This window comes from Mesorhizobium sp. B2-5-4 (assembly GCF_006441095.1).
Classification (GTDB): domain Bacteria; phylum Pseudomonadota; class Alphaproteobacteria; order Rhizobiales; family Rhizobiaceae; genus Mesorhizobium; species Mesorhizobium salmacidum.
The window spans coordinates 115,344-171,811 of the sequence record NZ_VFUR01000009.1 but is presented as its reverse complement, the minus strand read 5'-3'; the positions used below and the strand labels follow the sequence as shown (position 1 = coordinate 171,811).

Genomic DNA, 56,468 nt, shown 5'->3' with positions numbered 1-56,468 from the left:
ACGGTCGACAGCCCGGCCAATGGCTTGACGTTCTGCACCGGCTCCTACGGCACGCGCGCCGACAACGACATCGTCGCCATGGTCAAGGAATTCGCCGACCGCATCCATTTCGTTCATCTGCGCAACATCACCATCGAGGAAGACGGCTCGTTCTATGAGGCTGAGCATCTGGAGGGTGGCACCGACATGGCGCATGTCATCCTCGCTTTGATGCAGGAAGAGAAGCGCCGTCGCGGGGAAGGCAGGGCCGACTGGCAAATCCCGATGCGGCCGGATCATGGGCATCTGCTCGCCGACGACATCGGCAAGAAGAAGATCAACCCCGGCTATTCGCTTATCGGCCGGCTGAAAGGTCTCGCCGAATTGCGCGGCATCATGCGTGCCGTAGAGCGGTTCGGGCTCGCCTGAAGTCTTAGGGCGATAAGCCATCGTTTGCGATCTTCAGCAGGAATGTCGCGACAGGTCACACCGAGGCTGACCCTGTCCGGCATCCCCGAGCCTAATTCCCGATAGTCGATGAGGCCAGGGGCTGGCTGCGGCGACGAGAAGCGGCCTCGACGGGTGGTCAACAATTTCATTGAGCTGGCACGCAAACTTTCGAGGCCGGTCGTGTAGTGCTCGTCGGTGCACTTCACGCCTGGTCAGTTTCCCATAGAAGCGCGCGACCTCGCGCCACCCGAACCAGCTATCGGCGCGCGGCCATGCCTGTGAAAAAGGACAATCCTTTGACGATCTTCCCTTTCACCGAAGCCAGTCCGATCCAGTTTCAGGCGCCGCTGCCGAAGACGTCGGATGTGGTCATTATCGGCGGTGGCATCATCGGCGTGACCGCGGCCTTGTTCCTGGCGCGGCGCAATATACCGGTGACCTTGCTGGAGAAGGGACGTGTCGCCGCGGAGCAGTCCTCGCGCAATTGGGGTTGGATCCGCCAGCAGGGCCGCGACGCGGACGAACTGCCCATCGTCATCGAAGCGCAGCGTCTCTGGCGCCAACTGGCCCAGGAGTGCGGCGAGGACATAGGCTTGACGCAGACCGGCGTGACCTATCTTGCGCGGACCGACAAGGAGATGGCCGATTTCGCCAAGTTCCTGAAGATCGCTGAGGCCCATGGCCTCGACACGCGTCTCCTGGACCGGGGTGAGACCGCCCGGCTGATCCCAGCCATGTCGCGCCCCTTCAAGGGCGCCATGACCACTCCATCGGACATGCGTGCCGAGCCCTGGGTCGCGGTGCCGGCGTTTGCCCGCCTGGCCGCCCGCCAGGGCGTCACCATCATCGAGAACTGTGCGGCACGCATGCTCGATATCTCCGCAGGGCGCATCAGCGGTGTCTGGACCGAACAAGGCCGCATCGCCACATCGAACGTGCTTGTCGCCAGCGGCGCCTGGACGTCGCTGTTCCTGCGCGCGCACGGCGTCTCGATCCCGCAGCTCAGTGTCCGCACGACCGTCGCGGCGACCGCGCCGATGCCGGAAATCCATGCTGGCGCCGCAGCGGACGAACACATCGCCTTCCGGCGTAGAAAGGACGGCGGATACACGCTGGCGGCGGGAGGCAGCCACCTGCTCTATGTCGGGCCGGATGCATTGCGTCACGCACCGAAATACCTGCCCGCCCTGAAAGCAAATCCTTTCGGCACGCGCTACTTGCTGGCGGCGCCTCGTGCATATCCGGACAGCTGGTCTACCCCACGCAAATGGGAGGCGGACAAGGAAAGCCCGTTCGAACGGATGCGCGTTCTCAATCCTGCCCCGGAGCCCAAGGCGCTTCGCGCCATCGATCGAGGGTTCAGGGGGCTTTTCCCACAATTCGAGGCGGTACCGCTCAGGGCAAGCTGGGCCGGCATGATCGATGCGATGCCGGATGTCGTGCCTGTCGTGGATCGTACTGCTGCGGTTCCGGGTCTCGTCATCGCGACAGGGATGAGCGGCCACGGCTTTGGCATTGGCCCTGGCATGGGCCGCGTCCTGTCCGACTTGATCCAGGGCAACGAGACTGGACATAACCTTCATAGGTTTCGCCAATCCCGATTCAGCGACGGCAGCCCGATCCAGATGGGACCATCGCTTTAGATCTCGTCCGGTGTACAGGTTCGACGAGAGGGCTAATCTGGTTTCGCCTGGCGAGGATTGAACTTGCGCCGGGCGTTTTCCAGATGCTCGCGCATCGCCTGGCCGGCGGCTTCCGGATCGTGCCGCTCGATGGCTTCGAAGACTGCCTTGTGCCCGGCGAAACTGATGCGGTTTTCGAGCTCGGTGTTGGCCATGTGGATGCGCTGGTTGATCAGCCACTCCACCAGCGCTTCGTGCGCGGCGAGAAAAATCGGATTACCGGGGATCGCGGTCAGCACGCGGTGAAACGCGACGTCGGTGACCGCGAAGGCGCGGGCGCGTGAAATGGCGCGTTCGTTTTCGGCCAGCGCGGCGGCCAGAGCATCGATCTGCGCTTGCGTCGCCATCTCGGCGGCATGGCGCGCGATCGAGACTTCGAGGAACAGCCGCAGTTGTTCGAAATGGCCGATGCCGTCGGGCTGGTCCATCAAAAGGTGTGCGGTGCCAGTCAGCTGTTCCAGCATGTTCTTCGGCGTCGGCCGCGTCACCTTGGGCCGCTCGCCGCTGTTGATGCGCACAAGGCCCATCTTCTCCAGCGCAAACAGCGCCTCGCGTACCGAGGGACGCCCGACATCGAACATCGACATCAGTTCGCGCTCGGACGGCAGCGAAGCGCCGACCGGATAAACTTCATCCCTGATCATCGCCTCCAGGCGGAGACGGACCTCGTCGGATAATTTTTTTCGGACCGGCATATTGTGCATGGTCTACCTTTTAAGCTATTAGACCAGTCGCTGCAAGCGAGCACAGGCAAGGAGCTGTGGATCGCTGAGGCGCGGTGCGGCCGAGGGGTAGGAGGAGGTCGCTACTTGCCAATGAGCGACCGGACGCAAGACCGCGATCACGCGATCGCCAGAAGGCGCGCCCCGAGGTCAGCCGCGACCGGCCGACACAATCGAAGGGAGGAGAAATTCCATGAGACGATTTCTGATCAGCCTTTTGCCGGCCCTGGCGCTCGTGCTTGCAGCGAGCGCGGCGAAGGCCGATGGAGGCGGCACGTTCCGCTCGGCCATGCGCACCGGTTGCATCGAGATGGGCACGCTGCACACCACCTGCGGCCACAGGCTGGACGAAACGGTGCTGCAGGGCCTCGTCCACATAAAGTGGACGGGCGACGGCGTGCAGCCGATGCTGGCCGAGAGCTGGAAGACGCCCGACGGCGGCAAGACCTATGTCTTCAGTCTGCGCCATGGCGTCAAATGGCACGATGGCGCCCCCTTCACCGCCAAGGACGTGGTGTTCAGCCTCAACCTCTACGCCAACCCGAAGGTCGGTTCGCCCTGGTCGCAGAAGCTCTCCGCCGTGACCGGATACAAGGCCTTCCAGGATGGCTCGGCCACCTCGCTTGCCGGGGTGAAGGCGGTGGACGATACGACCGTGCAGATCGAACTGGACAGCGCCAAGCCGCTCTGGATCGAGCTGCAACTCATCGCCATCAGCATCTTTCCCGAGCACATTCTGGGCAAGGTCGCGCCCGCCGACATCAAGGGCAATGCCTTCTGGGTCAACCGGGTCGGCACCGGCCCGTTCATTTGGAAGAAGTATGAGAGTGACCAGTACGTCGAGGTCGATCGCAATCCCGACTATTTCCTCGGTGCGCCCAAGCTCGACCGCATCATCTACCAGATCTACAAGGATGTGCCGCCGATCATCGCCGCGCTCGAGACGCAGGAGGTCGACGCCATGTCCTATGAAGGCGGTGGCGTGCCGATCTCCGAGCTGCCCCGCCTGCAGAAACTCGACTACCTGACCGTGCTGCCGAAATTCTCCGCCGGCCTGCCGACCTACCTGCAGTTCAACCTGGAGAACAAGCGCTTCGCCGATGTGCGCGTGCGCCAGGCGATGCTCTATGCCATCGACCGCAAGGCGATCATCGAGACGGTCAAGCGGGGCGCCGGCGAACTCCTGAACACGCTGTTCCCGCAAGACTGGGCGCGCGCCAAGGACCTCGAACCCTACGACTACAATCCCGACAAGGCCAAGCAGCTGCTCACCGACGCGGGCTGGGATGCGAGCCAGCCGGTCGACTTCATCTACTATTATTCCGATCAGATGAACGTCGACACCGTCACCGCCATCCAGAGTTATCTGGCCGCCGTCGGCGTCAACATCCAGCCGCGCCTGCTCGATCCGGCGGCGATCAACCAGATCTATGCCGACGGCAGCTTCCAGATGGGCTTCTTCGCGCAAGGCATGGGGCTCGATCCCTCGCTCGGCTCGCCTCTGGTCGTCTGCGGCGCCAAGCCGCTCGCCATGGGCTACTGCAACCCCAAGGTCGACGAACTCTTCAACAAGGGGCTTGAATCCAACGACCGCGCCGCGCGCGCCGCAAGCTATCAGGAGGCCTCGCGCATCCTCAATCAGGACCTGCCCAAGGCCTGGCTTTGGAACGAGGTGCGGCCGCTGGCCTTCAACAACCGGATCGTCGGCCTGGCGCAGCACTTCAAGGAACAGCCACTCGTGATCTTCGATCACCCGGTCTACAACGAAGTCGAGAAGTGGGAGGTGGCGAAATAGCCGCGGATATCCCTGCCGGTCGTGGGGCTCTGAGCGAGTCTCACGATCGATTGTCTCAGAACCGCCTTCAGCCCTAGGAGAGGCCGGTGCTCAGCTATCTCGTGCGAAGATTTTTGCTCAGCATCCCGGTGCTGTTCGGCGTTACCGTGATCGTCTTTGCCATCGCGCATGCCATGCCTGGCGACGCGGTGCTGGCGATGATCACGGCGGAGGCGCCGTCGAGCGAGGAGCTGATCGCCATGCGGCGCGGCGAACTCGGCCTCGACCAGCCGGTCTATGTCCAGTACCTCAACTGGATCGGCCAGATCCTGCACGGCAATCTCGGCCGCTCCTTCGTCAATGGCCGCGGTGTCGGCGACATCATCGTCGAGCGGTTGCCGATGACGCTGGAGTTGATGGGCGTCGCACTGCTCGTCGCTTTCGTCATCGGCACCATGCTGGGCGTGCTCTCGGCACTCAGGCAATACAAGCTCACTGACTATTCGCTGACGCTTGCCGGCTTTGTCGGCGTCTCGATCCCGGACTTCTTCATGGGACTTTTGCTCGTTTACGTCTTTGCGCTGGAGCTGCGCTGGCTGCCATCATCGGGCATTTCCACGGCTGGTGAAAACTTCTCGCTCCTCGACAATCTCAGGCACCTGATCTTGCCGGCGGCAGCACTTGCCTTGTTCCGCGCCGCGATCTTCATGCGCTATGCCCGCGCCGGCATGCTCGAAGTGTTGAACCAGAGCTATATGCGCACCGCCAAGGCCAAGGGGCTCAAGCCCCGCACCATCACGCTGCGCCACGGCCTGCGCAACGCGCTGATCCCGCTGGTCACTGTCTTCGGCCTCGCGCTGCCGACACTGTTCGGTGGCTCGGTGGTGATCGAGACCATCTTCCAGTGGCCCGGCATCGGCCTGATGTTCATCGATTCCGTGGTGAACAGGGATAGCCCCGTGATCATGGGCTATGTGCTGATCACCGCCATCATCGTCATGCTGGCCAATCTCGCCACCGACATCGTCTACAGCGTGCTCGACCCCAGGGTAAGCTATGACTGACGCCACCGCCGCCGATATGACGATCGCCGCCGGCGCCTCGCGCGGCCTGTGGGGCGAGGCGGCGCGCCGCTTCCTCAACCACCGTCTGGCCACGCTCGGCTTGATCATGCTTGCCATCATCGTGCTCGCCTGCGTGCTGACGCCGCTGATCGCCCATTACGGACCCAACGACATCGACCTCAGGGGGCGCAACCAGCCGCCCGGCGGCATCCACTGGCTGGGCACGGACGGCACCGGCCGCGACATCTTCGCCCGCATCCTCTATGGCGGCCGCATCTCACTGACGGTCGGCTTCGTCGCCGTCGCGATCTCGGCCGCGATCGGCATCTTCATCGGCTGCATCGCCGGCTATTTTGGCGGCAAGGTCGACCTCTTGCTGATGGGCCTGGTCGACATGGTGCTGACCTTTCCGCGACTGGTCATCATCATCGCTTTCGTCGCGGTCGTCGGGCCCAGCATCTTCAACACCATGGTCGTGATCGGACTGCTGAGCTGGCCGTCCATAGCCCGCCTGACACGCGGCGAGATCCTGGCCTTGCGCAACCAGGAGTTCATCCTGGCCGCGCGCTCGCTCGGCACCTCGCCCTCGATCATCATCCTGGAACACATCCTGCCCAATGTGCTGAGCCCGATCCTGGTGGCGATCACCCTCGACGTCGCGACCGTCATCCTGCTCGAAGCTTCGCTCTCCTTCCTCGGTCTTGGCGCGCAGGCGCCGGCCGCCAGTTGGGGCAACATGCTGCGCGACGCGCGCACGCTGTCGATCCTGGAGAGCCAGCCCTGGATGTGGATCCCGCCCGGTGCGATGATCGCCATGGCCGTGCTCAGCATCAACTTCGTCGGCGATGGCCTGCGCGATGCGCTCGACCCGCAGCACATCATGGGCGGGGGCGGCAAGTGACCGGCCTGGAAACGCTCGCCCGCGGCAAGGCTGCGCCGCGCCGGGGCAACAGCCCGTGCTTTCCGTGCAGGGGGTGAGCGTCGAGTTCGGCCCGCGCGGCAATTCCGTCTATGCCGTCAACGACGTCTCCTTCGAGCTTGCCGAGGGCGAGTCTTTGGCGATCGTCGGCGAGAGCGGCTCCGGCAAGTCGGTCACCGTGCAGACGCTGATGGGCTTGATTCGCAAGCCGCCCGGCCGCGTCACCGCTGGCCGCGCGCTGTTTCGTGGCCGCGATCTGCTGGCCATGCCCGACAGCGAGCTGCGCCGGATACGCGGCCGCGACATCGCCATGATCTTCCAGGATCCGATGTCGTCGCTGAACCCGGTGCTGCCCATCGGCCTGCAACTGACCGAGGCGCTTCGCGAGCACCAGGGCCTGAACGAAGCCGAGGCCGAACGCCAGGCGCTCGACATGCTGGCGCTGGTCGGCATCGCCAACGCGCCGCAGCGGATGCACGCCTTTCCGCATCAGTTCTCGGGCGGCCAGCTGCAGCGCATCGGCATCGCCATGGCGCTGGTGTGCAAGCCGTCGATCCTGATCGCCGACGAGCCGACGACGGCGCTCGACGTCACCATCCAGGCGCAGATCGTGGAACTGGTCGTGGGCCTGCAGAAGCAGCTCGGCATGGCGATCATCTGGATCAGCCACGACCTCAGCCTGGTCGCCGGCTTCGTCGATCGCGTCGCGGTGATGTATGCCGGCTCGATCGTCGAAAGCGCCCCGGTCGACGATTTGTTTTCGGCAACCAAGCATCCCTATACGATCGGCCTGCTCAACTCGATCCCGTCGCTGACGGCGGCAAACACCAGGCTGGTGCCGATCAAGGGCGCGCCGCCCAATGTCACGCTGGCGCCGACCTTCTGCGCCTTCGCGCCGCGATGCGACTATGCCGAAGCGCGCTGTCGCGAGCAGAAACCGCCGCTGGAAGTTGTGGGCGTCGGCCATACCACCGCGTGCTGGCGCTGGCGGGAGGTGGAGCGAGTGCCGCGCATGAGCGCAGCCGCTGCGGGCAAGCCCGCCGTGACGGCACCGAAACAGCAACCGCTGCTCACCGTGACGGACCTCAAAGTGCATTTCCCGATCCGGCGCGGAGTCCTGCGACGGCAGGTCGGCGCGGTGCATGCCGTCGACGGCGTCAGCTTCGAGGTGATGCGCGGCGAGACGCTGGCGCTGGTCGGCGAAAGCGGCTGCGGCAAGTCGACGACCGGCCGCGCCGTGCTCGGCCTGGAGCGCTCTAGCGCCGGCAGCATCGTGTTCGAGGGCAGGGACTATGCGGGCGCGACGGGCGAAGAGCTGAAGCAGCGCCGCCGCGACATGCAGATGGTGTTCCAGAACCCGTTCGGCTCGCTCAACCCGCGCATGACCGTCGGCCGCATCATCGGCGAAGGGCTGCGTGCGCAGAAGATCGGCACCCGCGCCTCGCGTGACGTGCGCGTCAGCGAATTGTTGGCGCTGGTGGGTCTCCGGGAAGCGCTGCGAAACCGCTATCCGTTCGAGCTCTCCGGCGGCCAGCGCCAGCGCGTCGGCATTGCCCGCGCGCTTGCCGCCAATCCGAAATTCATCATTGCCGACGAACCGATCTCGGCGCTCGATGTCTCGATCCAGGCGCAGATCGTCAATCTGCTCGACGACCTCAAGGCGCGCCTCGGCCTGACCTATCTGTTCGTCGGTCACGATCTGTCGATGGTCCGCTATCTCAGCGACCGCCTCGCGGTGATGTATCTCGGCCGCATCGTCGAGATCGGCACCACGCCAGCGGTGTTCGGCGCACCATTGCATCCCTATACGCGCGCACTGTTGTCGGCGATTCCCGTGCCTGATCCCAAGGCGGGCGGAACGCGCCGGCGCATCGTGCTTGGCGGTGGCGTACCCGATCCGTCAAAGCCGCCGCCCGGCTGCCATTTCCATCCGCGCTGCCCCCTGGCGACCGAGATCTGCGCCAAGGTCGATCCGACACAGCGCGATTTCGGCTCCGCCGTCACCGGCCAGCATCTCGTCGCCTGCCACCACGCTGGCGAAGCCGCATCATGAGAAATCTGGAAAACCGAGGATCCCAATGACCAAGCAATTGGCGGGCATGTATGCCGCCCTGATGACCGGACTGAGCGATGCCGGCGAGTTCGATCCGCAACGCCAGCGCAACATTAATGACTATGTGCTGCGCCAGGGTCTGGCCGGTCTCTATGTCGGTGGCAGCAGCGGCGAATCCGGCTTGCTGACGGTGGACGAATTGTTGGCGCAGCAAGAGGTGGCCTTCGCCAGCGCGACTTCAAGGGCCGTCAAGCTGATCGCCCATGTCGGCATGCCGAACGTGCGCGATTCCATCCGTCTTGCGCGGCAGGCGCAGAAGCTTGGCTATGACGCTCTGTCGGCGCTGCCGCCGCATTCCTACCCGTTCTCCGACGAGGAAGTCTTCGGCTATTACCAGGCACTGGCGGCGGCGACGGACCTGCCGCTTATTGTCTACGAGATACCCTTGCGCACCGGCCGGCCGCTGCCGCTTCCCCTGCTGGTTCAGCTGCTCGACCTCAAAAATGTCGTCGGCATCAAGTTCACTTCCACCGACTTGTTCAAATATTCCCTGCTGCGCAAGCGGCAGCCGCAAAAGCTCTTCTACTACGGCTTCGATGAGATCTATGCCGCCGCCGGTATGCTCGGCACCGAAGGCGGCATCGGCACAACCTACAATCTGCTTGGCAGGCTCTACGTAGCGATCGACCAGGCGGTCCGCGCTGGCGATCTTTCACGGGCGAAGGCGCTGCAGATGGTGTCGCAGGACTTCGTCGAGGCACTGCTGGCGACCGGCGTGCTGCCGGGCATGAAGGCGGCCTTCCGCGTTATCGGCGTCGATTGCGGCCCGACCCGCGCGCCGATGGCGCCGGCGGTCACCGATGCCGAGGACCGCATGCGCGCGGTGCTCGTCCGCCCGGCGATCAAGGAGTGGCTGGTGTGAGCCGAGGCTTCCTCCCGATGAAGCGAGCGCCGGGCTGAATGGCGAGAAGCGCAGCTTGCCGGCCTGCGCGATGGTCGCGGCGTCACGTCCGCGCGGGCTGATTGCTCACGAAGCTGTCTCCGTTTCATGTGCAGGCAGTGCCGCCGCCAGCCGGTCCGCCCATTCCTCGATGCCGGACCGTGTCGACAACAGGTCTTGCCGGATTTCGACAAGGACAGCAGGGATGCCGCGATCATCGCCATAGATGGGCACGGCGTAATCGGCGTCACGGCTGATCACGTAAGGTACGTTGGCCGCGACATTGAGTGCCGCGTCGGTGCGCAGGCCAAAAAGGATCGCTGCGGCGAGATCGGCTGCATGCGCATGCAGCACGCCCGCATGCCATGGTCTCGCGATGCCAAGGAACACCGGCGTGAAGGAATGCATCGTCACGATCCGCGTCGGCCTGCCTTCAGCCATCCGGCGATCGAGAAGTGCTGCCACCCGCTCATGGAACGGCGAAAACATGATTTCCGCGCGTCGAGTTCGTTCCGCCTCATCAATGCCGACATTGCCGGGAATGTTGGTGTCTTCCGACAGCACCGGAATGCTGCCCGGGCTGCCGAGTGGCCGGTTGAGATCGATCAATAGTCGGGAATAGCCGCTGAGAAAGGCCGGTGCATCGAGCCGTGCCGACAACAGGCGCGTCACCTCCGCGGCACCGATGTCCCAGGCGATATGGCGTTGCAGATGGCTGGCATCGAGCCCGAGCTGGCCGTACTCCGCCGGCATGTGGTTGGACGCATGCTCGCACAGCAGGACGATGTCGCAACGGCCGTGCTCGTTGAGAACCTCGACGGCTTCCGGCCAATCTCCTTGAGGGGGCGAGTCTTTTTCGGCCTGCGAAGTCATCAATAAAGCGTCCGGTAGAGATCGCAGATAGCAGCTGGATCGAGGCCGGCCAGGCGCTCGGCTTCATGCCGCTTCAGCCCGACAAAGGTCTCGATGAAGATCGGGGCGAACCATCCCGTAACGGTCTTGTCGGCCAGAAGCGCATCCAGCGCCGCCGGCAAGGTCTCGGGCAGTCGCACCAAACCGAGTTCCGCCCGTTCCGCCTCGCTCATCAGCGTCGGGTCGCCGGTGACCAGCGGCGGCGATGGCAGGTTCGCCTCCAGCCCTTCAAGCCCGGCGCGGATGATCGCCGCCAGCGACAGATAGGGATTGCCGGTGGCGTCGGCTGCCCGGTATTCGATATTGTACTGCCGTGCCGGATCGCGTCCGCCGATCGTCACCGTTGGGCAGATGCGGAGCGACGCTTCGCGGTCACGATCGGCGAGCCAGGTGTAGGACGAACTCCAGCTGTGCGGCTTGAGGCGATAGAAGGACGACACGCTCGACGCCGTCATGGCGGTCATCCCAGGCAGATGGCGCAGCACGCCGGCGCAGAAAGCGCCAGCCTTGGCGGAAAGGCCGCCGGGACACGCCGGATCGTAAGTTGACGGTTTGCCGGCTTCGTCGACGAAGCTGAAATGGATGTGCACGCCATTACCGACCGCATCGGGCGCGATCTTGGGGGCGAAGCTCGCGCGCCAGCCGGCATTGCGCGCCACTTCGCGCGTGATTTCGCGAATGGCGACGGCACGGTCGGCCGCCGTCAACGCATCGGCCGGCTCGTGCGTCACCTCGAATTGTTCATTGCCGAATTCGGCGATGACCACTTCAGGGCTAACGCCTGCCTCTTCGAGTGCCGCCATCAGATTGGGGGCGAACGGATCGGTGCGGCGCAGCGCGGCAAAGGACATCGAATGCGCCGGCGCGAAGCTGCCGTCGGCAATGTGGAATTCGTGCTCGAAGGCGGCAATGACGGAAAGGCCGGTGGCCGCCTTCAATTCCGTCAGCGCATCCCGGAGCATGGTCCGCGTGCAGCCGAGCCACGGACTGCCGTCGAGCTCGACAATGTCGCTGGCCACCATGTCGAACGACGTCGCCGATCCCGTCCGTTCGGTGCGGAAGCGCGCGGTGAGATCCGGGATCAGCCGAAGGTCGCCGGACGAGCCCCAGGGGTTGGGATCGACGATCGAATTGAACGGCGTCATCGACAGATTGGCCTGCAGCCAGCCGACACCGGTTGTTGCGGTCTTCTGCAATCTGCTTTCGACCACGAAACGACCCCGTGTGATGGCGGAGAGATCTGTCGTGACGACAGCGACGAGGGGCTCGACGGTCGATGTCATGCAGTTCTTCCCAAAGCGGTGAAGCGGTCGACTACTGTGTCGGTATCCGTGACCCAGCAATAGCCGCCGAAGGCCTTCAGCGCGATGTCGTGGCGCTCCTGGGTGATGGTGGCGCAGGCATCCGACACGCAGGTGACGAGATAGCCACGGTCGGCGCCGTCGCGCACCGTCATGTCCACGCACTGGTCGGTCAGCACGCCGACCACGACGAGGTAGCGGATGCCGAGGTTTTTCAGAAGGTAGTCGACATTGGTCGAGTTGAAGATGCCCGACGAGGTTTTCGGCAGCATGATCTCGTCGCCGACCGGCGTCAGCGATGCAACCGGCAGGCCTTGGGGGAGGCTGGGCGCGACATGGATCGGCGTCAGCTTGTGGTCAAGCGAGCGGTCGCGGCCCTCTTCGGTCAGGCTCTGGATGATGGTGTGCAGCACCTCGACGCCATTGGCACGCGCCGCCGCCAGCAGGCGCTCCTGGTTCGGGATCGTCTGCGCGGATGTTTGCCGGTAGAAATAATGGTCGGAGCCGCGCTCCGGATGCGAGGGGTCTGCGCCCGGCTCCAGCCAGATGCGCTGCATGTCGACGAGCAGCAGCGCCGTCTCGCCGGTACGGAAGGCTTCGTCTCGCTTGGGTAGGGCCTGGGTCATGCCTTGTCGTCCTGCTTTGCTGCTTTGGGTCCGGGTGTCTTGCGTGGTCCAACTGTTTGACGCGCGCCTTTCTCTTCCGCATCGCTGTCGAGCGTCACCGCATTGGCGTGCCGCACTTTCTCGATCCTTTCGATGCGAGCCCGGGCGTCATCGCTCAGCGTGGAGACGATCTGGGCGGTCAACGCCTCCATCTGTGCGATCGCCGGCGCCAGCGTGTCGTAGGGTGAGGCGACTTCGAGCGGGCTGACGATCGTGACTTCGGCAAGATCGGATATCGGCGACAGCCACTGGTCGGTGAACAGAAGAATGCGTACATCGAGCGCCGCCGCCTGCCTTGCATACGCCATCACATCGAGCTGGTAGCGGCGATAGTCGAAGACGACGAGCACGTCGCGGCGGCCAAGGTCGGCCAGCGTGTCGAATGCCTGCGGAGAGAGCATACCGAGATCGCTGACCCCAGTGCGGAACTGCACGAGATATCCAGCGAGCATGCCGGCGATGTGGCGGCTGAACCGGCCGCCGACCAGCACGATCTCGCCCTTGGCCTCCATCAAAAGGCGGGCGGCCCGCTCGTAGGTCTGGACCGGTGTCGCGGCGGTAGTCTTCTGCAGAGCCGCGGTGACGGAATCGAGATAGGCCAGCACCGCGCTGTCGCTGGAACCGCTTTGCCGCTTGGTCTCCATCATCAACAGCGGCGAATGCAGCCTGGCTTCGACCTCGGCAAGCAGCTTTGCCTGGAAATCCGGAAACCCCTCATAGCCGAGCTTGACCACCAGCCGGACAACGGTGGGATCGCTGACGCCGGCGCGCCGCGCGAGCGACGAGGCGGTGCCAAGGCCGGAGGTCGGATAGTCCGTCAACAGCAGCCGGACGATCTTCTCCTCTGATGGCGTCAGCGCGAGGTCCCCGCGCATCAGAACATCGCGTATTGCCATTGGCCTCCCCGAAAATGCGTCTTGGGCTCCCAGCCTCGTTGTGTAGAGTTTATTACAGAGATTTTAATTAAGGTCAATAATGAAGAGATGTTGACATAATTGGAAGAGTAGCCTTAGCTTGGCGGAAAGCAGCAAGGGGACCGCTGGCGCATGCGGGAAATCGGTACCGGCATGAAGCGGCGCAAACCTCACATCCACGGATTAGCCCCACCGATCGAATGTCTCGAAGCCAAGTTCAAGATGAGGCAGGATGAGCGCCTGTACGACCGGCCGGCGCGATCAACGCGCTGGAGCAAGACGATCCGGTGCTCGCAGCGATGATGAACGCGTACAACGCGCATCGCCAGGACTGACCGGCGCACCGGCAAGGAAACAGGATGATTCCCAATCTCAACATCGTGCCGTTCGTCAGTGTCGACCATATGATGAAGCTGGTGCTCACGATCGGCGTCGAGCGGTTTCTGATCGAACTCGCCGGCTATATCGAGGATGACTTCCGCCGCTGGGAGCTGTTCGACAAGACGCCGCGCGTCGCTTCGCACAGCGCCGAGGACGTCATCGAACTGATGCCGACCAGCGACGGCGAGGTCTATGGCTTCAAATATGTCAACGGCCATCCCAAGAACATGCGCGAGGGCCGCCAGACCGTGACCGCCTTTGACATGCTGGCCGACGTGCACAACGGCTATCCTGTATTGCTGTCCGAGATGACCATCCTGACCGCGCTGCGCACGGCTGCCATGTCGGCCCTTGCCGCGAAGCATTTGGCGCCGGCCGGTTCCCGCTGCATGGCACTGATCGGCAACGGCGCGCAAGCCGAGTTCCAGGCGCTGGCCTTCAAGGCACTGCTCGGCGTCGACAGGCTGAGGCTTTACGATATTGACCGTTCGGCGACCGAAAAATGTATCCGCAACCTCGCCGGCCTCGGCTTCGACATGGTCGCTTGCACCACCGCGCAGGAGGTGGTCGAGGGCGCCGAAATCATCACCACCGTCACCGCCGACAAGCAATATGCCACTATACTGACCGACAACATGGTCGGAGCGGGCGTGCACATTAACGCCGTTGGCGGCGACTGTCCGGGCAAGACGGAACTGCACCGCGACATCCTGCTGCGCTCCGACATCTTCGTCGAATACCCGCCGCAGACGCGGATCGAAGGCGAGATCCAGCAGCTTGCACCGGATCATCAGGTGACCGAGTTGTGGCAGGTGATCACGGGCGCCGTTAAGGGCCGGCGCGATGCCGGCCAGGTTACGCTGTTCGATTCGGTCGGCTTCGCCATCGAGGACTTTTCGGCGCTGCGCTATGTCAGGGATCAACTGATCTCGACCGGCCTCTGCCAGGAGCTCGACATGCTGGCCGATCCCGACGAGCCACGCGACCTCTTCGGCATGCTGCTCAGGGCAGCCCAATAGGGCAGAGGCCGTGCGCAGTTGCGGCGATCCGCATCCTGCTGAATGATCGCGGCCATTGTCAGCTTTGCCGGCGCGCGGGGAAAAATTGTTCGTCGCGGCGGCTTCGAAGGGCCGATCGTTTCTTTCTTGGCAATCTGGAGTCGATGAGACTTGCAGGCATTGCTGGCGTTGTGACCGCCGAGAGTGCACGCAAGTCCAACAGTCCTGGTTTGCGGATGGGCAAACATCCGCAGAAAACCAGGAAAGGAGCCTGATATGCCCAGAATAGTACCCGTGCTTGATCTGAGCCACTTTGAACAAGGCGCATCGGAACGCCGGACGTTTCTGGCGGATCTGCGTTCCGCCTCGCGCGACATCGGCTTTTTCTATCTGGCTGGGCATGGTATCTCGTGGGCGGAGATCAGCGAGGTGCTCACTGCATCGCGCCGCTTCTTTGCCTTGGGCGAGGCCGACAAGCTCGCGATCGAGATGGTCAAGTCCTCGCAGTTCCGCGGCTATACGCGCGCCGGCGGCGAGCTGACCAAGGGCAAGGCCGATTGGCGCGAACAGCTCGACATCGGGGTCGAGCGCCAACCATAGCGCAAGGGCCGGGAATTCCCGCCTGGACGCGGCTGCAGGGGCCGAACCAATGGCCGGCTGCGTTGCCGGAGCTTAAACCGGTCTTGCTTGCCTGGCAGGCCAAGGCAACAGCGGTGGCGATCCGGCTGCTGAAAGCTTTTGCGCTGTCGCTCGAGCAACCCGAGGATGCCTTCGACCCGATCTATCGAGACTCACCAAACCATCGCATGAAGATCGTGCGCTACCCCGGCCGCGAGGCGACCGGCGGCGACCAAGGTGTCGGCGCGCACAAGGATGGCGGTTTCCTGACGCTGCTGCTCCAGGATGACAACAAGGGACTCCAGGTCGACTATGATGGCAGCTGGGTGGATGTGGACCCCATTCCCGGCACGCTCGTCGTCAACATCGGTGAATTGCTCGAACTGGCCTCGAACGGCTATTTGCGCGCGACCGTGCATCGCGTCGTGACGCCGCCAGCCGGCATCGAGCGCATTTCGGTGCCGTTCTTCTTCAGCGCCAAGCTCGATGCGACGATACCGCTGCTCGAGTTGCCGGAGGAATTGGCGGCGCAGGCGCGCGGGCCGGCCAGCGATCCGGACAATCCGCTGTTTCGCGATGTCGGCACCAATGTGCTGAAAAGCCGGTTGCGCTCGCACCCTGACGTTGCGCGCCGCCACTACGCGGACCTGCTTCAGCCGGGAACCGGAGCGGGTTAAGCCAGTTGATACAGAACGAACCGAATTTTTCGTAATTCGGACCGACTTTAGAAAATCATTTGTCGTGCCCGTGCAAGGATCGGTTCAGAATGACAAATCCGTTCGGTGTTTTCCTCCCATTTCGCTGAACGGTGTTCCCCTCTGAAGGTTATGACCTTCTTTTGGCCGGGCCGTTTTCGCGCCCGGCCATTTTTCTTTCCGCCGTGCGCGTTGCCGGTGCGGCGCGGATCCGGCAGAGTTCAACATCTGCCAGCCATTGCAATCAGTGGAAGAAGGAGAGGTCTCATGACATCCAATGTCGCCGTCATTGCCGGGGCGGGCTCCGGCTTGAGCGCCTCGATCGCGCGTCTTCTCGCCAGGGAAGGGTTCCAAATTGTCCTGGCCGCCCGAGATATCGAGAAGCTCGATGCATTGCAGGCGCAAACCGGCGCGCAAGCCGTGGCAACGGATGTCTCCGACGCCACGTCGGTGGAGCGTCTGTTCGATGTCGCCGACAAAGCTGGCCCGCTTTCCCTGGTGGTTTTCAACGCCGGCGGCCGCGCCCGCGGTCCGCTGGCCGAACTCGATCCCGAGGCGGTTCGTCAAGCGCTGCTTGTCGGGGCCTATGGTGGGTTCCTGGTCGGCCAGCAGGCGGCCCGCCGGCTTATCGCTCAAGGGGCGGGCTCGATATTCTTCACCGGAGCGACGGCAAGCGTGAAGGGGTTTGCCGGCTCCGCCGGCTTTGCGATGCCCAAATTCGGATTGCGCGGGCTGGCGCAGTCCATGGCCCGTGAACTGGCGCCCAAGAACATTCACGTCGCGCATTTCATCATCGACGGCGCCATTGCCTCGGCCACGTCCGGACAGGAGTCCGAACCGCAAGATCGGCGGCTATCGCCGGATGCGATCGCCGAGGCCTATCTCGCCATCCACCGCCAGCACCGCAGCGCCTGGACCTGGGAAATGGAACTCAGGCCGTGGGTCGAAAACTTCTGACCGGATCGGCGATCCATGCGACTTTTGCATGGCTCCTGTGCACGGGCCTTGAGGAGAGTCGACATAGTGTATGGATATCACTATATAGCGGCGGCTTCGATGGCTCGCGCCTTGAAGCGCAACGTCATAAGGCGGCTGTAGCGACAGCCATTGAGATGCGAAACGGACTGGAAGCCGTAAAAGGTAGAAGCAATTGCTTGGAGCGGGCAGATCCCGCCAACTGTACAGTCCTTCAGAAACAGAAAATGTTCTTCACCTCTCGAATTCCTTCGGCTCTGTGGACCCTGGACGGCTTCGGCTTGCCGTCCGGCCGCGACTCGGCTCGAATGGGAACATGCATCCTTTACGGGATGCAGACGTTTAGGATTACCAACCGGCTTTGCCGCAAGGGAATAGCAGTATGAGTGAACACGCGATCGAATTCTTGCGGGGATGGATCGGCGAAAAGGTCCATTGCCAGTCCCCGGCCAGGATCGAGAAGCAGGCCGAGACACTGGCCAGGGAATGCGCCGCCAAGGCGGCAGAGGTCGGCATACCGCTGGAGGACATCCAGGAGGAAGTCGGCGACATCCAGGAACTCATCGCTTCCCGGCTAGAGGAAGCGGCCGAGGCCGACGAAAGCCAGCAGGCTTCCAGCAAGGCCGCGGAATAGATTTTCAGGGGCAACCCTGTCTGAATGCGCGGGCTTCGGCCCGCGTTTTCGTCTTTGGTACCCTTCTCAGCCAAATTTTTCTTTGAGCCACGCTTTCGGCAGGGCAGGCACGAAATTGCCATCGCGACCGGTCATGTCGTGATTGGCGACAAGAGCGTTGAGGATCGATTCCTCCACAGTCTGGATCACGGCATCGAAGAACGGGTCGATGTCCACATCGGGAATGAAATCGGCGCTGGCGATGCGGCCAGTCAGCCCCCGCGCAGCGGCAGGATTGGCGGTCGAGAAGGCGAGAAAAATGTCGCCCGAACTGTGGTAGCCGAAGCCGCCGGTCATGGCGACGCCGAGCGGCACGCGGCGGGCCAGCCGCTTCATCTGGTGCGGCAGGAAAGGCGCGTCGGTCGCGACGACGGCGATGATTGAGCCCTTTTCCGCGCGCGACGTGGTTTCGCGGATCGCCGGTTCGGTGAGTTCGGAACCGGCGCGCAGGCCACGAATGGTGAAATTGTGCCGCTTGCCGAAATTCGACTGCACGAAGCCGCCGACTGTGTAGGTGCGCCCTTGCCATGCGACGATGCGCGAGGCCGTGCCGGAACCGGCCTTGAAGCCGAAAGTGATCATACCGGTGCCGCCGCCGACACTGCCTTCCTCGACCGGTCCACTGGCGGCGGCGTCAAGGGCTTCGGCGACATGCTCCGATGTCAGATGGTGACCGTTGATGTCGTTGAGAAACCCGTCATAGGTCTCCGCTGCCACGGGCAAGCCCCAGGCGCTGTCGACGGCCGCCGGCAGCACTTGGTTCATCCAACGCAGCGTGCCGTCACGCGAAACCCCGCAGGAATGCGTGTTGGTGATGGTGATCGGGAAGTTGAAGGCGCCGGTTTCCTCGATGATGTGCGAGCCGGTCAGCTCGCCATTGCCGTTCTGGCTGAAGATGCCGGCGAAGACCGGCGTTGCCAGCTCGGCGCGCAACCTGGGCAGGATCGCGGTGACACCGGTGCGCACCGGTCCCTTGCCGACGACAAGCGGACCATCGCCCGATATCAGCGTCGCATGGCCGACAGCGACGCCGGGCACGTCGGTGATCGCGTTGAACGGCCCGGGCGTTCCGTCGAAGCCGATGGTGAAGCTTCGCGCGCGCGGCTTGCCGGACGGCGTTGCCAGATGGTGCGGATTGTCGATCATGCTCTTAGAACAAGGATCCCTGATTGCCGGGTTCTTTTGCCTTTGCCGCCGGTCTGGCCACGGGCTTTGGCCGCGCCGCGCCGCTGGTTGCCACCGCATCCGCGGTGCCATCGGCGAACTCCAGCGACAGCGCCATCCCCGACGCCACGTCGGCGGCCTGCTTGATGACCGTGCCGTCGGCATCCTTAACCAGCGCGAAGCCGCGCGCCAGGACGGCCTTGTGCGAAAGCGTCGCCATCAGCCGGTCGGCCTGGATGATGCGGCCGCGCAACCGCTCCAGCCTGAGCAGCATCGCCTGACCGCCGCGTCTCGTCAAAGCCGTCAGAAGATCCCTCTGCACACGTTGCCGCCGGGCTGTCGGCTCGATCGTGATGCGGCCCTGCAGCAAAGCCAATTGCTGCCTGTGCCGCTGCAGCGATGCCTTGGCGCATTTTGGCAATTGATCCGCGGCACGATTGAGCTCCGCGCGCCGGCTTCTCGCCAGGGTGCGCAGCGCCCCTTGCGCCCGCGAAAGGTTACGGTCGTTGGTGCGCCGCGCCTCGGCAATCCGCTGCGACAGCATTGCCGGCGTCAGTTTTACAGCGAAGAATCGCGCCCGCTTGCGCTCGGTGGAAACCATCAGGCCACGACCGAGCCTCGATGTCGCCTCGTCCAGGCGCCGGCGCGGCAGCGCCAGCAATTGGTCGGGCGAGGGCAGCGCACGCGCCGCCGCACGGGCTGCCTGCCGCTTGCGGTCGAAATTGCGCAAGACGGCGGCCTTGAGCCGCGCGCCGAGGCTGGTCAGCGTCGCTTCGAGGTCAGCCTTCACCGGCACGGCGATTTCGGCCGCGCCCGTCGGCGTCGGCGCCCGCACATCCGCGACAAGGTCGATCAGCGTCCAGTCGGTTTCGTGGCCGACAGCCGAAATCACCGGAATGTCGGAGGCGGCGACTGCGCGGGCGAGCACCTCGTCGTTGAAGCCCCACAGATCTTCCAGGCTGCCGCCGCCGCGCGCGATGATCAGTAGATTGGGGCGCTGGATGGGGCTGTCCCACGCCAGTGCGTTGAAACCGGTGACGGCATTGGTCACTTCCGCACTCGCTGTGTCGCCCTGCACGCGTACCGGCCAGACCAGCACATGCAGCGGAAAGCGGTCCTTGATGCGGTGGATGATGTCGCGGATAACCGAGCCGGTCGGCGATGTGACGACGCCGATGGTGCACGGCATGAACGGCAGCCGGCGCTTGCGGCCGGCGTCGAAAAGCCCTTCAGCCTGTAGCCGGCGCTTGCGCTCCTCCAGCAGCGCCATCAGCGCCCCGGCGCCTGCCGGCTCCAGATTGTCGATGACGATCTGGTAGTTGGACTTGCCGGGATAGGTGGTGAGCTTGCCGGTGGCGATCACCTCCATCCCTTCCTCGGGGCGGAATTTCAGCCGGCTCATCGTGCCTTTCCACACCACGGCGTCGAGCCGGGCGCGGTCGTCCTTCAGCGCGAAATAGGCATGGCCGGAGGAATGCGGCCCACGATAGCCCGAGATTTCGCCGCGCACCCGCACATTGCCGAAGACGTCCTCGACCGTGCGCTTCAGCGCGCCTGATATCTCGCTCACCGTGTATTCGGTGGCGTTGGTGCGTGATTCGGATGCTGCTTCGCTCATCGGTCGATTGGGGGCCGGTTGGACGCCGACGTCAAGGCGGCCGTGTCAGGCCCGATATTCATGACCCGGTTTTACCAGCCCGGCAGGATCTGGTTCGGCTTGCTCCGCTTCATCTTGGAAAAGGCGAGGGCCGCGAAATCGAACGTCCCCGTCTCCTCGCCGAGCGGCACGGAGATGTTGTCCAGGCTTTCGGAGATGTGGCGGGCAAGCGCATCGACGATCTCCGGCCGCGAGGTCTGGCCACGCATGATGCCGATGCGGCAGTCGGGCAGGGCGCCGAAGCCGTCGGCCTCGCCCAGCACCCTCATGCCGGGCCTGAGCGCGCATTCCGGCAGCACCGAAATCGCCAGGCCGGATAGCACGGCCGCGGTTATCACGGTCGCCGAGAAGCTGGTGAACAGGATGCGGTAGTCGCGGTTCTGCTGGTCCAGCACGTCGACGGCGGCGCGCCTCCAGATGCAGTTCGGCCGGCCGAAGGCCATCGGCAGCGTCTCCTGTTCATGCGTCGCATGGTTGGCCGAGGAGACCCACAGCAGCGGTTCACGCCGCACCACCTCCGATTGGCCGCGCACATCATTGTGCGTCACCAGCGCCAAGTCGAGATTACCGCGCTTGATGTGCTCGACCAGCCCCGGCGTCGGCTCGCAGATGACGGTCAGTTCGACGCGCGGATTGGAGCGGGTGAAGCGCGCCATGATCTCCGGCAGGAAACGGTCGGCGTAGTCGTCCGGCGTGCCGATGCGGATCGTGCCTTCGAGCCGCTGGTCGTCGAAGGCGGCGAGCGTCTCGCGGTTGAGATAAAGCAGCCGCCTTGCGTAGGAGAGCAGCTTGTCGCCTTCCTCCGTCAGCCTGTTGCTGCGCCCCTCCTTCTCGAACAGCGGCTTGCCGATCCGTTCCTCCAGCCGGCGCATCTGCATCGACACCGCCGACTGGGTGCGGTGCACTTCTTCCGCTGCGCGGGTGAAGCTGCCGGTGTCGGCGATCGAGATGAAGGTCTGCAATTGATCCAGATCGAGCGGCGCTTTCATCGATGTGATCCATCACTGGTGTTGATGCCAAAGATTAAAAACATTCGTTGGATTAATCAATCGGTCGATGGCAAATTGGCATTGTCCACATGAAGGCATGTGAATCGAAGCCGGAACGGCCGCTGTTACCAGCGCCGATCGTCGGGTTTCGTCCGTTCGAGTCTGAAGGAGACCGACATGACCACGATCGATTTCGCCACCGAGACCTCACGCATCACCTCGCGTCCGGCCGTTGCGACGCGCGTGGCCAACACCGTCTCCAACGTCTACCGCGCCTGGAAAAATCGCCGCGCCTTTTACCGCCTTGGCGAGATGTCGGACGCCGAGCTCGCCGACATCGGCCTGACGCGCGCCGACCTGCATGTCGCAATCGACGTGCCGTTTGGCCGCGACCCGACGGCAATCCTGCGTGAAATCGCCAGCGATCGCGTGGAAACGATCGAGGACATCGCCCGCAAGGTGGCCTGATTGCCGAGTTTCGGTCCCGTTGAACCTTTTTGCGGTTCAGCGCGACCAAGGTTCATGCAGGCTCCCCACTCCCTGCCGGTTCCCCGCCGGCCTGCCTGCACGCTGCCCGGTCCTCCCAAGGACCGGGCTTTTCTTTTTTGCTCAGGCGAATGCCTGCTTTCGCGATGGTTTTGGTATCGATCTGCCGAGATCATGCGCGGCCTCTATCCAGGACGCTATGGCATCTTGAACATTTGCGATGGCCTCTTCGGGAGTCTCACCGTCGCTCATGCAACCAGGAAGATCTGGTACAAGGGCTGAAAACCCACCTCCGTCCTCGATCGCAAGCGGCGCGATGATGACCGGAAATTCAAGTCTGTCCGTCATGTCTCTTTGCCTCGTCGATGAATGTTACGAGTTTCCGGATATTGCGGCGCATCTGCTCCAGCCGTTTGCTCATGGATTTGTCTCGGACGTTTGAACTGCTACCGCCGGTCCATGTCGCGCTTGAACTGGTCGAAGATCGTTTCCACGCCCTTCTGGTACTCGTCGCGCTGCTGGGCGCCGGTTTCGAACATCCTGCCGAAAATGTCGTCGAACGGGTTCCTTGGCCGGCCGCTCGGATTGGCCTGCGGCTGTGGTGCCTGACGCTGCTGCGGTTGCGGTGCCTGAGGTTGCGGCGCCGGCTGCCCGCCCGGCATGCCACCGAAGCCGTCGCCGCCGCCTTGCCGCAGCATCTCCTCGAAGATTTTCCCCAGCGGGTTGTCGCCGTAGGGGCTCTGTGTCTGCTGTGGCTGGGATGGACCTTGTGGTTGTTGCGGCGCGCCGCCACCGAACATATCCTGCAGCACCTTGCCGAGCGGATTATCGCCATAGGGATTGGGTGCCGGCTGCGGCTGGCTTTGTGGTTGCGCTGAGCCGCCGCCGAACATGTCCTGCAAGACCTTGCCGAGCGGGTTGTCCATCTGAGGCGGCGGTGCCTGGCGCTGTTGTGGCGCCGGTGCCTGCATGCCGCCATGCCGCATCATCTGCTCGATGATTTCGCCCAGTGGGTTGTTGCCGCCGCCGAAGCCTCCCGCAGCCTGCATCTGGCCGCCTGTCAACTGGTTTGTCGTCTGCTTGAACAGTCCGCCCATTACCATCGAGGCGATCGCGGGCAGCATCTGCTGCAGGACCTGCTGGCTGACGCCGCTCGCCTGCGCCGCCTGGCTGGCCACGGCGCGCGACAGGTCCTTCGAACCGAACAGATGTCCCAGAATGCCGTTGCCTTCATCGAGGCCTTGCGGGGAGAAGGCGCGTGTTGCGTCCTCGAAATACTTGGCGTGCTGGCCGCTTGCCATCGCCGTCATGAAGGCGCCGAGCCCATAGGGATCGGCGGTGTTGCGCTGCAACCCTTGTGAAAAGGCCGGCAACAGTGCGGCGACCGCCGCCTGTGTCTGCTGTAGCGAGAGCCCGTATTGCTGGGCAAGCGTCTGCATGCCATTGCCGCTCTGGGCCTGCGTCAGCATGTCGAACAAGGTGGGCATCGGCTTCTCCTCCGGGAAATCCTCGAAAGAGAGCCTAATTCGTTTCAATGCCCGATTGAAGCCGCTTTTGCCGCTCGTCAATGCGAGGGGTTAATAGGCATATTCCATGAATACCGGCTCGATCGAGCCGCCCCAGCGCGTGTGATAGGCCGACAGCATCTCCTCGGCGCTGGTGGTGCCGCGCGCCACAACCTCGTCGAGCGTGTTGAGGAATGAGGTTTCGTCGTAGCCGTCGCGATTCTTCTTGCCGCGGTTCTTCAGCCCGGTGCGCGAAATGGCCATGACGTCGCGCGCGATTTCGCGCAGCGTGGTGTTGCGGAAGGGTGCGGAAATACCGAGCTCCGGCACGGCGTTGCGCATGGCCAGCACTTCCTTGTAGGTCCAGCTCGACGTCAACGCCTCGGCTGCGTCGAGTGCCGCCTCGTCATAAAGCAGCCCGACCCAGAAGGCCGGCAGCGCGCAGATACGCCGCCAGGGACCGCCATCGGCGCCGCGCATTTCCAGGAAACGCTTCAGCCGAACGTCGGGGAACAAAGTCGACAGATGGTTCGCCCAGTCGCCCATCGTCGGCAGGCCGTCCGGCACTTCGTTACGCGCGGCCCCGGCCATGAACTGGCGGAAGGTGATGTGCGTCATGTCGTGATAGTGGCCGTCACGAATGACGAAATACATCGGCACGTCGAGCGCCCATTCGACATAGTCGGCAAAGCCGAAATCCGGCGAGAAGCAGAATTCGAGCAGGCCGGAGCGCTGGTTGTCGGTGTCGCGCCAGATGTCGCCGCGCCAGCTCTGCAGCCCGTTCGGCCGGCTGTCGGTGAAGGGCGAGTTGGCGAACAGTGCCGTCGACAGCGGCTGCAATTTCAGCGACACCTGCATCTTGCGCCGCATGTCGGTCTCGCTCTCGAAGTCGAGGTTCACCTGGATCGTGCAGGTGCGGTACATCATGTCGAGGCCCTTGGTGCCGACCTTTGGCATGTAGCGCGTCATGATCTCATAGCGCGACTTCGGCATTTTCGGCGTCTCGGCCAGCGACCATTTCGGGCTGCCGCCGAGGCCAAGGAAGCGGATGCCCATCGGCTCGGCGATCTCGCGCACCTGCGCCAGGTGGGCGTTGCCTTCCCGGCAGGTCTGGTGGATGGACTCCAGCGGCGCACCGGAGAGCTCGAATTGTCCGCCGGGCTCAAGCGAAATCGCGCCCTGGCCGGTCGGCTCGACCAGACCGATGATGCGGCCGGCATCCATGATCGGATCCCAGCCCAGCTTGTTCTGCATGCCTTCTAGGATGGCGCGGATGCCGCGCTCGCCGCCGTAAGGCACCGGTGCGTTGCCATCGACATAGAACGGGAATTTTTCGTGCTCGGTACCGATGCGCCATTTTTCACGCGGCTTGTTGCCTTCGGCCAGGTGCTCGACAAGCTCGTCTACGCCTTCGATGGGCCGGAAATCGGTTGTGTCGCGCGCCATTGTCAAGCCCTCAAAGGCGGTTGGACCACCGCCGGCGCTAAATGGACGAAATGTCAGTAGCCGATCAAGCGAAAAATCCTGAGCCACAGGTCAAGAGGAATTGAAGGCTACTGCCCGCAAGCACCTCTTGCGAGAGACAACGTCCTACCAGTCGCCGATTGTTGCCTGCATCGCCGCAAGCGCCGCCACGGCCGCCGTGTCGGCGCGCAGGATACGCGGCCCGAGCGGAATGGCGGTCACGAAGGGGAGCGCCCGCAACATTTTACGCTCCTCGTCGGAAAAGCCGCCCTCAGGCCCGACCAGCAGGGCAAGCTTTTTCTCCTTTACCGCCTGCAAGGCAGGCAACGGGTTGTTGGTCGAGGCGTCCTCGTCGCAGAAGATCAGCCGCCTTTCCTTGTCCCACCCGGTCAGCAGGCGCTCGAATTTTTCCGCCTCGCGAACCTCCGGCACCGCCAGGATGCCGCATTGTTCGGCGGCCTCGACGACATTGGCGCGCAGGCGATCGATCGACGGTTTTGCCACCTGCGTGTGCTGGGTGATGACCGGCTGCAAGATGCCGGCGCCCATCTCGACCGCCTTCTGCACGAGATAATCGAGCCGGCCTTGCTTCAGCGGTGCGAAACAATAGATGAGATCCGGCAAAGGCGGCTGCGGTCTTTGCGGTGCCAGTACCTTCAGCCGCACCGACCGCTTTGATTTCGCTGATATCGCCGCCGACCACTCGCCGTCGCGGCCATTGAAGACAAGGATCTCGGTGCCTTCGGCGAGCCGTAGCACATGCAGGAGATAATGGCTCTGCTGCTGGCCGGGTTCGAACTCGATGTCTGGTCCGAGGTCATCGGGCACGAACAGACGTTGCATCTTGTAGTTGGCGCGCATGGCCGAGGAATGGGCGAGGCGGCCGCCGGCGTCAAGCCTTGGCGGAAGGATGCCACACGGGTTGAAAGCCATGGCGCAGGACGGCAAGCGTCGTTTCCGGGGTCAGCAGCACAAGCGTCTTGTCCTCGAACCGATCAAAGCTGGTCGGCGGGCCATATCCGGCAAAAGCCCATGGCAATGCCTTGCCATGGCGCAGGGCATAGGCGTTGCCGCCAGCTGCGATCATCGCGCCATCGGGCAGGCGGGCAAGCGCGTCCATTGTGACTACAGGCCGTTTGCCGCTCGAGGCCAGCCGCTCCGTGTGCAGTCGCTTGTCGACCCGCGGCGCGCGTGGCTCGGCAATCCCGAAGGCTTGGCCGAAACGCCCGACAAAATCCTTGGCCCGTGCGCGCTGGCAAAAGAAGCAGGGGCGATGCCCGGCGGCGAGCGCCGTCACCTCGTCGAGAAAGAACAATTCGGTCCAGCCGGCCTTGCCACCGGCCCGGTTGCGGCCCATCGGCTCGCGCCGCACATTGCGGAATTGGCACACGCAGATGATCCAGGCCTGAAGCGCCCAGCGCTTTTTCAGGAGCGTCTTTGTCGCGGGGGCATGGATGATGCCGCGATTGCCGGTGAACAGGCCGCGCTCCGGCACGGCGTGGATGGCGCCGAACGGATCGACCCGGTTCTGCAGTGGCATAGTTTTCTCCGCGCGCCCGTATCTTGGCTGAAATGCCGGCGTCATGATATCGCTCGCGGCACCTTTTTCATGTCAGCAGGTTTTCGATGCGTGTGCTGGTTGTCCAGAACTACGACAATACCGGGCTCGGCCAGGTCGGCGCGGCACTGGCGGAAGCGGGTGCCGATCTCGATGTGCGCCTCCCCTACAAGGGCGATCCGCTGCCACAGGACGCAACCGGCCATGATGCCATGGTGGTGCTCGGCGGCGGCCAGAATGCGCTGGCCGACGAAGAATATCCCTATTTTCCGGCGCTGCTCGAACTGACCCGCGATTTTGCCGGCAAGGACCGCGCCGTGCTCGGCATCTGCCTCGGCGGCCAACTCGTCGCCCGTGCCTTTGGCGGCGAGAACCGCATCGGCGGCGCCAATGAATTCGGCTGGCGCGGCGTGTCGCTGACGCCGGACGCCAGGGCCGATCCGGTGCTGGCTGATCTGCCGGAGAAGTTCCCGATCTTCCAATGGCACGACGACACGTTCGTGCTGCCCGAAAACGCCGTGCGGCTCGCCGGCAACGATGTCGCCGAAAACCAGGCGTTTCGCCTCGGCCGCGCCGTCTACGGCTTCCAGTTCCACTTCGAAGCTGACCGGCCGATGGTGAAGGACTGGAGCTCCTCCTTCGCGCCGATCATTGCCGCGCGCCATCCCGACTGGGCCGGCAGGCTCGATGGCGAAATGGCCCGCAATGGCCCTGACGCCGATGCTGCTGGTCTCGCCATTGCCCGTGCCTGGGTGGCGACGATCTAAGAGGCTGTCAGAGCGAATTTCGAAACAGCCTGAGCGTCCATCCCTCGCGTTCTGCGTGACATAATTGGCACGCGGCCATGAATCCGTCCGGGAAAACCCCTTTCATCCTTGGCTTGTGTCCGGCCGTCATCCTAGAAGGCGCGCGCTCTATGTCGGCTGTGCAACCGGGATGAACCTTTTGTGTGACCCGCGCGACACACCATCGATACGGAACACGCCTGGAAGCGCGAAATCGTCGAAACTTTGAAGCGATTTTTCCTTTTCAACGCATTGGTAACCGCCTCGTGCACAGATGCAGAAGGCTCAACAAGAGATGACCTCCGTGAAAGCAGCGCTTCTGTCCTTTGCCATGTTGTCCGCCATCGTGCTTTGCGGTCTTGGTATCTATGCCGCCGATGCGGCCAACAACCACAACGCCGTCGACGGCTACGGCGTCACCGCCTCCCTGCGCTAAGCCAGGGCATCCGTCACACCCTCGGGCGCCGAGGCCCTCAAGGCTCTTTTATCGACATTTCCAGGATGCGTTTGTCCACGCCGTCCACAACGAGCGCGGTAAGCATGCCTGATTGCCAGGCAAGCGTGTCGACATTGACGCGGTTGGCCATCACTTCCGCCTCCGGGACCGGTGTGTGACCGTGCACCACGACCTTAGCGAAGAGGCCGGTGTGGTCGTGGAAAACATCGCGGATCCAGATCAGGTCCTGCGGGTTCTGATTGTCCAGGGGAATGCCTGGCCTGATGCCGGCATGGCAGAAGAAGAAGTCGCCTGACGTCACCGAGAACGGCAACGATCGCAGGAAGTCGACATGGCTTTGCGGCACGGCTTCGAGCAGGGCTTGGTGGCCCTTGCGCATGGCTGATTCCGCCTTGCCGAACCAAACGCCGCTGCCGTTGCTGATCGTCACCCCATAGGATTGCGCGGTCTGGATACCGCCAAAGCGGATGAAGAGCCCTTCGGGATCGGGTGTCTTGAGAAAGTCGAGAAAGCCGATGTCGTGGTTGCCAACCAGCATCATGTTTCGCGGATCGCGTTCGCGCGCTTCGATCAGAAAGTTGATGACGCCCTTGGAGTCCGGTCCGCGATCGACATAGTCGCCAAGATGGATGATGCGCCAGTCCGCAACCAGGTCCTTCGCGACCTCGGCCTTGATCTGGCCGTGCATGGCGGCCAGCAGGTCGAGCCGGCCATGCACGTCGCCGATCGCGTAGAGACGCACGCCGGCCGGCCCGCGTGCGTCGAGGAAATGGATGCCGGGTTCCGCCAAGGTCTTGATATCTCCGTGGTCAGATGTCACGGACTTAGCGCCGGAGCTGGTCCTTGCCCATGTCGGTGACCAGACGCTTTCCGCACAGAGCCAGCGTAATGTCCATCTCCTTGCGGATGATTTCCAGCGCTTTGGTAACCCCTTCCTTGCCGAGCGCGCCCAGGCCGTAAAGAAATGGTCGGCCGATATAGGTGCCCTTGGCGCCCAGGCAGAGCGCTTTCAACACGTCCTGGCCGGAGCGGATGCCGCCGTCCATATGCACTTCTATTCTGTCGCCAACCGCATCGGCGATCTCCTCCAGCACCATGATCGACGATGACGCGCCATCGAGCTGCCGCCCGCCATGGTTCGAAACGATGATCGCGTCGGCGCCGGTCTTGGCCGCCATCAGTGCGTCTTCCTTGTCGAGAATGCCCTTGAGGATAAGCTTGCCGCCCCAGCGCTCCTTGATCCAGGCGACGTCCTTCCACGACAGTTGCGGATCGAACTGCTCCGTCGTCCATGACGACAGCGAAGCCACGTCGCCGACGCCCTTGGCATGGCCGACGATATTGCGGAAGGTACGGCGCTTCGTGCCAGCCATGCCCATCCACCAGCCAGGCCGCACCGCGATGTTGGCTATGTTGGCCAGCGTCATCTTGGGTGGCGCTGAAAGCCCGTTGCGAACATCCTTGTGGCGCTGGCCGAGGACCTGCAGGTCGAGCGTCAGCACCAGGGCCGAGCACTTCGCCGCCTTCGCCCTGTCGATCAGATTGAGCACGAAGTCCTTGTCGCGCAGTACATAGAGCTGGAACCAGAACGGTTTCTTTGTCACCGAAGCGACATCCTCGATCGAGCAGATGCTCATCGTCGAGAGCGTGAACGGCACGCCGAATTCCTCTGCCGCCTGCGCCGCCAGCATCTCGCCATCGGCATGCTGCATGCCGGTCAGGCCGGTCGGCGCCAGCGCTACCGGCATCGACACTTTCTGGCCGATCATGGTCGTTTCCAGTGAGCGGTTGCTCATGTCGACCAGCACGCGCTGGCGGAACTTGATCTTCTGGAAGTCTTCCTCGTTCGCGCGGTAGGTGCTCTCGGTCCAGGCGCCTGAGTCGGCATAGTCGAAGAACATCTTGGGCACGCGCCGGCGCGCGAGATCCTTGAGGTCTGCGATGGTGAGAATGTCGCTCATGATGGTCCCCGCTTGGTCGAATTGACTAGGAGCGCCTGCGCGCTGGTTCGCTGTCGCCGGCTTCCGAACGCTGCCTCAGCCTCAGCCGCGACACGCGTTGCCAGTCGCCGCTGCGCTCGGCTTCCGCCATCGAACGCTCGACATAGGTCATGTGGTCCATTGCCGCCTGGCGGGCGCCGGCCGGATCGCCGGCCTTGACCGCGGTGTGGATCGCCCGGTGCTGCGCCAGCAGCGCCTCGCGCGCGCCGGGCACTGTGAACACCAGCAGCCGGTTCTGGAACACGCCTTCCGACAAAAGCCGATAGCAGGAACGCAGCGTGTGCAAGAGCAGGATGTTGTGCGCGCATTCGCAGATCGCATGATGGAATTCGACGTCGATCTCGGCCTCGTCGTCGAAGTCGCCGGTGCGATGCGCCTCGTCCATGCGTGCCATGATGCGGTCGAGTAGGGCAAGGTCCTCGGGTGTGGCGCGCCGCGCCGCATATTCGGCGGCTATGCCTTCGATCTCGCGGCGGTATTCCAGATAGTCGGCCACCGCCTTGCGATGCGTCGAGATCAGGTCCGCCACCGGCTTGGTGAACAACTGGCCGATAATGTCGGCGACGTGGGTGCCGCCGCCCGGACGTGTCGACAGCAGGCCGCGCCCTTCGAGCGCCTTCAGCGCATCGCGCAGAATGGGCCGCGACACATCGAACTGGCGTGCCAGCTCGCGCTCGCCGGGCAGCCGGTCGCCGGTGCGCAGCACGCCTTCGAGAATTAGGCTTTCGATCTGCTGCACCACCTCGTCGGCGGTGCGCGAATGCTCGATCCTGGAGAAAATGTCGCCCAAAGGAAGCGCCTGGAGAACGGAATGATGTCGCGCAGATTAATGCCTCCGTCGCCAACTGGTCAAATTATTTATCCAATTCGTCTCATCGGGTCGATTTCCGCGTCGCGCCGGCATATCGCCTCGGGCTAAACTTTGCTGTTTACGTCCCTCGCCGATTGCCGCAAGAGGACGCCATTGCACGAAGGGTCGAAACCAGGGGGACCAGACGTGTCGGACGAGACGTCCAATCTTGAATTCCAGCCGCGCAGCCAAGGCAGTGTCCTGGGCTTTCCGGCGCATGAAGGCCGGCCCGGCGCGCTCGGCGAGGTTCATGCCCGCCCGCATCCGCTGGTCGAGAAGCCGCGCGTGCTCGTCCAACTCTCCTTCATGACCGAAGGCGGCTCCGCGGTAGACCATGCCGTGCTTTCGGAACTGTCACGCCGCCTCGGCATCGCCGCGCCCGAGCGTCATGCCCGCCACCACGCCATGAAATGGGGCAAGGGCACGCTGCGCTGGGAGCGGCACACGGAATTCTCGACCTATCTCTGGGAAGGGCCGTTGGCCGAGAACGGCCGGGGGCAAGAGGATTCGCCCTTCGGCAACGGTTTTTCGCCGCCGGGAACCGTGATCTCGGGCATCCGGCTCGAGATCCGCAAATGGACGCAGGCGAACGAGAGACTGATCGCCGGCTTCGACCCGACCAGCCTCTGTCACTCGCTGGTAGAGCGTGGCAGCGCGGCCATCGTTACCGACTTCCGCCAGGACGGCGACGGCATGACCCGCATGCTGGTGCTCGACCGTGGTCTCACTCCGGCCAGCACCGGCGCGCTGTCGCAGCGGCTGATCGACATCGAAACCTACCGCACGCTTGCCATGCTCGGCCTGCCGCTGGCGCTCACCTTGTCCGGCCGCGCTCGCCGCATCGAGGACCGCTTGGCGCAGACGACGCTGGAAATGAAGGTCGCCGAGACGCGCGACAACCAGACGCTGCTCGCCGGCCTGACGGAGCTTGCCGCCGAACTGGAGGCTGATGCCGCTTCCAGCCTCTACCGCTTCGGCGCCAGCCGCGCCTATGACGGCATCGTCACGGAAAGGCTGGAGGCGTTGGATGAGGAGCCTGTCCAGGGCTACGACACCTGGGCGGGCTTTCTGCTGCGGCGCATGGCGCCAGCCATGCGCACCTGCCGCTCGGTCGAGGAGCGCCAGGCCAATCTGTCGCGGAAGCTGACCCGTGCCACCACGCTGCTGCGGACCTGGGTCGATGTGGAGGTCGAGAAGCAGAACCGCGACCTGCTCGCCTCGATGAACAACCGCGCCCGCCTGCAACTGCGCCTGCAGCAGACCGTCGAAGGCCTCTCGGTCGCCGCCGTCTCCTATTACGTGGTCGGCCTCATCGGCTATGTCGCCAAGGGCGCATCGGTTTTTGGCCACACCTTCGCGCCGGAGGTCGTCACCGCCTCCTCGGTGCCGTTCGCCGTCCTGCTGGTCTGGTGGGGCGTGCGCAGGGTGCGACGGATGCATTCCGAGCCGGCGAAACATCCGGGCGAATAGTCCGCGCATGCTTCGAACGCAATAGAAATGCAGCGGCAGATTGCCGCTGCGGAAGCTTTGCCCGCGTTCGCCGCCCGGATGCCACCAAAGCAGGGTTTGCAACAAATGCCGCTAGCTGGTAAATCATTTTTACCAGTCGAGTGGAGGAAGCGCCGATGTCCGGCCTTGCCATGCCCAAGCCAGACGCCGGGACGCTGCGCCGGCGCAACGAAATCGTCGCCGACATGCGCATCATCGTGCCGGGCGAGGGCGTGGTCGACGCCGCCAACGAAATGCGAGCCTTCGAAAGCGATGGCCTGACCGCCTACCGGCAAGTGCCGCTGGTCGTGGTCCTGCCCGAGACGGTGGCGCAGGTCTCGCGCGTGCTGAAATACTGCAACGACCGCAACATTCGCGTCGTGCCGCGCGGATCCGGAACCTCGCTGTCGGGCGGCGCGCTGCCGTTGGAGGACGCGGTGCTGCTCGTCATGAGCAGGTTCAACCGCATCCTCGAGATCGATTTTCCCAACCGTATCGTCGTCGCCCAGCCCGGCGTCACCAATCTCGGCATCACCATCGCCGTCGAGCAGGACGGGTTTTACTATGCCCCCGATCCATCCTCCCAGATCGCCTGCTCGATCGGCGGCAACGTGGCGGAGAATTCCGGCGGCGTGCACTGCCTGAAATATGGCCTCACCGCCAACAATGTGCTCGGCATCGAGATGGTGCTGATGAATGGCGAGGTGGTGCGGCTCGGCGGCGGCCACCTTGACGCCGAGGGCTATGATCTGCTCGGCGTCATGACCGGTTCGGAAGGTCTACTCGGCGTCGTCACCGAGGTCACCGTGCGCATCCTGAGGAAGCCGGAGACGGCGCGCGCCCTGCTGATAGGCTTTCCGACCAGCGAGCAGGGCGGCCAGTGCGTCGCCGACATCATCGGCGCCGGCATCATTCCAGGCGGCATGGAAATGATGGACCGGCCGGCGATCCATGCGGCGGAAGATTTTGTCCATGCCGGCTATCCCCTCGATGTCGAGGCGCTGCTGATCGTCGAGCTCGACGGTCCGAGCGTGGAGGTCGATCATCTCATCACCGCGGTCGAGGCGATCGCCATCCGCAACGGCTCGACTACGTGCCGCATCTCGCAGTCCGAGCAGGAGCGGCTGAGTTTTTGGGCCGGCCGGAAGGCGGCCTTCCCCGCCGTTGGCCGCATCTCGCCCGACTATTACTGCATGGACGGCACGATCCCACGCAAGGAGTTGCCGCGCGTGCTGGCCGGCATGCGCGAGCTGTCGGAAAAATACGGTCTCGGCGTCGCCAATGTCTTTCACGCCGGCGACGGCAATCTGCATCCGCTGATCCTTTACGATGCCAACGTGCCGGGCGAACTCGACAAGGCGGAAAGCTTCGGCGCCGACATTTTGCGGCTTTGCGTCAAGGTCGGTGGCGTGCTCACCGGGGAACATGGCGTCGGGGTCGAGAAGCGCGACCTGATGCCGGAAATGTTCAACCAGGTCGACCTCGATCAGCAAATGCGCGTCAAATGCGCTTTCGACCCCAACCATTTGCTCAATCCCGGAAAGGTGTTCCCGCAACTGCGTCGCTGTGCTGAACTCGGCCGCATGCACGTGCACCGCGGCCAGATGGCATTTCCCGACATTCCGAGGTTTTGAGATGATGGGGCCGCAGAACTCGGGTTCCTCGCCCCCGCAAAGCGGGGGGAGGAATCAGGTGCGAATATGACCTTCACCCCCACCACCTCAGATGAAGTCCTCTCCACCGTTGCCTGGGCGGCGGCAGAGGAAATATCGCTCGAAATCCTTGGCCGCGGCTCCAAGCGCGGCATCGGTCGTCCGTTGCAGACCGAGCACACGCTCGACCTGTCGAAACTCTCGGGCGTGATCCTCTATGAGCCCGCCGAACTGGTGCTGTCGGCCAAATCAGGCACGCCGCTGGCCGAGATCGAAAAGCTGCTGGCTGAAAAGGGCCAGCAGCTTGCCTTCGAGCCGATGGACTACGGCCCGTTGCTCGGTGGCGAGCCGGGCAAAGGCACCATTGGCGGCGTGCTCGGCGCCAACCTGTCCGGTCCCCGCCGGCTGAAGGCGGGCGCCGCGCGCGACCATATCCTGGGCATCAATGTCGTTTCCGGCCGGGGCGAAGCCTTCAAGTCGGGCGGCCGCGTGGTCAAGAACGTCACCGGCTACGATCTGTCGAAGCTGATGGCCAACAGCTGGGGTACGCTGGCCGTCTTCACCGACGTCACCTTCAAGGTGCTGCCAGCGGCCGAGACCGAAGTCACGCTCGCCGTTCGTGGCCTGCTCGATGATGCCGCCTGCACCGCCATGGCCTTGGCGCTTGGTTCCAGCGCCGAAGTGTCGAGTGCCGCCCACCTGCCGGAGCGCATCGCCGCGCGTGTTGCCGGCGGCACGCTCGGCAGTGATGCCGCCACGCTGCTGCGCGTCGAGGGCTTTGGTCCTTCCGTCGCCTATCGTATCGCCGCGCTGAGGACACTGCTCGGCAAGGCCGGGCCGCTGGAGGAGATTGCCAGGGAGACCTCCAAGGCAATCTGGCGCGATATGAGGGATTGCCGGCCCTTCGTCGATGGCAGCGAGAAGCCGGTCTGGCGGGTCTCGATGATGCCCGCCCAGGGGCATCAGATGGTTCTGACGCTGCGCATGCAGGCCGCCGTCAGCGCCGTCTACGACTGGCAGGGCGGGCTGGTGTGGCTGCGCATGGAGGAGGGCGATCCCGAAGCCGCTCTGCTGCGCGGGCTTCTGAGGAAACATGGCGGCGGCCATGCGACGCTGGTGCGCGCTACCCCTTCCCATCGGGCGGCTCTGCCGGTGTTCGAGCCGCAGGCGCCGGCATTGGCGGCGCTCAGCCAGCGGCTGAAGCAGGAATTCGACCCGAAGAACATCCTCAATCCCGGCCGCATGGCCTAGGACATCAGAGATGCAGACCAATTTTTCGCCCGCCCAGCTTGCCGATCCGCATGTCGCGGAGTCCGAAAAGGTCCTGCGCAAATGCGTGCATTGTGGCTTCTGCACCGCCACCTGCCCGACCTATGTGACGCTTGGCAACGAACTCGATTCGCCGCGCGGGCGCATCTATCTGATCAAGGACATGCTGGAGAACGGCCGTCCCGCCGACAAGGAGATCGTCACCCATATCGACCGCTGCCTGTCCTGCCTCGCCTGCATGACCACCTGCCCGTCGGGCGTCAACTACATGCACCTGGTCGACCATGCCCGCGCTCATATCCAGGAAACTTACACCCGGCCGCTGCTCGACCGGCTGACCCGCGCCATGCTGGCCTTCGTGCTGCCTTATCCCCAACGCTTCCGCGCCGCGCTCAAGCTGGCCAGGCTGGGCAAGCCTTTCATCGATCTGTTCGAAAAAATTCCGGCGCTGAAGCCTCTCGGCGCGATGCTCAAGCTCGCACCGGCGTCGATCCCGGCGGCCTCGCCGATGGCCTTGCCGGGCGTCCATGCTGGGCAGGGGACGAAAAAGGGCCGGGTCGCCATCCTTACCGGATGCGCGCAGTCGGTGCTTGATCCCGGCATCAACGACACCACCATCTCGTTGCTGACCCGGCTCGGCGTCGAGGTCGTGGTGCCGCCGGGCGAGGGCTGCTGCGGCGCACTGGTTCATCACATGGGGCGGGAAGAAGCCGCCCTTGCCTCGGCCAGGCAGAATGTCGATGCCTGGACGCGCGCCATCGAGCAAGGCGGGCTCGACGCCATCATCATCACCGCGTCGGGCTGCGGCACGACGATCAAGGATTACGGCTTCATGCTGCGGCTCGATCCGGCCTATGCCGACAAGGCCGCGCGCGTGTCGGGGCTGGCCAAGGATATCACCGAGTATCTGTCCGCCATCGATCTGCCTGAACCGGTGCGCAAGCCGGGCACGGTCGTTGCCTATCACTCAGCCTGCTCCATGCAGCACGGCCAGAAGATCATCCGCCAGCCGAAGGAACTGCTCGCCAAGGCCGGCTTCGTCGTGCGCGAGCCGCGCGAGGGGCACCTCTGTTGCGGCTCGGCCGGCACCTACAACATCCTGCAATCCGAGATTTCGGCCAGGCTGCGCGATCGCAAAGTGAAAAATATCGAGGCGACGGGCGCCTCGATCGTCGCCACCGGCAATATCGGCTGCATCACGCAGATCGCATCCACCGCCAGGATGCCTGTGGTGCATACGATCAAGCTGCTCGACTGGGCTTATGGCGGGCCGAAGCCGGAAGGCGTTCTGGAAGAAAGCTTGGTGGCGGCGGAGTAGGTAGGCCCACCGCTACTCGGCCGCGAGCCTGCCCGCCGTGCCGTAGGTAGCTTCATAAAGCGCGCGCTGGCGGCTGAGCGCCACCATCGTGTTGCGCAGCAGGATCGCCACCGTGATCGGGCCGACGCCGCCTGGCACGGGCGTGATCCAGGAGGCAACCTCGCGTACGCTTTCGGTGTCGACGTCGCCGACAATGCGGCTCGTGCCATCAGGCCCAATTTCGGAATTGATGCCGATATCGATGACGGCCGCCCCTGGTTTCACCATGTCGGCCTTGATCAGCCTGGGCTTGCCAACGGCGACGAACAGCGCGTCGGCGCGCCGCGCATGGGCGGCAACCGAGCGCGTCATGTGATGGCAGACCGTCACGGTCGCGCCTTCGCTCATTAGAAGGAAAGCGATCGGCTTGCCGACGATTTCCGAATGGCCGACGATGACCACTTCAAGCCCCTTGAGATGAAGGCCGGTTTCCTTGAGCAGTTCGACCGAGGCCGCCGCGGTGCAGGGCGCGAGGTCGAGCTGGTTGTAGACGATGTTGCCGATCGAGGCCGGGTGCATGCCCTCGACGTCCTTCAGCGGATGCACGGCCGCCTGCAGCGTCTTGATCGGGATATGCGCGGGAACCGGCCGCTGGATGATGATGCCGGTGACGCGCGGATCGGCATTCAGGCCGTGGATGGCTGCTTCGAGTTCACCTGCGGTGATGGTGGCGGGAAAACGCCGCTCCTCGAAATCGATGCCGGCGAGCTGTGCCTTCGCACGCTGGTTGCGCACATAGACATCGACCGCGTCGGTATCGCCGACGGTGATCGAGATCAGCTTGGGCGGGAAACCCTCAGCCTTGGCAATGGCCGCGTCCTCGCGCACGGCGGCGATGATGCGCTGGGCAACCGGCCCGCCCTTGAGATAGCGGCTGTCGTCGGACGGGGACATAGTTCGAACCTTTGGTGGGGAAATTGTGCACTGCAATAGCAGAGCATGGTCCGGAAATCAGCCCCGAAAACGAAACACCGTGCTTTCGGGGCGACCTGTCGCACCGTGAAAGGAAAAGGGCAGCCCGGTTACCCGTGCTGCCCTCTCGTGACTGGCCGTATCCCCACACGGCCCGTCCCCCGTTAACTCGCTGCCAGTCTAAGCACGTCTTCCAAAAGTGCGCTATGACTTGAGGGCAACAGTGCGTCAAAAACTACTCAACACTGCTTAACCGGCTGATTCGCTATCACTATATCACTTCGACCGTCGTTCCGACATTGACCCGTTCATAGAGGTCGACGACATCCTCGTTGCGCATGCGGATGCAGCCCGACGACACCGCGCCGCCGATCGTCCAGGGCTGGTTGGTGCCGTGGATGCGGTACTCGGTGGTGCCGAGATAAAGCGCGCGCGCGCCGAGCGGGTTTTCCATGCCGCCGGCCAGATAGGTCGGCAGGTAGCGGCCCTTGGCCGCCTCGCGCTTGATCATCTCCGCCGGCGGACGCCAGTCCGGCCAGACGCGTTTGTTGGTTATCTTGTGCGTGCCCGACCATTCGAAGCCGGGCTTGCCGGTGCCGACGCCGTAACGCCGCGCCTTGCCGTTCTTCTCGACCAGATAGAGGAAATTCTGCGTGGTATCGATGACGATGGTGCCCGGCTTCTGGGCGCCTTCATAGGCGACTTCCTGCGGCAGGTAGACCGGATTGATCTGCGGGCGCATGACCATGCGTTTGGCCGGGGCCTGCACGGCGGCCGTCTGCACGCGGTCGGGCTGCGCGGTGCGCTGGCGCGGCTGCGCGGCCTGTCGGTTCTGCCGAACGATACCCGGCGCATGGCCGAGTTGCAGCACCCAGGGCGCGGAAAGGTCGGGGCTCACCATCACCGGCGGTCTGTCGGCATAGCGGTCGCCGGCGGTTGAGGGTGTGACGCCGGCGGCAAACACAGCCACGGCGCCGAGCAAGGGAAACAGAACTCTCTTCATCGGGAACGCACCTTGATCGTCTAATACACCGGGCGAGAACGCTCCCGGCTTGCGCGATCATTGGCGGCGAGCAGCAACCGAAACATGAATCGGAATGCGTAAAATGCGGTTCTGTCAGTAAACCCTTTGGTGTGGTTACCGCCGGGTTCAGGAATCTGGTAAAGCCACGGTAAAGACAGCGCGGAAGCGTGTTAACGGATGGAATTTTCAGGATGAACAATGAAAAAACCGGCCTGCTTGCCGGTCCTGACGGTGTCGCGCGCTGCTTCTGGCATGGCAATCTGCCCGACTATCTGCATTACCATGACCATGAATGGGGCCGGCCGGTGGCCGACGACCGCAGGCTGTTCGAGAAGATCTGCCTGGAAGGGTTCCAGTCGGGCCTGTCGTGGCTGACCATTCTGCGCAAGCGGGAGAATTTTCGCGAGGCCTTCGCTGGCTTCGACTTCGACAAGGTCGCCACCTTCACCGAACGGGACGTCGAGCGCCTGCTCGGCAATGCCGGCATCATCCGCCATCGCGGCAAGATCGTCTCGACCATCAACAATGCCAAACGCGCCCGCGAAATGGTCGACGAGTTCGGCTCCCTGGCCGCCTGGTTTTGGAAGTTCGAACCCGGCAGGGAGGAACGGCCGCAAACCGTCGACCTCGCCCATCTGCGCGCCAACCCGACCACCGCGGTCTCCGTGCGGATATCGAAGGACCTGAAGAAGCGCGGCTGGACCTTCGTGGGCCCGACCACGGTCTACGCCTTCATGCAGGCCATGGGCATGGTCAACGATCATCTCGAGGGGTGTGTGTGCCGCAAGGAGGTCGAGAAGGAACGGAAGGCTTTCAAACGGCCGAAGTAGCTGCGGGCAGTTCAGGTGCCGTTGGCACCGGCCAGGAACAGCCCGGCGACCATCGCCGCCACGGTAGCCACTGTCGGATAGATCACCAGCAGGCCCGTCACCAAGGCGTCGCGCAGGGAAGGATCCTTGCCGGTGTCGGCCGGTACATCGAACGGTCCGGCCGCCTGGCCAATCATTTTCGGTGCATGGATGCCCGCCGGGCGCAGACGTGCCGGCAATTCACCGGCTTCGCCGTTGGCATGGAATGTCGTTGCGCTGGTCATGTCCCGAACCCCTTCGTGTCGGTATGCTATGTCGGCCGCGATTGTGTCGGCACGATGCCGGGCTGATGGCGCCATTGTTTCATTTTTGCTGCGTTTTGTTTCAAATATTGGCGCCTCTTCCCTTCTCCCGCTGCGGGAGAAAGCAGAAGTGCCAACCCTTGCCGCACAAAGCTGCTTCGGCTAGGACACGCGCACTCGAAAATAAGTCATCCTTTACCCAGCAAAAGACTCATCTCATGGCCGACAAATCGGAAAAGACGAAAGCGCGGCTGCCGCGCGGTTTTGCCGACCGCAGCGCCGAAGACATTCGCGCCGTCGAGAAGATGATGGCGACGATCCGCTCGGTCTATGAGCTTTATGGCTTCGAGCCGGCCGACCAGCCGCTGATCGAATACACCGATGCGCTGGGAAAATTCCTGCCCGACCAGGATCGGCCGAACGAAGGTGTTTTCTCGTTCCAGGACGATGACGACCAGTGGCTGTCGCTGCGCTACGACCTGACCGCGCCGACGGCGCGTTTCGTCGCCGAGAACTTCGAGCGCCTGCCGAAACCCTATCGCAGCTACCGATCCGGCTGGGTGTTTCGCAACGAAAAGCCCGGTCCCGGCCGCTTCCGCCAGTTCATGCAGTTCGACGCCGATACGATCGGCACGCCGGGCGTGGCGGCGGACGCGGAGATGGCGATGATGATGGCCGACGTCATGGAAGCGCTCGGTATCAAGCGCGGCGACTACGTCATTCGCGTCAACAACCGCAAGGTGCTGGACGGCGTACTGGAGGCGATCGGACTTGGCGGTGACGAGAATGTCGGGCGCAGGCTGACGGTGCTGCGTGCCATCGACAAGCTGGACAAGCTCGGTCCGGAAGGGGTCCGGCTTCTGCTTGGGCCGGGGCGCTGGGACGGTGGCAAGGAAGGCGAGGGCGACTTCGCCAAGGGCGCCGGGCTGAATGACACGCAAGCCGAGGCCGTTCTTCTGGCGACCACGCGCAATACGCAGGCTGGCCAGGATGCCAGCGTCAGCGGGAACGCGGTCTACCAGGAGGGCGTTGGCGAACTCGCGACGATCGAAGCCCTGGTCAGGGCCGCCGGATATGCCGAGGACCGCATTGCCATGGATCGTTCTGTCGTCCGCGGCCTGGAATATTACACCGGCCCGGTCTTCGAGGCCGAGCTTCTAGCCGAAATCCCCAATGAGGACGGCCAGATCGTGCGCTTCGGTTCGGTCGGCGGCGGCGGCCGCTATGACGGCCTGGTCTCGCGCTTCCGTGGCGAGCCGGTGCCGGCGACCGGTTTTTCGATCGGGGTCTCCCGGCTGATGACGGCGCTGAAAAATCTCGGCAAGCTCGACAGCACCGATGTGATTGCGCCGGTTGTCGTGCTGGTCATGGACAAGGACACGGAAAGTCTCGGCCGCTACCAGAAGATGGTCTCGCAATTGCGCGCCGCCGGCATCCGCTCCGAAATGTATCTCGGCGGCGCCGGCATGAAGGCGCAGCTCAAATATGCCGACCGGCGCGGTTGTCCCGTCGCCGTCATCCAGGGCGGCGACGAGCGCGCCAAAGGCGAATTGCAGATCAAGGACCTGATCGAAGGCGCCCGCATGTCGGCGGAGATCACGGATAACGCCGAATGGCGCGCCGCGCGCCCGGCGCAGGTGACGGTGGCGGAAAGCGAACTGGTCGCCGAGGTGCAGAAGATTTTGGTGGCGCAGGCCGCCGATCGTGTGAAGGGTGGCGCGTCGCGCCCATCCTGTCCATGACCTCCCGCTACCCCGCCATATCAGCCGACATCACCACACTCTTCGCTGCGCGCAACACACATGCCGTCGAAGTCGCGGTGCTGCAGCCGGCCGATCCGTTCCTCGACATGGCCGGCGAGGATCTGCGCCGGCGCATTTTCCTCACCGAAAGCGAGACCGGGCAGACGCTCTGCCTGCGGCCCGAATTCACCATTCCCGTCTGCCTCGACCACATAGCCAGCCAGGCCGGCACGCCGCGCCGCTATTCCTATCTCGGCGAAGTGTTTCGCCAGCGCCGCGAGGGCGGCAATGAGTTCTTCCAGGCCGGCATCGAGGATCTCGGCGACCGCGACACGGCCGAAGCCGATGCCCGCTCGGTGGCCGACGCGCATGCGTTGCTGTCGCTGGTGCTGCCCGGCCAGTCGCTGGCGATCACGCTCGGTGACCAGGGCATGTTCGAGGCGGTGCTGGCGGCCCTTGGCCTGCCGCGCGGCTGGCGCATGCGGCTGGCCCGCGCCTTCGGCTCGGCGCCGATGCTGGAGGCCGCACTCGCCGATCTCGCCAACCCGCCGCGCAACGGCCAGCTCTCCGGTCCAGTCGCGGCGCTTGTTCTCGACGGCGATCTGGACGGTCTTTCCCAGCACATTGCCGGCGGCATGGAAGAGGCTGGCCTGTCGGCATCCGCCGGGCGCGCGCCGTCGGATATCGCGCGGCGGCTGATCGAGAAAGCCGAGTTGCGCAGCGTGCGGCTGTCGAACGAGGCCTTCGCTGCCCTGAAGAATTTTCTGGCGATCGACGTGCCGCTCGATGGCGCAGCCCAGGCATTGGAAACCTTCGCCGCCGGCGCCGGACTTTCGCTGGGCGCCGCGCTGGAAAAATTCTCGGCCCGCGCCAAGGCGATCGAGGCGCATGGCTTGCCCTCGGGAAAAATCCGCTACGACGCCGCTTTCGGCCGTCCGCTCGATTATTACACGGGTGTGGTCTTCGAAATCGCGGTCGCCAATGGCGAGCGTCCCCTCGCCGGTGGCGGGCGCTATGACAGGTTGCTGACGCTGCTCGGCGCCAAGACCGCGATCCCTGGTGTCGGCTTCTCGGTGTGGCTCGACCGCATCGAGGCGTTGCGGGGGGCGGCATCATGATCACACTGGCGATCCCGTCGAAGGGCAGGCTCAAGGAGCAGGCCTTGGAGGTGCTGGCCAAGGCTGGCCTCGCCGTCAGCCTGCCTGGCGACGAGCGCAAATATTACGCCCGCGTCGAGGGCCTGGACAATGTCGAAGTGGTTTTCCTGTCGGCCTCCGAAATATCGGGCGAAATAGGCCAGGGCGCGGTCGATCTCGGTATTACCGGTGAGGACCTTGTGCGGGAAAATCTCGCCGACTGGGAAGCGCGGGCAGAGATCGTCGCCCGCCTCGGCTTCGGCCATGCCGATGTCGTGGTCGCGGTGCCTGAGATCTGGCTCGATGTCGATACCATGGCCGATCTCGACGACGTTGCAGCCGATTTCCGCCAGCGTCATGGCCGGCGGCTCAGGATCGCCACCAAATACTGGCGGCTGACGCAGCAGTTCTTTTCGCTCAAACACGGTATCCAGGTCTATCGCATCGTCGAGAGCCTCGGCGCCACCGAGGGCGCGCCGGCGGCCGGCCTTGCCGACGTCATCGTCGACATCACCAGCACGGGCTCGACGCTGCGCGCCAACCATCTCAAGGTGCTGGGCGATGGCGTCGTGCTGGAGTCGCAGGCCTGCCTTGTGGCCTCGAGGAAGACACGTGCCGCAGTCGACGAAGCCGTCTTGCGCGACATCGTCGCGAAAATGGCGGCAGCGATCGCATAGCGATCCTTCAGGGAGGGGGCTCCAGTACCATCGACGGGATTTCCAGCATCCCGGCAGGCTGATAGGTTCGGCCAGTCTTGGAGGAGACAGCGATGCCGGTCAATCTCGACGAGCTGAAGAACGCCACCAATCTGCGCGGCCGAGGCGCGCGTGCTGGCGGCGTCTTTATCGCGCCCGTGGATGGCAGGGCGCATGTCTCGGGCGATCGCGGCGTGCCGCTGCTCGACAAGACCATTCCAGCACTTTTCTCCGACACCGTCAGCAAACACGGCACGCTCGATGCCGCCGTCTTTGTCGGCCAGGACAAGCGCTTCACCTGGAGCGAACTGTCGGACACGGTGGATGCGCTGGCCGCCGGCTTCCTGGCACTTGGTCTCCAGAAGGGCGACCGGGTCGGCATCTGGTCACCCAACCGGTGGGAATGGCTGGTGACGCAGTTCGCCACCGCCCGCATCGGCCTGATCCTGGTCAACATCAATCCCGCCTACCGGCTGACCGAACTGGAATATGCGCTCAACAAGGTCGGCTGCAAGGCCTTGGTGACGGCGGCCAACTTCAAGACGTCGGACTATCTCGGCATGATCGAGACGCTGGCGCCGGAGATCGCCACGGCAACACCGGGCAAACTGAAGGCCAGCAAGTTGCCGGCGCTCAGGATCGTCATCCGCATGGGCGAGGAGAACTCGCCAGGCATGTTCAATTTCGGCGATGTGCTGGCCATGGCTGGACGCGACGAGCATGACAGTCTTGACCGCATCTCGGAGGGGTTGAAGCCGGGCGATGCGATCAACATCCAGTTCACCTCGGGCACGACAGGGGCACCCAAGGGCGCGACGCTCACCCATCTGAACATCGTCAACAACGGCAATTTCGTCACCTCGGCCATCAAGCTTACCGTCGAAGACCGGCTCTGCATCCCTGTGCCGCTCTATCATTGCTTCGGCATGTCGATGGGCACGATGGGTTGCGTGTCGAAGGGCGCGACCATGGTTTTCCCGTGCGAAGGCTTCGATCCCGGACTGACGTTGAAAGCCGTGTCGCAGGAACGCTGCACCGGCCTCTATGGCGTGCCGACCATGTTCGTCGGCATGCTCGACCATCCGGACTTTTCATCCTTCGATCTGTCCAGCCTGCGCACCGGCATCATGGCCGGTTCGCCATGCCCGATCGAGGTGATGAAGAAGGTGGTGTCGCTGATGCATATGGCGCAAGTGACCATCGCCTACGGCATGACCGAGACCAGTCCGGTTTCGTTCCAGAGCAGCGTTGACGATCCCCTGGAAAAGCGCGTCTCGACGGTCGGGCGCATCCATCCGCACGTCGAGGTCAAGGCCATCGACGCCGATGGCGCCACGATTGCGGTCGGCGCGCCGGGCGAGCTTTGCACGCGCGGCTATTCAGTGATGAAGGGGTATTGGGACGACGACGAAAAGACCCGCGAGGCGATCGATAGCGATGGCTGGATGCACACCGGCGACCTCGCCACCATCGACGCCGAGGGCTATTGCAACATTGTCGGCCGCGTCAAGGACATGGTCATCCGTGGCGGCGAGAACGTCTATCCCAGAGAGGTCGAGGAATTCCTCTACCGCCATCCCAAAGTGCGGGAAGTCCAGGTCTTCGGCATTCCCGACGCCAAATATGGCGAGGAGTTGTGCGCCTGGATCGTGCTCAAGCCCGGCCAGGTCGCCACCGAACAGGAGATCAAGGCATTCTGCGCCGGCCAGATCGCCCACTACAAGGTGCCGCGCCACATCCGCTTCCGCACCGAATTGCCGATGACGGTGACCGGCAAGCCGCAGAAATTCCTGATGCGTCAGGCGATGGTGGAAGAGCTGGGACTGGTGACGCAAAAGACGGCGTGAGGCCGGATCAGCCGCGTCGCACCAGCGCGCTGACGCTGTCGAGCAGCATCTGCTGGTCGCCGACCCAGAACCAGTGGTCGTCGCCGTCGACCTCGATGAACCGCGCGCCGGGAATCCTGGCCGCGAGGAACCGCCCGGCCTCGATGCGCACGGCGCGGTCGCCGGAACGGTGGAGGACCATCGTCGGGGCGGAGACTTTTGCCAGGAGGTGACGGACATCGGCGTCCCGTAATGCCTCGAGCAGGCCCGCGACCGCGCCCGGGCTGGAGGCCGCCCTGAGCAATCCGGCCCACCAAGTCCTTGCCTGACGGTCGCCAGCGAGGCTTGGGGCGAAGGTTTCGATTTCCGCCGGGCCACCCCAGCCCGCGAGCAGGCGTTGCTTCCAAAGATCATACTGGGCGACGGTCAAGGCGTAGGGATAGTCAGGCGCGCGGCTGCCTTTCGCAAGCGAGCCCCACAGGACAAGGCCTGTCAGCCGATCGGGATGCTCGACCGCAAAACGGATACAGCCCGGCCCGCCCTCCGACGCGCCGACGAGCAAAGCCCGGCGGCTGCCGGCCGCATTCATGACCGCCAGAATATCCTGCGCCCTCGCCTCAACTGTGGGACGGGCACCCACGCGGTCGGAAAGCCCCATGCCGCGCCGGTCGAAGAGGATCAGGCGACCCAGGCGCGAAATCGCGGTCAGCCAGGCGCGGCAGCCCGGGTCTTCCCAGATACGCTCGACATGCGAAATAAAGCCGGGAACGAGCACGATGTCCGTCGGGCCGCTACCGACGATCTGGTACGCGATGTGGATGCCGTCGACCGCGACATAGCGCGTTCTGGGCACGTCCAAGGTGGTGTCCTGAGTTGGCTCGCGCAGCATGGCCAGCGTGGCGGGGTTCGGCGCTACGCCGAGTTCGTCCCGCAACAGCCGGATGCACGTCTCGATCTGACGCTCCGCCGCCGCCCTGTCGCCTGCCGCCAGGTAGGCACGGATCAAGTGGCGGTGCGCGCTTTCGCTCAGGGGGTCGAGTGCCGCCAGCCGCGTCGCATGAACGATCGCGCCGCGCGGCTCGCCGCCGGCGATCTTGGCTTCGACGAGCCGCTCCAGCGTTTGCACCAAGCGGCCGCGCAAGGTCTCCCGCCGGAAGAAGACCCATTCTTCGAATTCCGGACAGTCCGGCAGCGAGAAGCCGGCGAGATAGTCGACTTTGTAGATATCGGCTGCGGCGTCGAAAGAGCCGGAATTGCAGGCATGCTCGAAAACCCTGGTGTCGATCTCGGCGGACAATGCTGGGTGCAGGCTGAGGGAGCCGCCTGTGGCGGCGATGATCTCACTGCCGAACGCGATGCGGATTTTATAGAGTGTCCGCCGAAGGCGGGCGCGTGCGGCCTGATCGTCGGTCTCGGGCCACAAAAGCGTGGCGGCGACCTCGCGCGCCACCGGCCCGCTGGCCTCGGCGATATAGATGAGGAGGGCTGCCGCCTTGCGCAGGGCGAGTTCCACCCGCCGGCCGTTCAAGCGGAACTCCGGAAAACCCAGAAATCGGAATTCCAATCGCTCCATCGATCCGACCACCGCCATCCAGGGACGTTCAGGGGACGCCGGCCTTCTATCCATCCCCACGACGTCGGGCCGATCGGGCCCGATCATGAGACTCCTTGGGGCGAGAAATGTCACTGGTCAATACTCCCATCCACCATTGCACATCAGGGCCCGTTGCCGGCGGAGGCATCCCTTCCGGTGCCGTCAGCACCCGGCTAGGAGGCTGAAGCATGTGCCAATCCTGTCTCTCCTGGTACGCGCGTTGCATTGCTCCCTACCTCGTCCACGCCGGCTGTTCGGCCAGCGCCTTCGCGCATATGCGAAGGCGCTTGATCCCGCGGGCGGGGGGCGTTGTGGTCGAGGTCGGTTTCGGGTCCGGCCTGAACCTTCCCTATTACGACGCCGGCAGGGTGAAACGGGTGGTCGGCGTCGATCCCGACGGCACGATGCTGGGTCTGGCCGAACCGAAGACCCGTTCCTTGCCATTCGATGTCGACTGTATCCGGGCCAGCGGTGAAAGACTGCCCTTGACCGACAGCTTCGCCGACACGGTTGTCGTCACCTATGCCTTCTGCACCATTCCGGACCCTGAGGTGGCGCTGACCGAGATCCGGCGCATCCTGAAGCCCACGGGCCGGCTGATCTTCATCGAGCACGGCCAGGCCGAAGGGCCGCGTTGCCGCCGGTGGCAGGAGCATCTGAACCGGCTGTGGGGCCGGCTCGCCGGCGGCTGCCATCTCAACCGCGACCCATTGCAGCTGATCCGGGCGGCGGGCTTCCATATCGTCGAAGCGGAGCGTGATCGGTTTCGGCTACCCTTCTGGCAGTTGGGAAGTCACCATGCCGGCATCGCGATACCCTGACAGGTTGACGTCGTCGGTTCCGCATCTCCGATGGCCCTGCGCCGAGCCCGGCTCTCGCACGCGCGAACGGTCCGGCGCGGGGTTGTTCGCTTCTCACGCCACCAGCATCACCGCACCGAGGCCCCGGATGATCTTCGCCAGTTCGACGCATTCGCCGTGCCGCGCATTGTTGCGCCGCCAGGCTAGGCAGATCATGCGCTGCGGCATCGGTTCCTGGAACGGCACGATCTTGAGATCGGGGATAGTGCCGGCAGGGCCCGCCGCCATTTCGGGGATGAGAGTGACGCCGAGCCCGTGCGCCACCATCTGCAAAAGCGTGGTCAGGCTGGTCGCGCCATAGCTTGCCATTGCCACCGGCCGCACATTGCCGCAGACGGCCAGCGCCTGTTCGCGCAGGCAATGGCCTTCTTCCAGCAGCATCAGTCTTTCCAGCGCCGGGCTCTCAGGCGGAACCGGCGGCGAGGCAAAGGCCGGATCGCCTGATGGCACGGCCAGGAAGAACCGGTCGGGAAACAGCGCTTCGGTGATCAGCCCGGGATGGTCGAGCGGAAGCGCGGCGATGAAGGCATCGAGTTTTCGCGATGCGGTGTCCTCGACCAGGGAGGTGGTGACCGCCTCGCGCAGTTCGAGCAGCAGGGCCGGGAAATGCTTCTTCAGTTCGGGCAAGGCCCGCGGCAGGAGATAGGGCGCGACGGTCGGGATGATGCCCAACCGGAAGCGTCCCTCCATGGCGGTGCGGCCGCGCCGGGCCGTCGTTTCCACGTCACGTATGTCAGCCAGGATGCGCTCGATGCGTGGCAACAGGGCGACCGCTTCGTCCGTCATGCGCACCGACTTGCCACCGCGTTCGAACAGCCGGCAGTTCAGCCGTTGCTCCATTTCTGCGATCTGGGAGGACAGCGCCGGCTGGCTGACACCTGCAAGTTTCGCCGCACGCCCGAAATGCAGCGTCTGCGCCAGCGCGTCGAAATAATGCATCTGGCGAACTGTCAATCCGATCATGCAGTCAAGCCTATCATAAGAAAATCCTATCGAAATAAACAGGAAAGGCAATTTGTTTTTATCGTCAGTGTGGCCTAGTCTGGGTGGTTCCAGATTGGCGCGGGCCGCTGGCTGCCCCCAAAATCTCGGCAAAAATTAACCCTCGGCAAAATCAAACCTCGGCAAAATTGGAGTGAGAGATGGACGCGAAAACCGACGACAACAGCGCGGGCAAATGCCCTGTTGCGCATGGATCCGCCAGCCGGACCAACCGTGACTGGTGGCCGAACCAGCTTGACCTCGGCGTTCTCCACCAGCAGTCGAACCTGTCGGACCCGATGGGCGAGGACTTCGATTATGCCAAGGAATTCGCGAGTCTCGACCTCGATGCGGTGGTCAAGGACCTGCATAAGGTCATGACGGATTCGCAGGACTGGTGGCCGGCCGACTTCGGCCATTATGGGCCGCTCTTCATCCGCATGGCCTGGCACAGCGCCGGCACCTATCGCATCGGCGACGGTCGCGGCGGGGCCGGAGCGGGCCAGCAGCGTTTCGCGCCGCTGAACAGCTGGCCTGACAACGCCAATCTTGACAAGGCGCGCCGGCTGCTGTGGCCGGTCAAGCAGAAATACGGCCGCAAGATTTCCTGGGCCGACCTGTTGATCCTCACCGGCAACGTCGCGCTGGAATCGATGGGCTTCAAGACCTTCGGCTTCGCCGGTGGCCGCGCCGACGTTTGGGAGCCGGAGCAGGACGTCGACTGGGGCTCCGAGACCAAGTGGCTTGGCGACGAGCGCTATTCGGGAGACCGTGAGCTTCGTGGCCATCTCGGCGCCGTGCAGATGGGCTTGATCTACGTCAACCCGGAAGGCCCGAACGGCAAGCCGGACCCGATCGCCGCCGCGCGCGACATCCGCGAAACCTTCGCTCGCATGGCGATGAACGACGAGGAAACCGTGGCGCTGATCGCCGGCGGCCACACCTTTGGCAAGACCCATGGCGCCGGTGATGCCTCGCTGGTAGGGGCCGAGCCGGAAGGCGCCGGCATAGAGGCGCAGGGCCTCGGCTGGTCGAGCAAGTATGCGTCGGGCATTGCCGGCGATGCCATCACCTCGGGCCTCGAAGTCACCTGGACAACGACGCCTACCAAGTGGAGCAACAACTTCTTCGACAACCTGTTCAACTACGAATGGGAAGTGACGAAGAGCCCGGCAGGCGCCCATCAGTGGACGCCGAAGGGTGGCGCCGGTGCCGGCACGGTGCCCGATGCGCACGACCCTTCAAAGCGTCGCGCGCCGGCCATGCTGACCACCGACCTCGCGCTGCGGGCCGACCCGGCCTACGAGAAGATCTCACGGCGTTTCCACGAACATCCGGATCAGTTCGCCGATGCCTTTGCCCGCGCCTGGTTCAAGCTGACCCACCGCGACATGGGCCCGGTCGTTCGCTATCTCGGCCCGTTGGTGCCGAAGGAAGAGCTGATCTGGCAGGATCCGATCCCGGCGGTCGACCATGAACTGGTCAGCGATCAGGACATCGCATCGCTGAAGGCCAAGATCCTGGCCTCCGGCCTGTCGGTTTCCGAACTGGTCTCGACGGCCTGGGCCTCGGCTTCGACCTTCCGCAACTCCGACAAGCGCGGCGGCGCCAACGGTGCCCGCATCCGGCTGGCACCGCAGAAGGACTGGGACGTCAACCAGCCGGCCGAGCTAGTGAAGGTGCTTGCCAAGCTCGAAGGCATTCAGAAGGAGTTCAACGCTGGCGGCAAGAAGGTCTCGTTTGCCGATCTGATCGTGCTCGGTGGTGTCGCGGCCGTCGAGAAGGCTGCGAAGGATGGCGGCAACGACGTGAAGGTGCCGTTCACGCCCGGCCGCATGGATGCCTCGCAGGAGCAGACGGATGTCCACTCTTTTGCCGCTCTCGAGCCGAAAGTCGACGGCTTCCGCAACTATGTCAGAGGCAAGCAGCCCATGTCGGTCGAAGCCATGCTGGTCGACCGGGCGCAGTTGCTGGGCCTGTCGGCGCCGGAGCTGACGGTGCTTGTTGGCGGCCTGCGGGTGCTCGGCGCTAACACCGGCCAGTCAAAGCATGGCGTGTTCACCGACAGGCCGGGTAAGCTGACCAACGACTTCTTCGTCAACCTGCTCAGCATGAGCACGGTGTGGGATCCGGCTGCCGGCTCCGAGCCGGGCGCGGAAGAGATCTACGAGGCGCGCGACCGCAGGACCAAGGCCGTCAAGTGGACCGGCACCCGCGCCGATCTGATCTTCGGCTCGCATGCGCAGCTGCGTGCCTTGGCCGAAGTCTACGGATCGGCGGACGCCGGGCAGAAATTCGCCCGGGATTTCGTCGCGGCATGGACCAAGGTGATGAACGCCGACCGGTTTGATATCGCCGCCTGATCCGAACTCAAAGTCGTACAAAAAAGGCGCGGGCCGTAGCCCGCGCCTTTTGCATTCAAGCTCCGGCAATCAATCCTTCTCGAAAATACGCGCCTTGGCGACGACTCCGGCAATGGCGCCGCCGATCAACGGCGCGACGATGAACAGCCAGAGCTGGCTGAGTGCGGCACCGCCGGTGAACAGCGCCGGACCGATGGAGCGCGCCGGATTGACCGAGGTGCCGGTGACCGGGATCATGGCGAAGTGAATGCCGGCCAGCGTCAAGCCGATGACCAGACCGGCAAAAGCCGTCGAGTGCTTTTCAGCGGTAACGCCGAGGATTACCGTGACGAAGGTGAAGGTGCCGATCAGCTCCCACAGGAACGCCGAGCTCATGCCCCATTTCGTCTCGTCCCAGCCATTCGCGCCGAAGCCGCCTGTGTGGCCGGAAACGATGATCCACAGTGCCAGCGAGGCAATGATGGCGCCGATGATCTGCGCGATCCAATAGGGGATGACGTCCTTGGCCGGCAGCCGGCCGGCAAGGAAGACGCCGAGTGTCACCGCCGGATTGAGATGCGCGCCCGAAATCGGGCCGATCGCATAGGCCGCCGCGATGAGGCCGATGCCGAATGCTAGGCCGATGCCTTCCTGGCCAAGCGGCAGCGCGCCGCCGAAGCCGCCCGTCACCACGGACGCCGTACCGATGAATACCAACAGAAATGTGCCTAGAACTTCCGCCAGATAAGTCTTCATTGCCCTCTCCTCGTGACGATCCGCTGGTCCACGGTTTCCGCGCCGCGAATCATGGCAGCAAGAGTATTCCCAACCGAAAAACTTGGAAAGCAGAGCTGTAGCACCATACGCCGTCCTTGCGGGCGCCAGTTAAGAACATTAGAAATATTGCATCTACTGGTTTGCCTACTGATAACCGCCGTGAAGATTTACTGATCGGACAGGTTTACCGACCATGGCCAGCTTGCACTCGCGGCGAGACCGAGCGGGGTTCAATCCGGACGTGAAAGGCTCTAAGAGCAGACCGAGATAATGTGCTCGATTTGATGGAATGACGAATGCGACTGGGCGGACGGCTGGCTGCGGCTATCGAAGTGCTGGAGGACATTGGCCGGCGTCACCGGCCGGTGGCCGACGCGCTGAAGGATTGGGGCCTGTCACATCGCTTCGCCGGCGGTGGTGATCGCGCCGCGATCGGCAACATCGTCTACGACGCGCTGCGCCACAAGCGCTCTGCCGGCTGGTTGCTGGGCGAAGACACGCCGCGCGCTACAGGCTTCGGGGCGCTGTTGCTCGAATGGAATCAGACGGGGCAGTCGCTCAACGCTGCGCTCGAAGGCGACAAGTTCGCGCCGCCGCTGCTCAGCGCCACGGAACTCCAGGCAATCGCGGAACGCCGGCTTGCCGACGCGCCGCCCGCGGTTCGCGCCGACATACCCGATTGGTGCGAACCGCTTTTCGAACGGGCCTTTGGCCGGACATGGATCGAGGAGGGCGCCGCACTGGCCACGCGTCCGCCGCTCGACATCCGGGTCAACACGCTTCAAGCCGATCGCGTCAAGGTCTTGGCCGAACTGGAGCAGACCGGTGCCAGTGTCGCACGGATCGCACCCTACGGTATCCGCATCCCGCCGATCGACGGTGATGGCCGACACCCGAACGTGCAGGCCGAGCCGGCCTTCCAGAAAGGCTGGTTCGAAGTCCAGGACGAGGGGTCGCAAATTGCGGCAGCGCTTGCCGGCGCGACGGCCGGCATGCAGGTGCTTGACTTCTGCGCCGGCGCCGGCGGCAAGACGCTGGCGCTGTCGGCGGCGATGGACAATCACGGCCAGATCTTTGCCTATGATGCCGAAAAGGCGCGGCTGGCGCCAATCTTCGACCGCATCCGCCGCTCGGAAAATCGCAATGTGCAGGTCGCCACCAAGCCCGCCGAGCTTGCCCCGCTGGTCGGCCACATGGACATCGTGCTGGTCGATGCCCCCTGCACCGGCAGCGGTACCTGGCGGCGGCGTCCCGATGCCAAATGGCGGCTGACACAGAGACAGCTCGACGCCCGCAAAGGCGAGCAGGCGACGATCCTCGATGCCGCCAGGATATATGTCAAACCCGGCGGTCTGCTGGTCTATATCACCTGCTCGGTATTCGACGAGGAGAATGGCGAGCAGGTCATGGCGTTTCGTGAGCGCAGCAGCGGCTTTGCCCCGGTCGATCACCGCGCTCTCTGGGACGGCCGTTTTCCGGGCCACCAAGCAGCGGCGCGGATCGGCGCTGGCGGCGATATTTCCCTGTCGCCGGCGCTGAGCGGCACTGATGGGTTCTATTTCTGCGCGCTGCGCCGGACCAACTGAGCCCTGCCGCATCCGCCGGCAGTTCGCGGCCACTCGGCCGGTGACGGCCTACGAGACCAATTGTTGCAGTGCAGCAATTGAGATTGCCTGCCGCCGATCCCTCTGCAATAAGCTTTGCCAAACAAACGAAGGCAACGGCGATGGCAGCGAAGATCGTACCGGCTCCAGACTATGAAGATCGCGTCAGGGCGTCCTTTGCACGCCAGCAGGCGATGGCGACGATCGGCGCCGAATTGACTTTGGTGACACCCGGCATAATCGAGATCGAGATGCCCTATTCGGCGGCGCTGACCCAGCAGCATGGCTTCCTGCATGCAGGCGTCATTTCGACGGCGCTGGACTCGGCTTGCGGCTATGCGGCATTCTCGCTCATGCCTGAGAATTCCGGCGTGCTGACCATCGAATTCAAGGTCAACCTTCTGGCGCCGGGCCGGGGCGAGCGCTTTCTGTTCCGCGGTTCGGTGACCAAACCCGGCCGCACCATCATCGTTGCCGACGGCCAGGCCTATGCCTTCGCCGCCGACGGCGAGGCCAAGCTGATCGCCACCATGACCGGCACGATGATGACGATGGTTGGTCGCGACGGTATCGCGGGGTGAGGAGAGGTCTGCGCAGCGGGCGAACCCCCCCTGAATGGGCTTTTCGTCCGACGAACGCACGGAGCCATAGCGAAGGGCCGGCAGGCAGCGAGGGCACGTTGCCTCCTTTCCCTTCCGTGGTCGCAACAAATGGGGGTCAGGGTCGTCATGACCGTTGAAGTGGCACGTCTGTCGGGCAAATCCGTTCTCTTCGTCATGGCGGTCGAGGCTGAATACGGCCCGCACCTGAAAAACCTGTTCACGCCGCTGATGACCGGAGTCGGTCCGGTCGAGGCCGGCGTCAGGCTGGGCGCCGAGCTCGCGGCGTTGAAGGCCGAAGGAGCGCTTCCGGACTTGGTCGTTTCGCTGGGCTCGGCCGGCAGCCGCAAGCTGGAACAGGCTGAAATCTACCAGGCAGCCTCGGTGAGCTATCGCGACATGGACGCTTCGCCGCTCGGCTTCGAGAAGGGCGCGACGCCTTTCCTCGACCTGCCGGTGACGGTGCGACTGCCTCTCGTTATTCCAGGTATCAGAAGCGCCACGCTCTCGACCGGCGGCGCGATCGTCACCGGTGCCGCTTATGACGTGATCGACGCCGATATGGTCGACATGGAGACCTTCGCCTGCCTGCGCGCCTGCCACTTATTCGGCGTGCCGCTGATCGGCCTGCGCGGCATTTCCGACGGCGCGGCCGATCTGCGCCATGTCAACGACTGGACGGAATATCTGCACGTCATCGACGAGAAGCTGGCCGTGGCGATCGAGTCGCTCGAACGGGCGATCGGTGGCGGCCTGCTCGAGGGCTGACTGTTCTTCGGATCAAGCGGCCAGGCTATGCGGATCGCCGAAATCGATGCGTGAGACGCGTCCGCGCACGGCGCCTGTCGCGTCGATATAATCGATCGCTCCCGGCGTATGATCGAGTTTCCAGGCGCCGGCGGGGCCGTCTTTCCATTCGACCTTGTAGCCGTCGTCCAGCAGCGCCCAAAGTCCGTGGAAGCGTGTGCCGTCCGGTAGGAGCATGTGCGCCCGATCTTCAGTTTCATAGTGGACGAAGGCGTGCTTGCCGCCCATGTCGATGACATGCGTGGTTCCGACCATGATAATGGCCAGCGTGTCCCTGTTCAGTATCGTCATTATACCTGTCCATGGGTTCGCGTTTCGAAAGAGCCTCGACGGGATGAATATCGTCAAGTATCTTGACTATATGGAGTCTGGAATAAATGGTCAAGCACCTTGACGAAAAAACCGAAGCGTCGCCGGATCATGTCGGCTGGCGGCTATGGCAGGCGAGCCGTGCCTGGCAGGTGGAATTTGCTGCCGCCATGCGGTCCGCCGGCCACGCCTGGTTCAGCGAGGCGCGCGCCGGGCTGCTCGGGCACATCCCCCGCAACGGCACGCACCAGTCGGCATTGATCGAGCGCGCGGCCACCTCCAAGCAAGCGGTTCAGCAATTGCTCGACGGTCTGGAGGCGGAAGGCGTGCTGGAGCGGTTGCCCGATCCACGGGACGGGCGCGGCAAGCTTGTGCGCTATACCCGCAAGGGTCTGGATGCCTTGCGCGACGGCGACCGCATCAAGCTTCAGATCGAGCGCGGCTATATCGACCGCATCGGCGAGCAGCGATTCGCAGCGCTTATGGACGCCTTGCGCACACTTGACGCGGGGCGGGGCGACGCATCGGCAGGAGCATCGGGGCCGAAGTGAGCGGCGCGACCGCGCAACCCATTGCGCCGACTCGTTTCTTTCTCTAAAGGCTCGCCATGACGACAGCCAATCACACCGACACCGTCCTGATTGTCGATTTCGGCAGCCAGTTTACCCAACTCATCGCCCGCCGCATCCGCGAGGCCGGCGTGTTTTCCGAGATCGTGCCGTTCCAGTCGGCCGAAGCCGCGTTCAAGCGCATCAATCCGAAAGCTGTGATCCTGTCCGGCGGCCCCGCCTCGACATCGGACATCGGCAGCCCGCGCGCGCCACAGATCGTCTTCGACGCCGGTGTACCGGTGCTTGGCATCTGCTACGGCCAGATGGCCATGTGCGTGCAGATGGGCGGCGTCGCCGAAAGCTCCAACCATCGCGAATTCGGCCGCGCCTTCGTCGAGATCGAGAAGGACAGTCCGCTGTTCGAAGGGCTTTGGGCGACCGGCCAGCGCCATCAGGTATGGATGAGCCATGGCGATCGCGTCATCGCCTTGCCGCCGGGCTTCGAGGTGTTCGGCAAATCGGAAAGCTCGCCTTTCGCCATCTTCGGCAATGTCGAGCGCAGGATGTACGGCATCATGTTCCACCCGGAGGTGGTGCACACACCCGACGGCGCCCGGCTGCTCAGGAATTTCGTCCACAACATCGCCGGCATCGAAGGCGACTGGACGATGCGCGCCTATCGCGAACACGCGGTCGAGGCGATCCGCAAGCAGGTCGGCAAGGGCAAGGTCATCTGCGCGCTGTCGGGCGGCGTGGATTCCTCGGTCGCCGCCCTTCTGATCCACGAGGCGGTCGGCGACCAGCTGACCTGCATTCTCGTCGATCACGGCCTGATGCGCAAGGAGGAGGCCGCCGGTGTGGTGGCGATGTTCCGCCAGCATTACAATCTGCCGCTGATCCTGGTCGATGCCTCCGACAAATTCATCTCGGCGCTGGAGGGCGAGTCGGACCCGGAAAAGAAGCGCAAGACTATCGGCCGGCTGTTCATCGAGGTGTTCGAGGACGAGGCGAAGAAGCTCGGCGGCGCCGATTTCCTGGCACAAGGCACGCTCTATCCCGACGTCATCGAAAGCGTCTCCTTCACTGGCGGCCCGTCGGTGACGATCAAGTCGCACCACAATGTCGGCGGTCTGCCCGAGCGCATGAACATGCAACTGGTCGAGCCGTTGCGCGAACTGTTCAAGGACGAGGTGAGGGCGCTA

The 56,468-nt window shown here is 63.9% G+C and carries 52 protein-coding genes and 1 pseudogene (2 of these 53 cut by a window edge); 30 read left to right on the top strand and 23 right to left on the bottom strand.

The window, feature by feature from the left end; translation table 11 throughout:
* Together uxuA and FJ492_RS14005 are read left to right on the top strand one after the other, a co-directional pair.
* Positions 1-408: the 3' end of a mannonate dehydratase gene (uxuA, locus tag FJ492_RS14010; RefSeq protein ID WP_140770436.1), read on the top strand. The gene continues 777 nt to the left of window position 1, outside the view; 408 of the gene's 1,185 nt are visible here — the last part of the coding sequence; its start codon lies beyond the left edge, outside the window; the stop codon is at positions 406-408.
* Positions 409-725: 317 nt separating this feature from the next.
* Positions 726-2,072 carry an FAD-binding oxidoreductase gene (locus tag FJ492_RS14005; RefSeq protein WP_140770546.1) on the top strand — a complete coding sequence of 449 codons (1,347 nt, stop codon included), beginning with the start codon at positions 726-728 and terminating at the stop codon, positions 2,070-2,072.
* A gap of 32 nt (positions 2,073-2,104) precedes the next feature.
* Here FJ492_RS14005 and nanR read toward each other — a convergent pair whose 3' ends face one another.
* Positions 2,105-2,806, bottom strand: a complete 702-nt coding sequence (nanR, locus tag FJ492_RS14000) for a transcriptional regulator NanR (RefSeq protein ID WP_281408167.1) — start codon at positions 2,804-2,806, stop codon at positions 2,105-2,107.
* Between the two features lie 220 nt (positions 2,807-3,026).
* Between nanR and FJ492_RS13995 the strand changes: the two genes are divergently transcribed.
* From FJ492_RS13995 to FJ492_RS13975, 5 genes are all read left to right on the top strand, one after another.
* The gene (locus FJ492_RS13995) at positions 3,027-4,628 is read left to right on the top strand and encodes an ABC transporter substrate-binding protein (protein WP_140770434.1); all 1,602 of its coding nucleotides are present in this window, start codon (positions 3,027-3,029) and stop codon (positions 4,626-4,628) included.
* A gap of 86 nt (positions 4,629-4,714) precedes the next feature.
* Positions 4,715-5,671: an ABC transporter permease gene (locus tag FJ492_RS13990; protein WP_140770432.1), complete on the top strand. Its 957-nt coding sequence runs from the start codon at positions 4,715-4,717 to the stop codon at positions 5,669-5,671.
* Positions 5,664-6,572 (top strand): oligopeptide ABC transporter permease, encoded by a 909-nt coding sequence (opp4C, locus tag FJ492_RS13985; protein WP_140770429.1) that lies wholly within the window; start codon positions 5,664-5,666, stop codon positions 6,570-6,572. The genes FJ492_RS13990 and opp4C overlap by 8 nt, the downstream gene beginning before the upstream one ends.
* 55 nt (positions 6,573-6,627) lie before the next feature.
* Positions 6,628-8,643 carry a dipeptide ABC transporter ATP-binding protein gene (locus tag FJ492_RS13980; protein ID WP_181166658.1) on the top strand — a complete coding sequence of 672 codons (2,016 nt, stop codon included), beginning with the start codon at positions 6,628-6,630 and terminating at the stop codon, positions 8,641-8,643.
* A gap of 25 nt (positions 8,644-8,668) precedes the next feature.
* On the top strand, positions 8,669-9,565 hold the full coding sequence (locus FJ492_RS13975) for a dihydrodipicolinate synthase family protein (RefSeq protein ID WP_181166657.1): 897 nt from the start codon (positions 8,669-8,671) through the stop codon (positions 9,563-9,565).
* A gap of 105 nt (positions 9,566-9,670) precedes the next feature.
* Here the strand turns inward: FJ492_RS13975 and FJ492_RS13970 are convergent, their stop codons facing one another.
* The 4 genes from FJ492_RS13970 to FJ492_RS13955 are packed head-to-tail and all read right to left on the bottom strand — an operon-like array spanning position 9,671 to position 13,357.
* On the bottom strand, positions 9,671-10,456 hold the full coding sequence (locus FJ492_RS13970; RefSeq protein WP_140770425.1) for an N-formylglutamate amidohydrolase: 786 nt from the start codon (positions 10,454-10,456) through the stop codon (positions 9,671-9,673).
* Positions 10,456-11,778 carry a glutamine synthetase gene (locus FJ492_RS13965; protein WP_140770422.1) on the bottom strand — a complete coding sequence of 441 codons (1,323 nt, stop codon included), beginning with the start codon at positions 11,776-11,778 and terminating at the stop codon, positions 10,456-10,458. The genes FJ492_RS13970 and FJ492_RS13965 overlap by 1 nt, the downstream gene beginning before the upstream one ends.
* On the bottom strand, positions 11,775-12,422 hold the full coding sequence (locus tag FJ492_RS13960; protein WP_140770419.1) for an isochorismatase family cysteine hydrolase: 648 nt from the start codon (positions 12,420-12,422) through the stop codon (positions 11,775-11,777). Before FJ492_RS13960 ends, FJ492_RS13965 begins: the two co-directional genes overlap by 4 nt.
* Entirely contained in the window at positions 12,419-13,357 is a 939-nt protein-coding gene (locus FJ492_RS13955) for a MurR/RpiR family transcriptional regulator (protein WP_140770417.1), read from the bottom strand. The genes FJ492_RS13960 and FJ492_RS13955 overlap by 4 nt, the downstream gene beginning before the upstream one ends.
* Positions 13,358-13,734: 377 nt before the next feature.
* Between FJ492_RS13955 and FJ492_RS13950 the strand changes: the two genes are divergently transcribed.
* From FJ492_RS13950 to FJ492_RS13935, 4 genes and pseudogenes are all read left to right on the top strand, one after another.
* Complete coding sequence (locus tag FJ492_RS13950; RefSeq protein ID WP_140770414.1) at positions 13,735-14,775, top strand: ornithine cyclodeaminase; 1,041 nt, start codon at positions 13,735-13,737, stop codon at positions 14,773-14,775.
* Between the two features lie 255 nt (positions 14,776-15,030).
* Positions 15,031-16,049, top strand: a pseudogene (locus FJ492_RS13945) (isopenicillin N synthase family oxygenase).
* A gap of 285 nt (positions 16,050-16,334) precedes the next feature.
* The gene (locus FJ492_RS13940) at positions 16,335-17,024 is read left to right on the top strand and encodes an SDR family NAD(P)-dependent oxidoreductase (protein WP_140770411.1); all 690 of its coding nucleotides are present in this window, start codon (positions 16,335-16,337) and stop codon (positions 17,022-17,024) included.
* A 400-nt stretch (positions 17,025-17,424) separates the two neighbouring features.
* Positions 17,425-17,676, top strand: a complete 252-nt coding sequence (locus tag FJ492_RS13935) for a DUF768 domain-containing protein (RefSeq protein ID WP_027146174.1) — start codon at positions 17,425-17,427, stop codon at positions 17,674-17,676.
* A 66-nt stretch (positions 17,677-17,742) separates the two neighbouring features.
* On the opposite strand, the gene FJ492_RS13930 is transcribed toward FJ492_RS13935, so the two are convergent.
* The 3 genes from FJ492_RS13930 to FJ492_RS13920 all read right to left on the bottom strand — a co-directional run bounded on the left by FJ492_RS13930 (position 17,743) and on the right by FJ492_RS13920 (position 21,525).
* The gene (locus tag FJ492_RS13930) at positions 17,743-18,861 is read right to left on the bottom strand and encodes a P1 family peptidase (protein ID WP_140770408.1); all 1,119 of its coding nucleotides are present in this window, start codon (positions 18,859-18,861) and stop codon (positions 17,743-17,745) included.
* A gap of 4 nt (positions 18,862-18,865) precedes the next feature.
* Positions 18,866-20,497, bottom strand: a complete 1,632-nt coding sequence (xseA, locus tag FJ492_RS13925) for an exodeoxyribonuclease VII large subunit (protein WP_140504603.1) — start codon at positions 20,495-20,497, stop codon at positions 18,866-18,868.
* A 71-nt stretch (positions 20,498-20,568) separates the two neighbouring features.
* The gene (locus FJ492_RS13920) at positions 20,569-21,525 is read right to left on the bottom strand and encodes a LysR substrate-binding domain-containing protein (protein ID WP_140504602.1); all 957 of its coding nucleotides are present in this window, start codon (positions 21,523-21,525) and stop codon (positions 20,569-20,571) included.
* Between the two features lie 177 nt (positions 21,526-21,702).
* Between FJ492_RS13920 and FJ492_RS13915 the strand changes: the two genes are divergently transcribed.
* Positions 21,703-21,993: a DUF1127 domain-containing protein gene (locus tag FJ492_RS13915; protein ID WP_140504600.1), complete on the top strand. Its 291-nt coding sequence runs from the start codon at positions 21,703-21,705 to the stop codon at positions 21,991-21,993.
* 141 nt (positions 21,994-22,134) lie between these two features.
* On the opposite strand, the gene FJ492_RS13910 is transcribed toward FJ492_RS13915, so the two are convergent.
* The 5 genes from FJ492_RS13910 to FJ492_RS13890 form a co-directional block, all read right to left on the bottom strand.
* Complete coding sequence (locus FJ492_RS13910; RefSeq protein ID WP_140770406.1) at positions 22,135-22,359, bottom strand: type II toxin-antitoxin system HicB family antitoxin; 225 nt, start codon at positions 22,357-22,359, stop codon at positions 22,135-22,137.
* A 98-nt stretch (positions 22,360-22,457) separates the two neighbouring features.
* Positions 22,458-23,498: a DUF937 domain-containing protein gene (locus tag FJ492_RS13905; RefSeq protein WP_140770403.1), complete on the bottom strand. Its 1,041-nt coding sequence runs from the start codon at positions 23,496-23,498 to the stop codon at positions 22,458-22,460.
* 90 nt (positions 23,499-23,588) lie between these two features.
* Entirely contained in the window at positions 23,589-24,962 is a 1,374-nt protein-coding gene (locus tag FJ492_RS13900) for a glutamate--cysteine ligase (protein ID WP_140504597.1), read from the bottom strand.
* Between the two features lie 144 nt (positions 24,963-25,106).
* Positions 25,107-25,841 carry a 16S rRNA (uracil(1498)-N(3))-methyltransferase gene (locus FJ492_RS13895; RefSeq protein ID WP_140504773.1) on the bottom strand — a complete coding sequence of 245 codons (735 nt, stop codon included), beginning with the start codon at positions 25,839-25,841 and terminating at the stop codon, positions 25,107-25,109.
* 31 nt (positions 25,842-25,872) lie between these two features.
* A complete protein-coding gene (locus tag FJ492_RS13890) occupies positions 25,873-26,520 on the bottom strand; it encodes a hypothetical protein (protein WP_140770401.1) in 648 nt (215 codons plus the stop codon).
* An 86-nt stretch (positions 26,521-26,606) separates the two neighbouring features.
* On the opposite strand from FJ492_RS13890, the gene FJ492_RS13885 reads away from it, so the two are divergent.
* Both FJ492_RS13885 and FJ492_RS29475 read left to right on the top strand, forming a co-directional pair.
* Entirely contained in the window at positions 26,607-27,305 is a 699-nt protein-coding gene (locus FJ492_RS13885) for a type 1 glutamine amidotransferase (protein WP_140770398.1), read from the top strand.
* Positions 27,306-27,627: 322 nt separating this feature from the next.
* On the top strand, positions 27,628-27,759 hold the full coding sequence (locus tag FJ492_RS29475; RefSeq protein WP_013893872.1) for a hypothetical protein: 132 nt from the start codon (positions 27,628-27,630) through the stop codon (positions 27,757-27,759).
* A gap of 37 nt (positions 27,760-27,796) precedes the next feature.
* Here FJ492_RS29475 and FJ492_RS13875 read toward each other — a convergent pair whose 3' ends face one another.
* The 3 genes from FJ492_RS13875 to FJ492_RS13865 are packed head-to-tail and all read right to left on the bottom strand — an operon-like array spanning position 27,797 to position 30,570.
* On the bottom strand, positions 27,797-28,570 hold the full coding sequence (locus FJ492_RS13875; protein WP_140770542.1) for a metallophosphoesterase: 774 nt from the start codon (positions 28,568-28,570) through the stop codon (positions 27,797-27,799).
* A 34-nt stretch (positions 28,571-28,604) separates the two neighbouring features.
* Entirely contained in the window at positions 28,605-29,741 is a 1,137-nt protein-coding gene (locus tag FJ492_RS13870) for an alpha-hydroxy acid oxidase (protein WP_140770396.1), read from the bottom strand.
* A gap of 25 nt (positions 29,742-29,766) precedes the next feature.
* Positions 29,767-30,570, bottom strand: coding sequence for an FCD domain-containing protein (locus tag FJ492_RS13865; protein ID WP_140713508.1), 804 nt, complete (start codon positions 30,568-30,570; stop codon positions 29,767-29,769).
* A 207-nt stretch (positions 30,571-30,777) separates the two neighbouring features.
* Between FJ492_RS13865 and FJ492_RS13860 the strand changes: the two genes are divergently transcribed.
* The 4 genes from FJ492_RS13860 to glcF all read left to right on the top strand — a co-directional run bounded on the left by FJ492_RS13860 (position 30,778) and on the right by glcF (position 36,357).
* Positions 30,778-32,100 carry a DUF3422 family protein gene (locus FJ492_RS13860; RefSeq protein ID WP_140504586.1) on the top strand — a complete coding sequence of 441 codons (1,323 nt, stop codon included), beginning with the start codon at positions 30,778-30,780 and terminating at the stop codon, positions 32,098-32,100.
* A gap of 155 nt (positions 32,101-32,255) precedes the next feature.
* The gene (locus tag FJ492_RS13855) at positions 32,256-33,752 is read left to right on the top strand and encodes an FAD-linked oxidase C-terminal domain-containing protein (protein ID WP_140504584.1); all 1,497 of its coding nucleotides are present in this window, start codon (positions 32,256-32,258) and stop codon (positions 33,750-33,752) included.
* A 66-nt stretch (positions 33,753-33,818) separates the two neighbouring features.
* A complete protein-coding gene (glcE, locus tag FJ492_RS13850) occupies positions 33,819-35,021 on the top strand; it encodes a glycolate oxidase subunit GlcE (protein WP_140770394.1) in 1,203 nt (400 codons plus the stop codon).
* Between the two features lie 10 nt (positions 35,022-35,031).
* A complete protein-coding gene (gene glcF, locus FJ492_RS13845) occupies positions 35,032-36,357 on the top strand; it encodes a glycolate oxidase subunit GlcF (RefSeq protein ID WP_140770391.1) in 1,326 nt (441 codons plus the stop codon).
* Between the two features lie 12 nt (positions 36,358-36,369).
* On the opposite strand, the gene FJ492_RS13840 is transcribed toward glcF, so the two are convergent.
* On the bottom strand, positions 36,370-37,290 hold the full coding sequence (locus FJ492_RS13840) for a bifunctional 5,10-methylenetetrahydrofolate dehydrogenase/5,10-methenyltetrahydrofolate cyclohydrolase (RefSeq protein ID WP_140770389.1): 921 nt from the start codon (positions 37,288-37,290) through the stop codon (positions 36,370-36,372).
* Positions 37,291-37,579: 289 nt separating this feature from the next.
* Complete coding sequence (locus FJ492_RS13835) at positions 37,580-38,311, bottom strand: L,D-transpeptidase (protein WP_140770387.1); 732 nt, start codon at positions 38,309-38,311, stop codon at positions 37,580-37,582.
* Positions 38,312-38,523: 212 nt separating this feature from the next.
* Between FJ492_RS13835 and FJ492_RS13830 the strand changes: the two genes are divergently transcribed.
* The gene (locus FJ492_RS13830) at positions 38,524-39,162 is read left to right on the top strand and encodes a DNA-3-methyladenine glycosylase I (RefSeq protein WP_140713518.1); all 639 of its coding nucleotides are present in this window, start codon (positions 38,524-38,526) and stop codon (positions 39,160-39,162) included.
* 11 nt (positions 39,163-39,173) lie between these two features.
* Here the strand turns inward: FJ492_RS13830 and FJ492_RS13825 are convergent, their stop codons facing one another.
* Positions 39,174-39,425 (bottom strand): hypothetical protein, encoded by a 252-nt coding sequence (locus FJ492_RS13825; RefSeq protein ID WP_140770384.1) that lies wholly within the window; start codon positions 39,423-39,425, stop codon positions 39,174-39,176.
* Between the two features lie 236 nt (positions 39,426-39,661).
* Here FJ492_RS13825 and hisS point away from each other — a divergent pair, with 236 nt between their 5' ends.
* The 4 genes from hisS to FJ492_RS13805 all read left to right on the top strand — a co-directional run bounded on the left by hisS (position 39,662) and on the right by FJ492_RS13805 (position 44,863).
* Positions 39,662-41,185 carry a histidine--tRNA ligase gene (hisS, locus tag FJ492_RS13820; RefSeq protein ID WP_140770380.1) on the top strand — a complete coding sequence of 508 codons (1,524 nt, stop codon included), beginning with the start codon at positions 39,662-39,664 and terminating at the stop codon, positions 41,183-41,185.
* The gene (locus FJ492_RS13815; protein ID WP_140504571.1) at positions 41,182-42,303 is read left to right on the top strand and encodes an ATP phosphoribosyltransferase regulatory subunit; all 1,122 of its coding nucleotides are present in this window, start codon (positions 41,182-41,184) and stop codon (positions 42,301-42,303) included. The genes hisS and FJ492_RS13815 overlap by 4 nt, the downstream gene beginning before the upstream one ends.
* On the top strand, positions 42,300-42,998 hold the full coding sequence (gene hisG / locus FJ492_RS13810; RefSeq protein WP_140770377.1) for an ATP phosphoribosyltransferase: 699 nt from the start codon (positions 42,300-42,302) through the stop codon (positions 42,996-42,998). Before FJ492_RS13815 ends, hisG begins: the two co-directional genes overlap by 4 nt.
* Before the next feature lie 92 nt (positions 42,999-43,090).
* Entirely contained in the window at positions 43,091-44,863 is a 1,773-nt protein-coding gene (locus FJ492_RS13805) for an AMP-binding protein (protein WP_140504568.1), read from the top strand.
* A gap of 7 nt (positions 44,864-44,870) precedes the next feature.
* Here the strand turns inward: FJ492_RS13805 and FJ492_RS13800 are convergent, their stop codons facing one another.
* Complete coding sequence (locus tag FJ492_RS13800) at positions 44,871-46,415, bottom strand: alpha/beta hydrolase (protein WP_140770539.1); 1,545 nt, start codon at positions 46,413-46,415, stop codon at positions 44,871-44,873.
* Positions 46,416-46,624: 209 nt separating this feature from the next.
* Here FJ492_RS13800 and FJ492_RS13795 point away from each other — a divergent pair, with 209 nt between their 5' ends.
* Positions 46,625-47,257, top strand: coding sequence for a class I SAM-dependent methyltransferase (locus FJ492_RS13795; protein ID WP_140713528.1), 633 nt, complete (start codon positions 46,625-46,627; stop codon positions 47,255-47,257).
* Positions 47,258-47,350: 93 nt separating this feature from the next.
* On the opposite strand, the gene FJ492_RS13790 is transcribed toward FJ492_RS13795, so the two are convergent.
* Positions 47,351-48,259, bottom strand: a complete 909-nt coding sequence (locus FJ492_RS13790; RefSeq protein ID WP_140504564.1) for a hydrogen peroxide-inducible genes activator — start codon at positions 48,257-48,259, stop codon at positions 47,351-47,353.
* Positions 48,260-48,438: 179 nt separating this feature from the next.
* On the opposite strand from FJ492_RS13790, the gene katG reads away from it, so the two are divergent.
* Entirely contained in the window at positions 48,439-50,640 is a 2,202-nt protein-coding gene (gene katG / locus FJ492_RS13785; protein WP_140770375.1) for a catalase/peroxidase HPI, read from the top strand.
* 69 nt (positions 50,641-50,709) lie between these two features.
* Here the strand turns inward: katG and FJ492_RS13780 are convergent, their stop codons facing one another.
* On the bottom strand, positions 50,710-51,375 hold the full coding sequence (locus FJ492_RS13780; RefSeq protein ID WP_140770373.1) for an MIP family channel protein: 666 nt from the start codon (positions 51,373-51,375) through the stop codon (positions 50,710-50,712).
* A 317-nt stretch (positions 51,376-51,692) separates the two neighbouring features.
* Here FJ492_RS13780 and FJ492_RS13775 point away from each other — a divergent pair, with 317 nt between their 5' ends.
* The 3 genes from FJ492_RS13775 (at position 51,693) to FJ492_RS13765 (ending at position 54,367) form a co-directional block, all read left to right on the top strand.
* Positions 51,693-52,982, top strand: a complete 1,290-nt coding sequence (locus FJ492_RS13775; protein ID WP_140770369.1) for an RsmB/NOP family class I SAM-dependent RNA methyltransferase — start codon at positions 51,693-51,695, stop codon at positions 52,980-52,982.
* Between the two features lie 140 nt (positions 52,983-53,122).
* Positions 53,123-53,581, top strand: coding sequence for a PaaI family thioesterase (locus FJ492_RS13770; RefSeq protein WP_027146613.1), 459 nt, complete (start codon positions 53,123-53,125; stop codon positions 53,579-53,581).
* A gap of 147 nt (positions 53,582-53,728) precedes the next feature.
* The gene (locus FJ492_RS13765; RefSeq protein ID WP_140770366.1) at positions 53,729-54,367 is read left to right on the top strand and encodes a 5'-methylthioadenosine/S-adenosylhomocysteine nucleosidase; all 639 of its coding nucleotides are present in this window, start codon (positions 53,729-53,731) and stop codon (positions 54,365-54,367) included.
* Positions 54,368-54,379: 12 nt separating this feature from the next.
* Here the strand turns inward: FJ492_RS13765 and FJ492_RS13760 are convergent, their stop codons facing one another.
* Positions 54,380-54,697: a hypothetical protein gene (locus FJ492_RS13760; RefSeq protein ID WP_140770363.1), complete on the bottom strand. Its 318-nt coding sequence runs from the start codon at positions 54,695-54,697 to the stop codon at positions 54,380-54,382.
* Between the two features lie 86 nt (positions 54,698-54,783).
* Between FJ492_RS13760 and FJ492_RS13755 the strand changes: the two genes are divergently transcribed.
* A complete protein-coding gene (locus tag FJ492_RS13755) occupies positions 54,784-55,266 on the top strand; it encodes a MarR family winged helix-turn-helix transcriptional regulator (RefSeq protein WP_140504552.1) in 483 nt (160 codons plus the stop codon).
* A gap of 56 nt (positions 55,267-55,322) precedes the next feature.
* Positions 55,323-56,468, top strand: the 5' portion of a protein-coding gene (guaA, locus tag FJ492_RS13750) for a glutamine-hydrolyzing GMP synthase (RefSeq protein WP_140504550.1). It continues 417 nt past the right edge of the window; the window shows 1,146 of its 1,563 coding nt (coding positions 1-1,146); it begins with the start codon at positions 55,323-55,325; its stop codon lies beyond the right edge, outside the window.

Bases quoted from the DNA above. Each gene is read 5' to 3' on its own strand.
- FJ492_RS13920 (WP_140504602.1), bottom strand. From the start codon at position 21,525: ATGAAAGCGCCGCTCGATCTGGATCAATTGCAGACCTTCATCTCGATC.
- FJ492_RS13830 (WP_140713518.1), top strand. From the start codon at position 38,524: ATGAACAATGAAAAAACCGGCCTGCTTGCCGGTCCTGACGGTGTCGCG.
- FJ492_RS13975 (WP_181166657.1), top strand. From the start codon at position 8,669: ATGACCAAGCAATTGGCGGGCATGTATGCCGCCCTGATGACCGGACTG.
- FJ492_RS13805 (WP_140504568.1), top strand. From the start codon at position 43,091: ATGCCGGTCAATCTCGACGAGCTGAAGAACGCCACCAATCTGCGCGGC.
- FJ492_RS13795 (WP_140713528.1), top strand. From the start codon at position 46,625: ATGTGCCAATCCTGTCTCTCCTGGTACGCGCGTTGCATTGCTCCCTAC.
- hisS (WP_140770380.1), top strand. From the start codon at position 39,662: ATGGCCGACAAATCGGAAAAGACGAAAGCGCGGCTGCCGCGCGGTTTT.
- FJ492_RS13900 (WP_140504597.1), bottom strand. From the start codon at position 24,962: ATGGCGCGCGACACAACCGATTTCCGGCCCATCGAAGGCGTAGACGAG.
- FJ492_RS13890 (WP_140770401.1), bottom strand. From the start codon at position 26,520: ATGCCACTGCAGAACCGGGTCGATCCGTTCGGCGCCATCCACGCCGTG.
- FJ492_RS13765 (WP_140770366.1), top strand. From the start codon at position 53,729: ATGACCGTTGAAGTGGCACGTCTGTCGGGCAAATCCGTTCTCTTCGTC.
- FJ492_RS13885 (WP_140770398.1), top strand. From the start codon at position 26,607: ATGCGTGTGCTGGTTGTCCAGAACTACGACAATACCGGGCTCGGCCAG.
- FJ492_RS13905 (WP_140770403.1), bottom strand. From the start codon at position 23,498: ATGCCCACCTTGTTCGACATGCTGACGCAGGCCCAGAGCGGCAATGGC.
- FJ492_RS13755 (WP_140504552.1), top strand. From the start codon at position 54,784: ATGGTCAAGCACCTTGACGAAAAAACCGAAGCGTCGCCGGATCATGTC.
- FJ492_RS13815 (WP_140504571.1), top strand. From the start codon at position 41,182: ATGACCTCCCGCTACCCCGCCATATCAGCCGACATCACCACACTCTTC.
- FJ492_RS13895 (WP_140504773.1), bottom strand. From the start codon at position 25,841: ATGCGCGCCAACTACAAGATGCAACGTCTGTTCGTGCCCGATGACCTC.
- FJ492_RS13855 (WP_140504584.1), top strand. From the start codon at position 32,256: ATGTCCGGCCTTGCCATGCCCAAGCCAGACGCCGGGACGCTGCGCCGG.
- FJ492_RS13835 (WP_140770387.1), bottom strand. From the start codon at position 38,311: ATGAAGAGAGTTCTGTTTCCCTTGCTCGGCGCCGTGGCTGTGTTTGCC.
- FJ492_RS13955 (WP_140770417.1), bottom strand. From the start codon at position 13,357: ATGGCAATACGCGATGTTCTGATGCGCGGGGACCTCGCGCTGACGCCA.
- opp4C (WP_140770429.1), top strand. From the start codon at position 5,664: ATGACTGACGCCACCGCCGCCGATATGACGATCGCCGCCGGCGCCTCG.
- FJ492_RS13935 (WP_027146174.1), top strand. From the start codon at position 17,425: ATGAGTGAACACGCGATCGAATTCTTGCGGGGATGGATCGGCGAAAAG.
- FJ492_RS13825 (WP_140770384.1), bottom strand. From the start codon at position 39,425: ATGACCAGCGCAACGACATTCCATGCCAACGGCGAAGCCGGTGAATTG.
- FJ492_RS13915 (WP_140504600.1), top strand. From the start codon at position 21,703: ATGACCACGATCGATTTCGCCACCGAGACCTCACGCATCACCTCGCGT.
- FJ492_RS13790 (WP_140504564.1), bottom strand. From the start codon at position 48,259: ATGATCGGATTGACAGTTCGCCAGATGCATTATTTCGACGCGCTGGCG.
- xseA (WP_140504603.1), bottom strand. From the start codon at position 20,497: ATGAGCGAAGCAGCATCCGAATCACGCACCAACGCCACCGAATACACG.
- FJ492_RS13930 (WP_140770408.1), bottom strand. From the start codon at position 18,861: ATGATCGACAATCCGCACCATCTGGCAACGCCGTCCGGCAAGCCGCGC.
- FJ492_RS13775 (WP_140770369.1), top strand. From the start codon at position 51,693: ATGCGACTGGGCGGACGGCTGGCTGCGGCTATCGAAGTGCTGGAGGAC.
- glcF (WP_140770391.1), top strand. From the start codon at position 35,032: ATGCAGACCAATTTTTCGCCCGCCCAGCTTGCCGATCCGCATGTCGCG.
- FJ492_RS13910 (WP_140770406.1), bottom strand. From the start codon at position 22,359: ATGACGGACAGACTTGAATTTCCGGTCATCATCGCGCCGCTTGCGATC.
- hisG (WP_140770377.1), top strand. From the start codon at position 42,300: ATGATCACACTGGCGATCCCGTCGAAGGGCAGGCTCAAGGAGCAGGCC.
- FJ492_RS13800 (WP_140770539.1), bottom strand. From the start codon at position 46,415: ATGGAGCGATTGGAATTCCGATTTCTGGGTTTTCCGGAGTTCCGCTTG.
- FJ492_RS13840 (WP_140770389.1), bottom strand. From the start codon at position 37,290: ATGTCCCCGTCCGACGACAGCCGCTATCTCAAGGGCGGGCCGGTTGCC.
- FJ492_RS13940 (WP_140770411.1), top strand. From the start codon at position 16,335: ATGACATCCAATGTCGCCGTCATTGCCGGGGCGGGCTCCGGCTTGAGC.
- FJ492_RS13760 (WP_140770363.1), bottom strand. From the start codon at position 54,697: ATGACGATACTGAACAGGGACACGCTGGCCATTATCATGGTCGGAACC.
- katG (WP_140770375.1), top strand. From the start codon at position 48,439: ATGGACGCGAAAACCGACGACAACAGCGCGGGCAAATGCCCTGTTGCG.
- FJ492_RS13870 (WP_140770396.1), bottom strand. From the start codon at position 29,741: ATGAGCGACATTCTCACCATCGCAGACCTCAAGGATCTCGCGCGCCGG.
- nanR (WP_281408167.1), bottom strand. From the start codon at position 2,806: ATGCCGGTCCGAAAAAAATTATCCGACGAGGTCCGTCTCCGCCTGGAG.
- FJ492_RS13780 (WP_140770373.1), bottom strand. From the start codon at position 51,375: ATGAAGACTTATCTGGCGGAAGTTCTAGGCACATTTCTGTTGGTATTC.
- FJ492_RS13770 (WP_027146613.1), top strand. From the start codon at position 53,123: ATGGCAGCGAAGATCGTACCGGCTCCAGACTATGAAGATCGCGTCAGG.
- FJ492_RS13960 (WP_140770419.1), bottom strand. From the start codon at position 12,422: ATGACCCAGGCCCTACCCAAGCGAGACGAAGCCTTCCGTACCGGCGAG.
- FJ492_RS13995 (WP_140770434.1), top strand. From the start codon at position 3,027: ATGAGACGATTTCTGATCAGCCTTTTGCCGGCCCTGGCGCTCGTGCTT.
- FJ492_RS13950 (WP_140770414.1), top strand. From the start codon at position 13,735: ATGATTCCCAATCTCAACATCGTGCCGTTCGTCAGTGTCGACCATATG.
- glcE (WP_140770394.1), top strand. From the start codon at position 33,819: ATGACCTTCACCCCCACCACCTCAGATGAAGTCCTCTCCACCGTTGCC.
- FJ492_RS13965 (WP_140770422.1), bottom strand. From the start codon at position 11,778: ATGACATCGACCGTCGAGCCCCTCGTCGCTGTCGTCACGACAGATCTC.
- FJ492_RS13970 (WP_140770425.1), bottom strand. From the start codon at position 10,456: ATGACTTCGCAGGCCGAAAAAGACTCGCCCCCTCAAGGAGATTGGCCG.